Genomic DNA, 57,339 nt, shown 5'->3' on the forward strand with positions numbered 1-57,339 from the left:
GATAACCACTTTCGCGCCGAGCACTTCACCGGCCTGGTCTTCAATTTTCACGCGGCCGTAACGGACGAAGAACGGTGTGCCCACTTTCAGACCGGACTGTTCCAGACCTTTCATCAGCGGCGGCAGAATTTCGTCGTAGTTTGCAGTAATCGCATCGGTGGACAGACCATCAGAGATAATGACCTGCACATCCGGCGCCTGCACACACTTGGTTTTCAGCAGTTCGATGGATTCTTTATTCAGAATACGGCCCATATCCGGACGGGTCAGATACTGATTTTTGTCTGTGATTTCAGACTGTAACTCCAGCAGGTTCTGTTTTTTCACCCATTCCGCCGGGACTTCTTTCAGTACGGTATCTTTGGAACGCGAGTGGTCAGCCAGGAAGCGCAGCAGACTCTGGGTGCGCGGACGCACACCGGCACGACCGGAGCAGACACGGGAACCGGTGCTGTTACGCAGTTCCTGTAACACTTCCGCACGGTGCGGGTTCTGCACGCCGATCCACTGTTTTGCTTCCGGTGAACCGAGATCCCACTCAACGGATTCAACAGACGTATTACCCTGATTCAGTACAGCCTGCGTTGCCGCGGCAACCGCCTGTACGTTTTCGCCCGTGTGTCCCATCTGAGCCATCACGCTGCGTACGATGTCATTAATTTGTTTTTGATCCATGGTGATTTACCCCGAAAATCAGAAGAACAGTGACGGATCGCCGGCACGATTGGTAAGACGCCCGTTTTCCATCAGACCCATTTTTTCCAGCCAGGCTTCGAATTCCGGCGCAGGGCGCAGGCCGAGTAACTGACGGATAGTCGCGATGTCATGGAACGCGGTGGTCTGGTAGTTGAGCATGATGTCATCACCCAGCGGCATACCGATGATGAAGTTACAGCCCGCAGAGGCCAGCAGGATCATCAGGTTTTCGTTGAGGTTCTGATCCGCATCCGCATGGTTGGTGTAACAGCAGTCACAGCCCATGGAGATCCCGCTCAGTTTGCCCATAAAGTGATCTTCAAGACCGGCGCGGATGATCTGGCGGTCGTTATAGAGATATTCCGGTCCGATAAAGCCGACAACGGTGTTTACCATAAACGGATCATAGTGACGGGCCAGGCCGTAGTTACGGGCTTCCATGGTCACCTGGTCAGCACCGTAGTGAGCACCCGCTGACAGTGCGGAGCCCTGTCCTGTTTCAAAGTACAGGCAGTTAGGACCGGCGATACGGTTGTACTGCGCACCGACGTGGCGGGCTTCGTCCAGCATTTCCAGCTCAACACCGAACTCACGCAGACCTTTTTCACTGCCGCAGATGCTCTGGAAAATCAGGCCGCCCGGCGCACCACGTTTGATGGCTTCCATCTGTGTGGTGACGTGTGCCAGCACACAGCCCTGCGTCGGGATATCGTATTTATCAATGATGCCGTAGATAGCATCCAGCACGCGGCTGAGGTTATCCACATCGTCTGTTACCGGGTTGACACCGATAACTGCATCACCGCAGCCGTAAGAGAGGCCTTCATAAATCTGCGCCACGATACTCTGCACTTCGTCACGGGTATCGTTCGGCTGTAAACGGCCGCTGAAATGGCCCGGCAGACCCATGGTGTTATTCGCACGTTTCACGACAGGAATTTTCTTCGCGCCGTAAATCAGGTCTGCGTTGGAGCAGATTTTTGCCACCCCGGCGATGACTTCTGAAGTCAGGCCTTTGCGCAGCAGATTGATGTTATCAAGAGAGGTGGTGTCGCTCAGGACATGCTCACGCAACTCACCGATAGTCCAGTTTTTGACCCGGTTATATTCGGTTTCGTTGATATCATCCTGGATCAGACGGGTTACGCAGTCTTCTTCATACGGAACGACAGGGTTGTTGCGGACATCCGCAATTGTCAGTTCGGACAGCACTTGTTTCGCTGCCACACGTTCCTGGGCGTTACTTGCCGCGACACCCGCCAGGATGTCCCCGGAGCGGAGTTCGTTAGCTTTCGCGAGAACGTCTTTCACGTCCCGGAACTGGTAGGTCTGACCAAACAGCGTGGTTTTTAATTTCATATTACGTTCCCTCAGGAAGGAAATGCGAGTGATTTAACAGTAACAGGGACGACAGAGCCGCTGAATAACGGCGTGCCGATGTCGATATAGTCGCCTGTGTGCGTGATAACTTCGTCGATAACAGCCAGTTCGCGGCCGTTCATCAGCGGACGCAGCAGCATGCCCAGTGCCTTACCGAAATCCTGTCCCGCGATCACCAGCAGCGGCATGGTGTTCGGGTATGTTTTGGTAAAGCGTTCCAGAGCATCAATACAGCTTTGTACCGAGGCGTAGTTAGTCGGCAGTGATTCCGGCAGGGCCAGTGCGTACAGATCCTGCTGCGGATTAAGATCCATCTGCGTCAGGGCGCGGCTCCAGGTATTCACCAGATCTTCATCATCCGCGCGGCCCAGTGCCGGATGTACCACCGGAATATTGCGGACCGGCAGCGTGATGCTGTCCAGCCAGATGGTGCTGCCGGACAGGGATAACGTATGCGCACCGGCGCCGATCACCGTGGCACGGACAGTCTGTGCCGGGGTCTGCATCGGTAACGCGCTGAAATCCGCATTGCGGTGAATCGCCTGTGCCAGCAGCGGCCCGATATCGCCGAAACGGAAATCATTGCCGCTTTCCGGATGGCTGTAACACTCCCCGACACCGCCGGACAGTGTGACCGCATAAAAGCTGCTTTCCGCAGGCAGACCGTCCGTCATCAGCAGCTCACGCCCGAGCGGAGTGAGATTGCCGCTGATAACTTCATACAGCAGCTCACTCATGCGATCGGCAATGGTATTCAGTTGTGCCGGTGTCAGGGACATCGGATCGGTCTGTTCACCAAAGCAGTCACGGGCGATCAGACAGCCCGGCGCATGCACATAAGTGACGCGTCCGCTGCTGTCTGTTTCGAACAGACGACCACCGACGTTCAGGCAGGCGGAACTGATCACATGACCGGCTTCGAACAGCACGTAGTTTGCTGTGCCGCCGCCGATATCAATGTTCAGTACCCGCGCCATCTTCTGCTCAGAGAGTGTCTGGGCACCGGATCCGAAACCGGCAATCACCGATTCCAGATGCGGCCCGGCGGTGGCGACCACGAAATCCCCGAGTTTCTGGGATAACGCGACCACTGCCGGACGTGCATTGCGGGTTTTGGCAGTTTCACCGGTAATGATGATGGCACCGGAGTCAATCGTCGCCGGGTCCATCCCGGCGGCGGCGTACTGATCCAGCACCAGCGCCAGCAGCTCTTCCTCACGCAGGTGGCCGTCTTTATCCACCGGCGTGAACAGAACCGGGCTCTGCCAGATAATTTTGCGATCCACAAACTCATAACGCGGCACCTGTGACACCGCCGCGCGGTTTACCAGAGCGAGACGGGAGAAGATCACCTGTGTGGTGGTGGTGCCCACGTCAATACCGACACTTAAGAGTTCGAGGGTTTTCATGCTTATTTCTCCTCCGCAACACTTTCAGCCGCTTCTTCAGCCGCTGCAGCCGCATCTTCCTGCTCAATATTTTTCGGCATCATCATGATGGCAACGAAAATTGCAGTGATACCGCCGATAATTTTCCCGGCAATCATCGGGAAGATCATCGGAGCCATGTTGGCAGCCACGAAGCCCAGGTGGTCACCCAGTGCGAAAGCAGCAGATACGGAGAATGCACAGTTGATGATTTTGCCGCGGGTATCCATTTTCTTCATCATGCCGAACATCGGGATGTTGTTCGCGAGAGTCGCGATCATACCGCCCGCCGCCATGTTGTTGATTTTCAGCAGGCTGCCGATCTTCATAAAGGATTTTTCAAACCAGCGGGTCAGCAGCAGCACCATCGGGTACGCCCCTAACAGCACGGCAGAGATAGAACCGATAACTTCGATGGCGCGCATCACCTGGCCCGGCACATCACCTTCTGTCATAAAAATCGGATCAAGGCCCGGGATCAGGTTCCAGCCCACAGTGAACTTCGCCACTGCTGCCGCCAGACCGATCGTGATGATACCGACGAGGATTTTGGCGAAGATCTGGAAACCGTTGATCATTTTCTCAGGAATGAATTTCAGACCGAGGCACACCAGCGCCGCCACGATGATCACCGGGATCATATTGACCAGCAGCATGGTCATACTGAAATCCACCACCTGACCGTCAATTTCCACACCGGAGAATTTCGCCACCAGACCACCGGCAATACAGCCGACCGGAATGGTTACGATACCCGCCAGCACACCGAGTGCCAGGAAGCGGCGATCTTTCTTCTCGATAATGCCCAGTGCGACAGGAATGGAGAACACCATGGTTGCACCCATCATGGACGCCAGCAGCACGCCGGAATATAACCATGCTGCCACATCACCGCCTGCCAGCTCTTTCGCGAGGAAGAAGCCGCCCATATCGATAGCCAGAATACTGCCCGCAAACACTGACGGGTTCGCACCCAGCATTTCATAGACAGGAATAATCACCGGCCCGAGCAGCATGGCGATAACCGGTGCCAGCGCGGTCATACCGACCATGGCCAGACCCAGCGCACCCATTGCCATAAAGCCTTCTTCGAACTGTTCACCGGAACCGGCAATGCCTTTCCCGACTTTACCCAGGCCGATTTTACCGAGGATTGCCTCTGAGCCGCCGAACTGGCTGAAGATACGATCCACGGCTGCTATCAGCATAAAACTCATCATGATGTACATGATGATTTCATTAATGCCCATACCCTTCTCCTTCCGTGCCTGTCGCGCAGGCTGTTCTTATTGATTGACTCAGGCTGACTCGTAAATCGCCGTTATCTGAGCCGCTGTGACCGCACGCGGATTGGTTTTGATGCAGATATCCTGCAACGCCGCTTTGGCAAACCCCTCGAAATCCTCACGTTTTCCGCCCAGAGATGGCAGCGTCTGCGCAAGTTCCACGTCACTGATCAGTTGTTCCACGGCCTCAATGGCCTCCATGTCGGTCATCGGCCGCTGAGTCAGCGCATGACCAATTTCGCTGTACGCCTGTTTACAGACCAGGCGGTTAAAACGCATTACCTGCGGCAGCATGATGGCATTCGCCTTGCCGTGCGGAATGTTGTATGCCGCACCAATCTGATGCGCCATGGCATGGCACAGCCCCAGACCGGCATTGGAGAACGCCATCCCGGCCATATAGGAAGCCAGCATCATGTCCTCACGGGCTTTGATATCATGCCCCTGACCGACAGCAATCGGCAGTGCGTGGCTGATCATGGTGATCGCCCGCAGTGCCAGCGCCTGAGTCAGCGGCGTGACGTTGCTCGCCACATACGCTTCAATCGCATGTGTTAACGCATCGATACCGGTCATTGCTGTCACATGCGGCGGCACGCCGAGTGTCAGACAGGCATCAATAATGGCGAGATCAGGCAGTAACTGGCTGTGTGCCAGCACCAGTTTGATATGGTTTTCCGCCGTGATAATCACGGAAACGTTGGTTGCTTCCGAACCGGTACCGGCAGTGGTCGGGATAGCGATAAACGGCAGACGCGGATTCAGCGCCGCACCCGGCATCATATCCGCCAGCGGCAGATCCGGATTGGCAGCCAGCACCGCCACGGCTTTCGCCGCATCCAGCACCGACCCGCCGCCGAGGGCGATAATGCCGTCACACTGCACTTTCAGCAGATGTTCAACGGTACGGAACACATCTTTATCCATCGGCTCGCCCGGCGGGCACGGCCAGATTTCATACGCAATACCGCTGCGGCTCAGATTACGCTCCAGCACATCGGTCAGACCGGCCTGTAACAACATGCCGTCCACCATAATAAAAACGTGCTTAATTCCGCGCTCCGCGAGCACATCCCCGCTGCGGCCGACGGCGCCCGGGCCGATTAACGTAGTCGGCGGGACAGAAAACTCACGCACCTGACGGGCATTCACCAAATCAAGCGCCTGATAGATAGCGGACTGAACCTCAGCCGCGGGTAAACGATTATCCGGCATGACGGTTTTCTCCCTGAGATACACCGCAGACGGCAATCGCCAGCGGCGTCATAAAAATAGAATGCTGTGGCAGTACCACGGTAAGATGCGGGAAACGCGCCTGAAACAACGGCTGCACACCGGGCTGCATACAGGAGCCGCCCGCCAGCCACAGTTCGGTCACATCCTCACCGCGGATATGATCGTCGACGATATCCGTCATTTTTTCGTAGACCGGACGAATCACCGGCCAGATGCTTTCACCGCGCTCACGCTTCATCTGCTCGGCATCTTCCAGCTCAATGCGCTGATTGCCCGCCAGGGTCAGGGAAATATGATGACCACCGGTGGCTTCGTCGCCGGAGCGGGTCACTTCGCCCTTCTGCACAATCGCGATCCCGGTGGTACCGCCGCCGATATCCACAACAGCGGCTTTATCCAGCCCCATCATGTCAGCGACCGCAGACGGTTCATCCAGCACTCTGGCAACCACCAGACCGGCGGATTCCAGCACATTCACCGAGATACGCGGGTCTGTTCCCGGCGGGAATGACGTTGTCGCCACCTCAAACCGGAAACCGAACTGTTTTTCCAGCGCATCCAGATGTTTATTAACGATTTTTACCGCACCGAAGAAATCCCAGACCACACCGTCGCGCACCACATCTGCCCAGTCCAGGCACACCGCGACCGGCTGACCTTCCGCATTGACCACCATGGACACCACATCACAGGTACCGAGATCGATCCCCAGCCACAACGGCGCATCTTTGTGATCACCCGCCTGCGGCTGATTACAGATTTCCGCTGCCCGCTGTAAGCGCGATGCCAGCCATTCCTGATTGCGTTGAACCATCGGTTCCTCCGGTTTAAAACATAACGTCAGGGTTAACGTGAACAACTCACACTAACCGGGAAAAAAGCGGTGAAGCCCGCAAGCCCCACCGCAGCGGCTTACACGATGCGGAATGAATCCACCATGGTGCAGCGGCGCAGACGGACGAACGTCCGCGCACAGGTCACACCTTCACCGGTCGGTGTGGTGATCGTCATGGTTGTCCAGCCTTCGCCGCCCAGTCCCAGACCGGCAATACACGGTCCGTTTTTCACGAAAATACTGGTGTCGATGGCATTCGCCATGCGGTTCAGGTTGCTGATGTTATTGGAGTGCATTGCTGCGGTATGATGGCAGCCGCCTTCCAGTTTCACCGCCAGGTCAATGGCCTGATCCACATCTTTCACGCGGATGATCGGCAGAACCGGCATCATCAGTTCGGTGACGGCAAACGGATGTTTGCAGTCGGTTTCTGCGATCAGAAGACGGGTATCAGCCGGGACAGTCATACCGATAGCGGCGGCAATTTTCGCTGCATCACGGCCGACCCAGTCGCGGCTGACAGTGCCGTGGCCGGTTTCATCAACATTTTTCAGCAGTACCGGGATCAGCTTCTCGCTCTGTTCACGGGTCAGTAATACCGCGTGATTACGCTGCATTTCGGTGATCAGTTTGTCTGCAATGCAGTCAACCGCGATCAGCACTTTTTCATCCGCACAAATGATGTTGTTATCGAATGATGCACCGTGAACAATGGCTTTCGCCGCACGTTCGATATCGGCCGTTTCATCCACCACCACCGGCGGGTTACCGGCACCGGCAGCGATCAGACGTTTGTTGGTGTGTTTGCGGGCGGATTCCACCACCGCATCACCCCCGGTCACGACCAGCAGGCCGATCCCCGGATATTTGAATAAACGCTGTGCGGTTTCGATATCCGGTTTGGCAACCGTCACCAGCAGGTTGTTCGGGCCGCCTGCGGCAACAATGGCTTCGTTCAGAACGGTGATAGTGCGCTGTGAGACTTTTTTCGCAGCCGGATGCGGCGCGAAAATCACACTGTTCCCCCCGGCGATCATGCTGATAGCATTGTTGATTGCCGTTGCTGCCGGGTTAGTGGATGGTGTGACAGAGGCAATAACACCCCATGCCGCATTTTCGATTAAGGTTAAACCGTGGTCGCCGGTTAACACTTCAGGACGCAGACACTCAACACCCGGGGTGCCGTTTGCCTGTGCTAAGTTCTTCGCGAGTTTATCTTCCACGCGGCCCATGCCGGTCTCTTCAACAGCCAGAACCGCCAATTCACGGGCATGTTCGGTTGCCGCACGGCGGATTGCGCCGATGCAGAGATTACGCATTTCAACGGTTTTTAATGATTTTTGTGCTTCTTTGGCGGCAAGAACGGCATCATCCAGGGATTCAAACACCCCGAAACCGTTATTTTGTGAGGCTGCCGCCTGCTGTGGTGCCGCTGATGCAGCCGCCGGTTGTGTGCCTGCACTCATGCTGGCCAGAACCGCTTTTACCACATTCTCAATTTCTTTCTGATCCATATTCACCCACGCCTCTTTCTGTGACTCGTTGCGGCGATTTATTTATGAAAAATCACCTGACTTTCCATAACGGCCTCATCCACAATGCCGATGATGCTGAGATCGACCGGTGACGCTTCTTTGCTCTGAGCACGCCGCGCCGAACTTCCGCTGACGATCAGCACCCATTCACCATTACCCGCACCGATACTGTCGGTTGCGACGGCCACCTCACCGTTAGGACGCCCCTGGCGGTCAATCATTTCCACCAGCAATAACTTGTCGGATTCCAGTCCGGGATGACGCACGGTGCACACGATTTGTCCGATAACGACAGCCAGTTTCATGTTCACCTCTCTTTATATTTCAGCAGCCTGAATACAGCCGGCTACGGATTTCAGGTAAAAAAATCCCCTGCCGTCTGAGTGACAGCAAAAAAACCGGGGAGATTAAAATCGCGTGGCGTCAGAAGCACGCCACGCTAACAACGATTAATCGATTGATTTATCGCCGGACATTTTGATAGGAAACACTTCTTCCAGATCGCCATGCGGACGAGGAATAACGTGTACAGAGACCAGTTCACCGATACGCTGAGCTGCTGCCGCACCTGCGTCAGTCGCTGCTTTACATGCTGCAACATCACCGCGCACCATGGCTGTTACCAGACCACCGCCGATTTGTTTAACACCGACTAATTTAACGCGTGCTGCTTTGACCATCGCATCGGATGCTTCGATTAATGCAACCAGACCCTTAGTTTCGATCAGTCCTAATGCTTCCATGATATTTTCCTCTCATTGAGATCCCATCAGGGACCGGTTTAAATAACGCTTTCTGCTTCAGTGCGGCGGACAGGTTGTCCGGCCTGAGCTAACTGTGTTTGTGCTACCAGCACCAGTTCAATGATGTCGCGGGCATTACAGCCGCGTGACAAATCATGCACCGGTGCATTTAATCCCTGAATCAGCGGGCCGAGTGCCCGGTAACCGCCGAGACGCTGGGCAATCTTGTAACCGATATTGCCTGCTTCCAGTGACGGAAAGACCATGACATTTGCCCGCCCCTTTAACTCACTGTTCGGGGCTTTTTGCGCAGCGACACTTGGCACAAATGCCGCGTCGAACTGCAGTTCACCATCCGCCTGTAACTGCGGGGCACGCGCATGAATGATTTCCACTGCCTGCTGCACCATCGCCACATTAGGATGTTTCGCGCTGCCTGCTGTTGAAAAAGACAACATCGCCACACGCGCGGTTTCACCGGTGATTGCCGTGAAGGTTTCCGCACTGCTCAGCGCAATATCCGCCAGCTGTGCAGAAGTGGGTTGAGGTACGACACTGCAATCCGCGAAACCCAGCACATTGCCTTCCGTTCCCGGCGGCAACATGATGAAAATAGATGATAATGTTTTCACGCCCGGCTTCAGGCCGATCACTTTCAGCCCGGCCCGCAGGACTGCGGCAGTTGACGAGATATTTCCCGCCACACATAAATCCGCTTTTCCGGCGGCAACCATGGCGGCACCAAACCACAGCGGCTGACGCATGGCCTCAACCGCATCTTCCGGGGCTTTTTCGCCGAGGCGTGCGGTGATAGCATCCGCAAACTCTGCGCGCCACTCATCCGCACTGTCCGGATCAATGGTGCTCAGACCGTCCATAATGACACCGGTACGCAGCGAGAAATCACGCAGCGCAAACGGGTTTGCCAGCAGAACGGGCTCCGCCAGACCATTTTGTTTCAGATAACGGGCGGCGTGGATCACGCGCTCATCCAGCGCATCCGGCAGAACCACCCGCGGCGGGTTCAGTTTTGCCTGCTGACGGCATCGTTCAATGAGCATGTGTTCCCCCTTGCATCAGAGCCTGTTTCAGAGCCTGTGTGGTCATTACGCCGCCTTCGCGTACCACCATCACCATCAGGACATACACCGCACTGGAGAGGCGGTTAAGCGCCTGCATAATGTCAGGGCGGATGACCTGAAAATAACAATCGATATAAATACGTGCCGCACTGACTTCCGTTTCACGGACTTTGGTCCGCAACAGATTCAGCGCCGCCGCATCACGGCCGTGACTCACATCCGGAACGATATGGTCATGACCCAGGTATTTCAGCGGATTATGAGACAGCTTGTGCAGCTCATCCGCGTTCAGATCCGCAATACTCTGCTCACCGAGCGGTTCATTGAGCGCATCGGCGCGCATAATATTGCCGAGCACAGAGCGGATATCCGCCAGCCAGCCTTTCAGCGGCGTCTGTGCAAATTCAGTCTGTAACCAGACGGCTTCGGCGATAGTGGCATCCAGCGCGGCGCGGAACGCCAGACGCGGATCATTTTTCGCCACCATGGTGTGGCCGTTAAGGTGTGTCAGCGTGTCCGGCTTTTTCGCCACCGGCTGATGGCATAATTCGCAGGCCGCGACATCCGCTTTATCCTTACTGGTTAACCCGTGTACCGCTTTCAGGTCAGGGACAGCCGTTTCGGTTTTACCGGACTCATCCGGCGTTTCCACAAACAGACGACCTTGTTTATCCTGAAATTTCACCTGTAAACGGCGGCTTTCGATCAGCTCACGGGCGGATGGTGTCATCCGGCTGTCAGCAGGCAGATGAATTTCACTGCCTTCGCTCAGCGTAAAGTTATCCCGCAGCCAGTCTTCAGTGATAAAGGTCATGGCGATACCCCTCAGCAATCCTGCCAGTTAGCCGGCCAGGCCACATACAGGAAACGGACAGTCGATGGTGTGCCGAACTCAATCGCGGAGCCTTTCGGGATAAACATCACATCACCGGCTTTCGCGATCATGGTTTCGCCCTGATGGCGTACATGCAGCTCGCCTTCCAGAACCAGATCCACTTCGTCGTAATTCAGTGTCCACGGGAAGAATGCGTTTTCCCACTGCATAAACCCGGCAGCCATGCTGCTGTTGTCCTGCGCAGTGATCAGATCCGCAATCCCGACACGGTGCGGACCCGCACCATCGAAATTACCGAATTTCACCGAGCTGCTGTCGACCACTTTAATGCCGCCTTTGCCGGTGACACTGCGGTAGCTCTGGGTATTCGGGGTATCAGTGTTCTCTTCCGCCGGTTTGAATGCCGCCACTTTCGCTTTAATCTGCGCGATACGCTCCTGCACCACTTTATCGACCAGTTGTGCAATCAAGGTTTCGGTGACATTGCCGTCAGGCAGCTGCGCGATAATGCACTCGCGGATTTTCTGACGCTCTGCGGATGAAATATTGGGTTCTGTTCCGGCGGTTGCCGCCAGCGGTGCGGCAGCCGGTGCGCTGTTCTGTGCGGCATCCACCTCACAGATCACAAAGCCCAATTGTTCAGCCACAACATGGGCTTCCGGCGTGACAATGCTCTCTTTCAGCACCACATCCAGGCGGGTTTTGCCTGCGGCGTGTGCTTCCCGGATGTCATTGGCCGTTATTAGTTTCTTCATCGGATATTCCTCTTATTGGCTGTCGGCTGTGGCCAAAAACTGTTTCACTTTCAGGACGTCATCAGGATCAAGGCTGTTGATGGCAAGTACCGGTTCCTCGAATCCCTGGGTGGAGAGTAACTCGCGCACGGCGGGCACATCCGCATCCGGTGCATCGGCTTTGCTGATAACCGCAAAGCGGCGCATATGAGGATAGATATCGAGTAATCCGGCTGGGATCCGGCACTCCGGGTTATTTGCCGCGTGGACATAAACCAGCACATCACAATCTGCCAGCGTATTAATCAGCGCGTGGTAGAGACGGGGATGGCTGAAATATTCACCCGGTGTATCAACACTGCCCTCATCATTGAACTCAATCGACTGTGTTTTACGCGCAAGATCAAAATCTCCCTGCAACGCATTGAATAATGTCGTTTTTCCTGCACCCACATCACCCACAAACACAATTCGTTTCATTCAGACGACATCCTTAACTGCACCCGCTCAGCTGCGGGTGATATCACAAACGGCATAATTGAGGAGCTGGCTTAACCCGCGAACAGTCTGGATCAATGCTTCTTCCACTGCGCCGACAGAGCCGTAAATCACGAGAGCACCGGTGAAACGGTCAAGAAAGCCGATGTCCACACCTGCGGCCTTTGTGGCAAGATCGCCCGCAATCATTGCGGTTTCGCCGGGTGTCAGCGTCATAATGCCGATGGCTTCTGCACCGGGAACCCCGATTTTTTTCGCCAGATCACTGCCCGGATGCGCAATCAGATGCGCCAGCGTGACCTGTTTGCCGGGAACAAATTCCTGGATGATACGTTCCTTTTCCATCGTGCTTACCTCGTCACTCTCCTCATAAGAATTGATTCAATCCTAGTCACACTCTGAAAAAGGGGATAACAAAAATCGGCAATCACGATTAAATGTTGAAACAGATCACTAATTGGCAGAATTGTTAATTTGGTAACAAACAGCGATCACCCAGGAAAAAGGCACGAAAATTGAATCTGTTATTTGTGACGGGATTGTTTCTGATGCGGTAATACGCAAAATACGGGGATTGCCTTGCCCGGGTTACCGGACGTAATATCTATCCGGCGGCAAAAGCGCAGAGGCCGGGCTGTCATGAAAACAGACCGGCAAACAGATGGTTACAACGACTCCGGATGATTATTCCTGATTTTCAATGGCCTTAATACGGCTTTCCCAGCCCGGATGTGTACTGAGAAATGAATTTTCGTCATCGTCTGCCGAATCTGATAATTTGGTAAAAACAGATATCATCCTTTTCAGTGAACGATGCTGCGCCTTCATTTCTTGCGCGGCAAATGCATCCGCATCCGTTTCCATATTACGGGAATAACTGAGTGCCAATAATGAACCGCCGGAATGCACCAGGGTGTCCTCAATCCCGTTGACATCGCCCGTGAACCACATAAAGGTAATGGCCAGCACTGACGATTCAACCAGAGAACGCATGACATGACGGTGATAATGATGCCCCATTTCATGCAGTAATATGGCCGCCAGCTCATCGTCATGATCGATCATGTTAATCAGGTCATCCGTCACAATAATAGTGCCATCAGACAGCGTAAATGCATTTGCCCCGTCTTCTGAGTGACGGAATGCGATTTTCAGCGGCAGCTTATCCTGCTTTAATTTATCCGGAATCACCGATAAAAACAGTTCAGTGATTTCCTGCTGTTTTTCTGCCGGTAACCGGCTTTTAGTGAAATATTCCCCGTCAATTAATTCCAGTGAATATTTCCCGAGATAAAGACTGAAATCATCAGGAACGATTTTTGTGATAGCCGATGACGCAGCCGGGATAAAGACCATAAAATAAAGCAGAAAGACACAGACGATGCCGGTAACGGAACCAATCAGCGCAAGTTTGTTTTTCTCAACGGCATGAATAAAAGCGCCGGACACTTTTTTACTGCTGACAACCGTGTGCAGAGGAACATTCCGGGGAGCGGTAAAACAATTCCCGTCAGGGAAAAAGAGTGAGTCAGGTAATGAGCCCAGCGGCTGAGAAAGGCGGCTTTCAGACAAGGCATACTCATGAGTATGCCCGTTTACAGTAATTCTCAGACGGGTATTTTCATTATCAGCCTCAAGATAAGCAACATGCTTCTCTGCCTTTCCCGCATACGTGAACTCACCGGTTATTTTCACAAAGAAACCCCGATATCAAAGGCATTCACTATTTCATCCTGAATCGCACCCGCCTTATTTTCATCATGCGCGCTGACCGTTGCCAGTGACATATCACCGATAATTTTCATATTTTCGGCCATATAGCGGGCATGGCGGATTTGCGCGACAGGTGTTGCAAATCCCAGCGTAAAAATAACCATCAGGCTGTTGGTGAACACCAGCATAAGATACGGAAAAAGCGAAATATCTGACCGGAAACGCAGCATGTTACCCAGAGAAACATGCGCGGAGACATAGCGGATAACCGCAACACGCAGATAAGCGGAAGTCACAATAAGCCCGCACAGAAAAATCAGATACATGGATACCACATTCACCGCAAACGATACCGGGGAAACCGTCATCTGATAATAATTTGCCATTGCTACCGTCATCATCATTTGCCACATAATGCTTCCGCCTAAGCAGATAAAAGGCAGTAATATCAGCGCTGCAATCACATAAAACTGAAGAAATTTTTTGAGTTCTGACTGAATAGCAAAGGGCTGTTTTCCATAGAATAACTGATTGAAAAACAGATCATAAATTCGTTTGGCCTGTACGGCAAATACCAGAAACATACCGGCCAGAATAATAATCATCTGGATAATGCCCTGTATGAAACTTGCTGTCGCATCACACCCGCCGGGCCCGGAGCACCGCATAAGAGTGGCTCCTGTTCCGCCAGCAATAACGGCAATAACCAGCATAGTGATTAATAAAAATGGCATAACCAGTATTACCCAGTACCCCTGAGCAAAGCGGCAATGATAATTGAAACGGATATTCCGGAATGAAGACATCAGGGTATTAAATCGCCAGGACCGTAAAATAAAATACGGTGATAAAATAAATAAAATCAGCAGAATACCAAGCTGTAATATCGGGTGAATTAAACCTGACAAAACATAAAGAAGTATAAACGCAATAACAATAATCCGGCTCAGCAGAAGATTCAGCGGTACGGCATGATAATCAAAGTGTGACCCGCCGATATCGGTATTACCGTAAAAATAACGACGTTTTCTGACCGCCGCCCAGGCAGAATATATCCCGAGAGTAAGAACTGTCAGGAACAGATTAACTATCCATATTTTGAAATACTCTCCGGATTTTCCGTGAAATTTCACATCATGAATTTCATCATCTTTGTCAACAACGATATCACTGAAAACGATTTTTTCATCATGCATGGGGTATCCGTTCCTCTTAAACTATTCCCTTTACGTTAGTTAAATATACCATTATCTGTTATTAATGACATTTAATTTTAATCCAGAACCCGTGCGATATATTATGAAATATTTGTTCACCATTAAATGAGTAAAAATAACCGGTTTAAAAAATAATATGTCAATTAATATATAAAGACAGATAATATGGCGGAGCCCCCGGCATGCAGATACCTCTTCAGGAGTATTGACAAAAATTATTTAAAGCAACTATTTACATAAGCTGAATTGATTAAGCTGCATTTGATATACATCAATGAGAAAAACCGGGATCGCCGTATTTTTAGCCTTAATCCACACAAAATCTGAGGCTGAAATGAGCAACGTCAAGTTAGCAATCATCGGTAACGGCATGGTCGGTCATCGCTTTACCGAAGAGCTTACCGATAAAGCGGACGCCGGACAGTTCGATATCACCGTATTCTGCGAAGAGCCACGTGTCGCCTATGACCGCGTGCATCTTTCCTCCTATTTTTCCCATCATACGGCAGAAGAATTATCGCTGGTCAAACCCGGTTTCCATGAGAAACATAATATTACGGTATTAACCAATGAACGGGTGATCACCGTTAACCGGCAGGAAAAGGTGCTGCACACCAATACCGGCCGCACCGTGCATTACGACAAACTGGTGATAGCGACCGGCTCTTATCCGTGGATCCCGCCGATTAAAGGCAGTGATACCCGCGACTGCTTTGTTTACCGCACGATTGAAGATCTCAATGCCATTGAGGCCTGTGCCCGCCGCAGCCGCAAGGGTGTGGTTATCGGTGGCGGTCTGCTGGGACTGGAAGCCGCAGGTGCGCTGAAAAATCTGGGCATTGAAACGCATGTTATTGAGTTTTCGCCGGTATTAATGGCGGAACAGCTTGATGCACTCGGCGGTGAACAGCTGAAGCAAAAAATTGAGCGGATGGGTGTAACGGTACATACCGGCAAAAACACCACAGAAATTACCGCATCCGATAACGGAGAGAGCCGCAAAGTGCTGCATTTTGCCGACGGTTCATCATTGGAGACTGATTTTGTCGTTTTCTCCACTGGGATACGCCCGCGTGACCGCCTTGCCCGCCAGTGCGGACTGGCTGTGGCGGAGCGCGGCGGCCTGGTGATCAACGATCAGTGTCAGACATCTGACCCGGATGTGTATGCAATCGGGGAATGCGCGTCATGGCACGGCAGAACTTACGGGCTGGTCGCGCCGGGCTACAAAATGGCACAGGTGGCGGCGGATCATCTGCTGGGGCAGGAAAATCAGTTTACCGGCGCGGATATGAGCGCAAAACTGAAACTGCTGGGTGTGGATGTCGGTGGTATCGGCAACACACATGCGACAGATGACGGCTGCCACAGTTATATTTATCTCGATGAAGCCAATGAGGTTTATAAGCGGCTGATTGTCAGCGACGATAATAAATATCTGCTGGGTGCGGTGCTGGTCGGGGATACCGAAGACTACGGTAATCTGCTGCAACTGGCACTCAACCGCATCGAACTGCCGGAAAATCCGGATGTTCTGATCCTGCCTGCCCACGCCGGCAGCAAACCGGCAATCGGCGTGGAGTCTCTGCCGGACAGCGCGCAAATCTGTTCCTGTTTTGATGTCACCAAAGGGGATATTATTCAGGCCATTCATAACGGCTGCCAGACGGTGGCAGATATTAAAGCGGAAACCAAGGCCGGAACCGGCTGCGGCGGGTGTGTTCCGCTGATCACACAGGTACTGAATGCCGAACTGACCAATCTGGGTATTGAGGTGAATCATCACCTCTGTGAGCATTTTGCCTATTCACGCCAGGAGCTGTATCACCTGATCCGCGTGGAAAAAATCACAACCTTTGATGAGCTGCTGGGCCGCTATGGCGAAGGTTACGGCTGTGAAGTGTGCAAACCCACTATCGGTTCCCTGCTCGCCTCCTGCCGGAATGACTATATTCTCCGCGACGACCTGGTACCGCTACAGGATACCAACGATAATTTCCTCGCTAATATGCAGAAGGACGGTACCTATTCGGTGATCCCGCGTTCGCCGGGCGGCGAAATCACCCCGGAAGGTTTACTGACCATCGGTGCGGTTGCGCAGGAATATCATCTGTATACCAAAATTACCGGCTCACAGCGCATTGCCATGTTCGGGGCACAAAAGCAGGATTTACCGGCTATCTGGGAAAAACTGATCGCCGCCGGATTTGAAACCGGGCACGCCTATGCCAAAGCACTGCGGATGGCGAAAACCTGTGTCGGCACGGCATGGTGCCGGTTCGGGGTTGGTGACAGCACCGCGCTGGGCGTTGAGCTGGAGCACCGCTATAAAGGTATCCGCACCCCGCATAAAATGAAATTCGGCATCTCAGGCTGTACCCGCGAGTGTTCCGAGGCGCAGGGCAAAGATATCGGGATTATCGCCACAGACAAAGGCTGGAACCTGTATGTCTGCGGAAACGGCGGCATGAAACCGCGCCACGGCGATCTGCTGATGGCTGACCTCGATAAAGAGACACTGATACGCTACATCGACCGCTTTATGATGTTTTACATCCGTACCGCCGACAAACTCAGCCGGACATCCACCTGGCTGGAAAGCCTCGAAGGCGGGATTGATTACCTGCGGGATGTGATTGTCAGCGACAAACTGGGACTGAATGCACAGCTGGAGCAGGAACTGGCACTGCTGCGCGAAAAAGTGACCTGTGAGTGGCAGGAAACAGTGAACAATCCGCATGCCCGCAAGCGCTTCAGTCACTTTATTAACAGCCCGCTGCCGGATCCGAATGTGCAAATGATAAGTGAGCGCTTACAACATCGTCCGGCCCGCCCGGAAGAGCGGATTGCGGTCACTCTGATCGGGGAGGAATAATGATGAGTCAATGGATTACGGTTTGTCAGGTCAGTGATATCACCCCCGGAACCGGCGTGTGTGCGCTGGTAAAGGGTGAACAGGTAGCACTGTTTCGCCCTTATCCGGACGATCGCATTTTTGCCCTGAGTAATATCGATCCCTTTGCGCAGGCCAGCGTGCTGTCGCGCGGATTAATTGCGGAACACAATAATGAACTGTGGATTGTCAGCCCGCTGAAAAAACAGCGTTTCCGGCTGACGGACGGGCTATGTGCGGAAGATGCCGCCTATTCCGTTACCCCCTTTGCCGTTAAGGTGACAGATGGCACAGTGAGTGTTTCAGCTGTATCTCAATAATCTTACACAAAAAAAAGCGCAAAATAACTGAGGGTATTTTGCGCTTAATACATGACACATAAAACGGTTTTTTATTGCGGCGCGGTACCGGTATCCCTGTACCGCGCCTGTCTTGTTTCTTCTGAACGCCCGGTCAGGCTGATGTTGCCTGTGACACCGGAGGTTCAATAACTGACTTTGGTTTTCCGCGGCAGCCTTCACCGTAGTGCTCGCCTTCCCAGCGGCCAACCATTGCAGCCCCGATAGCGTTACTCATCACGTTAGTGGCAGAGCGGCCCATATCAAGGAACGGATCCACACCCATCAGCAGAATCAGACCCGCTTCCGGAATGTTAAACTGGTTCAGCGTCGCCGCGATAACCACCAGAGACGCACGCGGTACACCGGCCATCCCTTTCGAGGTCAGCATCAGAATCAGCAGCATGGTGATCTGCTCACCCATAGACAGGGTGATGTTACATGCCTGAGCGATAAAGATAACTGCGAATGAACAGTAAGCCATTGAACCGACGAGGTTAAAGGAATAACCGATTGGCAGTACGAAGCTGGCGATTTTATTGGAAACACCGAACTCTTCCAGTTTTTCCAGCGTTCCCGGGAATGCCGCTTCAGAACTTGATGTGGTGAATGCCAGCAGTGCAGGCTCAGTGATACCTTTGGTCAGACGGAAGATACAGCGGCCGACAACCAGTGCAGCCAGACCAATCAGAATCACCCACAGCATCGCCAGTGTGAAGTAGAACTCACCCATAAAGATACCGGCGCTGACCAGTACACCCAGGCCGCGTTCTGCGATCATACCGGAGATAGCGGCAAACACAGTCAGTGGCGCAAACAGCATCACGTAACCGGTTAATTTCAGCATCAGGCTGACGAGGGATTCCAGTACGTTGATGATCGGCATACCTTTCTCACCGATAGCGGAGAGACTGATACCCATAAAGATGGAGAATACAACGATTTGCAGAATTTCGTTACGCGCCATCGCGTCAACGATACTGGTCGGGATCGCATGGGCAATAAAGGTTTTGAAGGAGAAAGGAACCGGTTCCACCATGCCTTCAACCGCACCGGCAGTATCTGCAACGAAGTTAATACCTGCGCCCGGCTGGAACAGGTTAACGATAACCAGACCTAACAGGATTGAGATAAAGGATGCACAGATAAATAAGAACAGTGTTTTGGAGAAAACACGACCTAACGTTTTCGCATCACCCATTTTCGCAATACCAACAACCAGTGTTGATATAATCAATGGCGCGATAATCATTTTAATCAGACGTAAGAAGATATCGGTAATAATAGAGATATCTTTTGCATAGACCTTATTAAATTCAGCAGATGCCATCTCGTTAAAGCTGAAGCCGACAATCACACCGACAATAAGGCCAATGACTATCCAAGTGGTTAAACTCTTCGATTTCATAATAATTCCATTCTGTGTTGGGTCGCATTTGTTCTCAACTTACTTAATATCCTCTGAAATTTTATTTCAGTTATTTTTACCCAGCCTTCCGTGGCTTTAAATATTAAATAAATTTATACAACACACTGAGAAAAATGACGATTTCTGTTTCTGAAATCGATGCGGAGTACAGGGAAGCCCCGTACGCCACACCGAGTTGTCGTACTAATGAGATATTGAATGAGTGATATTGTTAAATATCAAATTCCATTTTTAATAAAGGCGCATGTTGCTGGGCACCATAAACATCGGTATCTCCGACAGCACCAGAAACAATATGTCTCGGCATGACAATTTTCACAGCGTTCGCCGGGTCAAACCAGACAATATTATCGATAAAGTCAGGTTTCACACAGTACAGACCGGCAACTACGTCTTTATTAAATTGTTTTGAATTTTTTACCGCGGTATAAGTTTCTTTATCCTTGAATAAAATATCCATCACAATTTCATACGGACCGGAGTTTTTAGAACGCACAACTTTGGCTAATTCTAAAATTGACTTTTTCATTTCGCCACTCCTTCAGGTGTTACATTCTCCATACGGAACCGGAATTTAATATCCGGGGTGTATTCCATCAGATGATAGATGGAGAATTCATACACTTTACCGGCACGGATATCCGACGGAGAGAACGGGAAGGCTAAGTTGCCTGCGGTGGCGATACGGCCATCATACCCGTAGTGCAGCATAGTGGAACGCGCCAGGGAACAAATACTGTCCGCCTGCTCCTGAGTCGGAGCAACAACATCCAGTAAAATACCCAGCTCATAACTCTTGGTGACCGTTTCAGGTTCTGCGTCACCCATCACACCGTTTTTACCGTACAGATGGAAATTCATTTTCACGGTATCAGGGTCGATGCTGAGGTTTTTCTCAACACTTTTACGCACTTCCACCAGAATCTTATCCATACCGGCGATCATGATAGGGTCATGCGTACCGGCGATAGTGATGGTGCGGTAACCGACCGGGCGGGCCGCTTCCAGTTTAACGGTATACGGTGTTGATACATGGCGTGAACCGGTTACACGAACCTGTCCGTTACCCAGATCTTCAAACTTACACTCTTTCAGATCCAGCACGCCGCCCGGTCCCGGTAATACATACGGGTTGGATTTCTCATACAGGGTGTGAGCCGCTGCTGAGGTGTCCGTAAACTTACGGATCGGGTTGAATGCTTTCAGGGTGAAACCGGTTTCGTCGATAATACCCATTGCACAGTCGGAGCCGGAACCCGGGGTGGCTGCGATTGCCGCACACTCCAGAATCTTACCGCAGTGCAGAGCCAGACCTTCGTCGAACCCTTTCATAATCGGCAGTGCCGCGAAGCAGCAAGGGTCATAAGCACGGCCGGCCAGCACAACCTGAGCACCGGCTGCCAGTGCTTCCTGGAACGGCTCGACACCCATCTGAGCAACGATATAGGTACTTTCGTCGATCACTTCATGCGTCAGTTCAGGCACAAACGCCAGCGGCGTGATTTTGCCTGCATCCAGTGCTTCGTGAACGGTTTTCTTCTCAATGTCCGCCGGGATCAGGGCCATCTTAAATGACAGTCCTTCTTCCTTTGCCAGTTCCAGAATGATTTCACGGCACCATTCCAGATGCGGCTGTGCACCTGAGCCACCGGCAGTTCCGACGACAACCGGAATATTGTTTTTCACACCCGCTTTCAGCATATAACGCAGGTCGCGTTTTACCCCGGCACGGTCGGTAAAGGCTTTACCGGAACCGAGGTAGTGAGGACCCGGGTCAGAAGACCCGGCGTCGACGGCGATAAGATCCGGCGATTCTTCCATCGCCTTCATAAAACTCTCTTCCGGAAATCCGTACCCCAGGATGGCAGTAGGGGACAGGATTTTAAATGTCCTGGACATAATGCTTCCTTATGCTTTTGCTTTCAGTACAGCCAGTGTGCGGTTCATTTCGTTATGAACAATGTTCATACCTTCATCGAAGCCCATACCCGGCTTGATCAGCATACGCATCGGACGTGTTGCAATCGCGATATGCACACAGGTACGCGCACTGACGTCGGTTTCGTTACAGGTACCGCCCTGGTATGCTTCCATATCGTGTTTCTGGCAGTACAGCACCGCGTCAGCGATGTTGTGAACAGAGCCCAGGTCAGGCGTTTTGATCTGAACCATGTCACAGCAGCCGGCATCCGTGAAGTCGATGATGTCCTGACAGGTGTTACACCATTCGTCAGCAACGATTTTGACTTTGGAACCCAGTTTTTTCAGGTGATCCATAATGCCTTTCATCAGGCGGATCTGGTCTGGTTTGTTACCCGCATCAACCGGACCTTCGATGTACAGTTCCAGATCACCGGCCTGCTCCTGCAGACTTGCGATGTACTCTGCGCAGCGAATCGGATCTTTGTCGAAAATTAAACCGATGGTGCCGTAAACGTCGATATGCAGTGACGGTTTGTAGGTGTCTTCTGTGCGTAACTCAACGATACGCTTGGCCAGCCACTCAACATAAGCGCGCAGTTTTTCACCCTGACGGCCCAGTTTTTCATCCACGTTGTTGATAAGGCCGTGCGGCAGAACGTCAACGTGTTTGAGGATCATTTTGTCCACAGCGTTGTAGCGGTCATCACCACTCTGACCGAACAGAGGGATTGGGTCAGCCACAACCGGCAGATGCCACTCGTCGCACACAACTTCAGCTTTCAGACGGTTGCTTGCCAGCGCGGTGGCGTCAAGCAGTGCCTGGGACAGACCATAACGGATAGCGGTGTGCAGTTGTTTGCCTTCCACTTTCAGTTCATCGAAGAACTTAGCGTTGTTGCGGAACTCACTGACATCACGGCCTTCCAGCAGCGGTTTGATGTGTTTTTCCAGGAACGGAATGAAGTTTTCCGCCAGGAATAACGGGTCACGACCACCCGCACCGGAGTACTGAACTGCGGCACAGTCACCCATTGCCACTGAACCGTTTTCCAGGATTAACTGGACTGACACACACTCACCCGCCTGACGCACTGCGGTAAAGCCCGGCGTGACCGGCTTACCGGTGTAAACGAAACCGTCGTGACCTGCGCCGTCTTTGATAGCCTGCTGGTCGTCAAAATAGAAGGATGAGTTACCCGCCGTGAACAATGCCTGTTTAATTTTCATTATGGTCTTCCTACTAATTTACTGTGAGATACTGCGTTAATATCATCAATAATCATCTGGAATGAAGCTTCACGACCCTCTTCGCGGGCACGCTCAGCAACGAAATCATGGTGCATAGACAGAACGTCATCCGGCAGCGGAACTGCGCCTGCGTCGAACACACGAATTGCGCCGTTGTTGTCGCGGATAGGCATCATCTTGCCGGAGTTACACATCGCAGGAGCGAACGGAATATCCAGAACACCGGCTTCGAATGCGCGGACAGTACCGACGGCAATGTCGCCGTTACCCAGTTCAAGGACTTTCTTCATCACTGCGCGGACTTCGCGTTTAATCAGTTCCACTTCCAGATCCACGTCTTTGCACGGCGGGAATTTCTGGTCACGGACCATGTTCAGCATCTGGTTGGAGGCACGCAGACCCTGGCAGTTCGCTTCCGCAGTCGGGATACCGAATGCTTCATGCGGAGACTTGGTGATCACTTTGGTTGCACCGGACATACCGGCAACCGCCGCACCCCAGGAAATAACGGCTGCCGCACGGGATTCATCTTCAGGGAAACCGCCCATCCACTGGTGAAATACGGTACTCAGCTCATAATCTTCGTAGCCGTAAGCGCGGAAGTATTCATGAGACAGTTCACGCAGGGAGCGGATTGCCGCGATATCCTGCACTAAGTTACCGACCTGGCCGTAACCGACGGTGATGGATTTAACGCCCTGCTCCAGCGCCACCAGACCTTCGATAATTGCCACAGTGTGAGAAATAAATGGCGGGATCAGCGTACCGGTTAACGGACCGAATGGTTCGCGGTTGATACGGATACCGTTTTCTTCATATAAACCGATGACGCGGTCGCAGTACTGCCAGTCACGGATGGATTTTTCCAGGGTGACGCGTTTTGCGTAAGGGATGTTATAGGAGATACCACCGCCTTCGTAACTGGTGAAACCACTCGCCATGGAGATTTCACACAGCAGACGTGCATCCGGCGTCCCGTGACGGATCTGCAGTGGTTTATCCAGGGATTCAGTGATGTGACGGCAGGCGGCAACACCGTGGTTAACCACCGGCAGGCCGTTCAGTTTAGAGGTACCGGCTTCAACAGATTTCTGGATACCGACTGCCGCTTCTTCATAACGGTTCAGACGGGTATACGCATCGATAGTGGTCGGCAGCAGATCACACTCTTTCTGCAGTTTTTTCAGCAGCTCGATGTGCTCTTCGATTAAGGCAACACCGGCACGCGGCTGGCTTAATGTGATGCCGTCGCGGTCAGCTTCGAATAATTTTTTGGCAAAGTTTTTATCTTCAGAGATAGTCGCCTGATATTTGACGCCATCTTCAAAGTTTTCCACGTCTTTCCCTGTCACCCAGGTCTTTAATACGTCTTTGCGCTCGGCCATGAAGTCGTCGATTGCAATTTTTTTATTCTTCAGTTCCATTTAATGGCTCCAATAATCTTGCTATCTGGTCAAAATCTGCACGCCGGTCTGAGCTGCTGCTTTCGGATACCGGCAGGCGACGTTGGCTAACAGAGGAAATAACCCTTGTGAATCCCGGTAGTACTCAAATTCGTCCGGCAGCAGAATCTGACGGCCTTTGTTATCGAATTTGCGGTACCGCATATACTGTTTGATGTCAAAATCAGCTGTCCGCGACAACCAGCCGCCGGTACCGATGATTTTGCTGACCCGTGATAAATCACGGCCAATCTGTAAATCCACCGTACCTGCACAGGTGGTCACCTGCTGTTTTGTGCCCGCATGGCGTTCAGTGCCCAGTGCGACACAAATACCGGCTAACAGATGGTCATAAACACGTTCTTCATCCGTCTGAGGCAGATAATCAGGGTGCTCATTGACATAACGGGTGTAGCGGTAAAAGGCATCCAGCTGCTCCGGATGATTCACAAACTGCGCTTCGGCTAATTCGCGGCCTGCTTCACCGGCGATCACCGCCGATACACGCATGCCAAGGTCACCTTCCACAGTCCGTTTCACTTTCGGCTCCGGAATCCCGTGTAAAATGGTATCCGGCAGTAAGCTGTTGTTGCAGGACGAATAAATATCCGTCGTTGCGCCACCCATATCCATCAGCACAAACTCTTCCCAGCCGGGAACGTTGTCACGGATTTGCTGTACTAACTCAAAGACAGAGAATGGTGTCGGACGCGGCTCTTCGCCGGTCTGTTCAACAATGACGTCCAGTCCCTTGCCCTTCACAATCTTTTTCAGAAAGATGTCACAGATAGCTTTACGCGCATCAAACGGGTTCGGACTATCCAGACTCGGTAAAATGTTGTTAACGACAGTCAGTTCTTTATGGCCGAGGATCTCAGCAATATCGTCCTGAATATCACGGTTGCCCGCATAAATGATGGAGCAGTTCAGATCGGATTCCGCCAGCATTTTCGCGTTTTGTAATCCGTATCCGACATCGCCGCCATCCGTCCCGCCGGTGAACAGGAAAATATCCGGGGGTGTCTGTTCGAGTTTGCGGATATCAGTCCGGTTGAGCTTGTACGCAAAGTGCTGAGACACTTTTGCGCCCGCTGAGTGAGCAGTGACTTTTGCTGACTCAAGGGTGATTGTCGGAACCAGACCCAGTGCCGCTACCGCTAACCCGCCTTTGGCGGAAGAGGAATAATTAATGTTAACTTTCCCGGCTTCCAGTAAAGGACGCGCATCAGACACATTGAGGATTTTATTCAGTACAGTGAAAAATCCGTCTGCCAGATGGTCAATCGTCGTGGGGGTCAGGGCATAATTCTTTAATTCAATATGATCATCACTTCCCACGTCGAACACGGCACCTTTTGTCCAGGTTGAACCGATATCTATCGAGACGTTGATCATTACGCGGTCATTCCTTCTTTACGTGCCGGGCTTTTTTCAATGTCTTTTTTCATGACATCGCAGACGTATTCCAGGTCTGTGCTCGGGAAGAAGACGCGGTTAAAGCCCATATCGCTGAATTTTTTCTCGATTTCAGCCGGTTCCTGTTTACCGATAACCAGGTTACCGCCGACATACAGCAGAATTTCGCCCAGACCACGTTCGATGCAGCGCTCACGCATACCTAAACAGTCCACTTCGCCGTGACCGTAAATAGAGGAAACAACAATGGCCTGTGCGCCGGTTTCAATAGCGGCGTCGATATATTCGTCCTGGCTGACCATGACACCCAGGTTAATCACATTAAAATTATGCTGGGAAAACACGCGATCTAAAACTTTGTTACCGACGGCATGGCAATCGGCACCAATTACACCAATAACAATGGTAGGCTTCTGCATGATATACCTCTAAATAAACTGAATGTTCGGAATTAAAGTTAAAACAAAACCGGTTAAATCCGTTTGGTATTAATTAAGAAAATATCTAAGTACAAATCTGGTATTCATCCCTATTTAATTCCTTAACTTTCCACTGATGATAATGTGCAATTCAGGGGATTTAAAAACAATTGATATAAAGTAAGGATATCTTGCGAAAATGGAATGGTTTTCAGCGGGAGATAAAACACGATGCAGATCACACTTAAATTTCATTTAAAATCATATGGATACCATCAAAAACAACAAACAAAAACTTTAATTAACAATTATTTAAACCTAATGATAAATAAATCAATCCTGATTTTGTGATCGTCGTTATATTATTGAATTCACCGTAAATAGCAATTAATTTTTAATGTTTAAACTATATTTTATAGTATATTTTATATGAATATATTTTGATAAATAATGACGAAATAGTGTGACACACATCTTATTAAATCATGTAACGGAATGCGATAAAGAAATAAAAAAACGAATGATGCAAAAAAGTAAAAATTTTATTATTAATATGATAAAAACACTGTTCTTTTTTTGTTATCCCGTGGCTGAAATAAACCATTCAGCTCACATAATTACCCCGGAACCGCTATTTCGGTGCCGGGATTTTATTTTTTCAGTGAGTACCGTGTTCTTCGGTAAACTGAGCCAGCAGGTAATTGAGATAGTCAGTCAGCAGTTCATCATCGTCCAGCGGCAGAAGTTGTTCCAGGGCAGTATCGGTAAAAAACGTCTGCCAGAACTGCCGTTTGGCATCGCGGGAAGCATGAGTGGCTTTTACCTGCTCACGCAATCGTGCGGCGGCACGCAGTTTCACCGGCGCATCCGCCGGAATTGCCTGCATGACACGGTGTTTCAGGAACTGTGTATAGACCGGGTTTCCGCCGCAGGTCAGCGCAATCTGAACCGGCGGCACATCAATGGTGGCCGGGGAGATAAATGAGGCACTTTCCGGCGCGTCAGTGACGTTACAGAAGCAGTGGCGGGCATTAGCCTGTTCCAGCACCTGCTGATTGATTTCCGGTGAGTCCGTCGCGGCAAAGGCCAGCCAGCAGCTTTGCGGCCACAGTGCGGCATCAAAGTCCGCTTCCGTCAGGGTCAGATGCGGGTTTTCCGCCAGAGCGGTGAGGTCTCCGTGAAACCAGCGGGCAATGACGGTGACATGCGCCCCGGCCTGTAACAGTGTCCGGCATTTATGGGCGGCGACTTCCCCGCCACCCACGATCAGGCAGGTTTTTCCCTGTAAATCACAAAAAAGCGGATAACGCAGCATAGTGTCTCCTTTGCGGACAGCGTCAGAATCAGTTGTCTGAATCATATCCTGCCCGTTGCCGGGACGCAGCAAAGCAGCGCGTACTTTGTGGGGCAGCGCGTTAAATTGCGGGGGAATGATCAGCCCCGTCATCCATAACACGCATGCTTTTCGTTTCTCTGCCGGTTATCTGCCTTTTACTTTGACATGATGAAAACCGTAGATGTGGTTCTGAAGAAAAATCAGCGCGGAGGTCATCCGCTAAATTATTCAATTTGCAGCAAGGCGGCAAACGAAAGAAACCGGGGAGCATACATCAGTATGTGACCCGGTTTATTGAGTGCAGCCAACACAGCTGCGGATTGAAGAATGACGCGGATGGGGGAGGATTAGCGGACGCCGCCGGGTGCCATGCTCACCTCATGCACCTGAGGGTAGAATCTGTCCAGCTGATGCCGCTGGATCCAGTCATAAATAAAATCTTTGTCATGCAGGGTGTCATCATAGATAAGCCCGGCGACGCTGCCGCTGTGGGCAACATTCAGGCCGTAAATCTTTCCTTTATCTGCCAGCGCACGCAGTTCACTGAAGCCGGGTTTGGGCAGCAGATCCTGGCTGGCGATCGCACTCAGAGTGGCTGCTTCGCCCAGGCGTTGCGGATCCTGCTGTTCACAGGCGACGGTAAGCTGTTTCCAGGCCTGATCCAGCAGGGATTCCCGCGCCAGCAGTGCGGCACGGCGATCACGTTTATGAAAATCTTCTGTCAGTACCACATCCGGGCTTTCCAGCAGCAACAGTTTCAGATCCGGCGCCCAGCCGAGTGATATTTGTGTCTCAGCCGTCTGGTGATCAAACAGTGTCAGGGAAGAAAAGAGTGTGCTGTCTGTCGGTTCAACCGCCACACACAGTTCTGCGAGGGTTTCCGGTGATAACTCATGACCGTAAAAGCGCGCGGTGGCCTGGGCAGTGGCGGCAATATCCGCCGTACTGCTCGCCAGCCCTTTGCCGACAGGGATGGTGGATTCATATTCGATCCGCAGCATACCGGTGGCTTCCGGGACAATATCCAGATGTTTCAGCACCTGTTCGAGCATCTGGCGCATACGGGGCCGTTCCAGCCCCAGCGGAACACCCTCTTCCACCGAGACATAGCTGTACCAGTTGATGGGGCAGGAAACCAGTTTTTCGCCCCCGAGGATCCATCCCTGCAACAATTCTCCGCAGGATGCCGGACAATGTGCCTCAGCCATGTTGAAATACCTGTTTTAATGCGCCGATAAGGTGACGGTTTTCCGCCTGACTGCGGACCGCGATCCGGTAATAAGAGCCATCCAGCCCCGGGTAGTTCTGACAGCGGCGGATCAGCAGCTTATATTTCAGCAGTGCGGACTGAAGTTCCACGCCGTTCAGGCAGCGGATAAAGATGTAGTTTGCTGCCGGTTGCCGGATTTTCAGCAGCGGAAACTGCCGCAGTTCATTGCACAGATATTCCCGCTGGGCGGCAATAAAATCCTGTGTTTTGCGGATGTATGCTTCATCATCCAGCAGCACCTCGCCCACCAGCGCCGCCAGGCCGTTGATCGTCCAAGGCTCACGCCAGGCTTTCAGGTTGCTGATGATGTGGCTGTCGCCGCACAGCAGATAACCGAGGCGAAGACCGGGAATGGCGAAAAATTTTGTCAGTGAACGCAGCAGATAAAGGTAGCGGGTTTCCGGCAGACGCGCTGTCAGCGGTGATCCTTCCGGCATAAAATCAATAAAGGCTTCATCGACAATCAGATGAATATGACGGGATTCACACAGGGACACCAGTTTGTGCAGCAGCGCGGTGTCCGGCATCAGCCCGGTCGGGTTATTCGGCGTGGCGATAAAGACGCAGTCCGGGCGGCGGGCTTCAATATCCGCCAGCAGGGATTCATCCGGCTGGAAATCATTCTCTTCCGTCAGCGGGTGTTCGATGATATCGCAGCCCTGCTGTTCCAGTGCTCTGCGGTATTCGGCAAATCCGGGGGTTAACAGTAATGCGCTGTGAGGATTGAGATGGCGCACCAGCGCGTAAATCAGTTCTGTCTCTCCGTTACCGGCAATGACCTGCCCCAGCTCACAACCGGCACCTTTAGCCAGTGCGGCATGCAGATAGCGGTATTCAATATCCGGGTAGCGTTCAATAACAGACAGGTTATCGCGGATGATGGCTTTAACCCTCTCGGGCGGCCCCTGCGGATTAATATTGGCACTGAAATCGAAGATAGATGCGGGTGAGATGCCGAGGAGCTCAGCCACCTCTACCACATTACCACCGTGTTCGCTCATAGCCTCCTCCAAATGTAAGGGCTGCACACAGTATCACCTGCATACAGCCGGATGCTTATTATTTTAAGGATAATACTATGACGCAGCGTCTAATGGGGCTTCCTGCGTAATATCAATTTGTGTGGCAGCAAATGCCAGGATCTGGTGCAGATTCACCACATTACCGACGACAATCAGTGCCGGCGGATGTAATTTATGACGCGCAGCCTCTTCCGGTAAGGTGGCGAGGGTGGCGGTAACCACCTGCTGGCGCTGCTGGCTGGCATACATGACCACGGCGGCCGGGGTATCCGGTGATTTTCCGCCGTCGATCAGGAGCTGGCTGATTTCAGCCAGACGGGTCATCCCCATCAGGATCACCAGCGTACCGTTAAGGGCAGCCAATGCGTTCCAGTTCTGCGGCTCATTCCCCTGACACATATGACCGGTGACCACATGGAAGCTTGATGCGTGATCGCGGTGAGTGACCGGAATGCCTGCATATGCCAGTCCGCCGATAGAGGAACTGATCCCCGGGATAACCTCAAAATCGAGGCCGTTCTGTGCCAGGGATTCCGCTTCTTCACCACCGCGCCCGAACACATACGGATCCCCGCCTTTCAGGCGCACCACATTTTTACCTTCTGCGGCATATTTCACCAGGATGGCATTGATTTCTTCCTGCGGCACCGGATGGTGATTCGGTGTTTTACCGACATTGATGATTTTGCAGTCCGCCGGGGCACAGGCGATCAGCTCAGGATTGACAAGACGATCATGCACCAGCACTTCGGCATGACGTATACAGTGAAGTCCCTTTACGGTAATTAATGATGCATCTCCGGGTCCGGCTCCGACCAGCCATACTTTACCTTTGCTCATTTTATTGCCTTATCAATCAGATTAATCAACATGAAAAAATCACATCATTTTATTCGTTATGCACAACACCTGGTGGTGATAAAAAATACTATTTATTAATGATGTTTTGTCGTTGGACAGCAGTATTAATTACCCGTGAATTTTATTCTTTGATCTATTCACGATAAATGCGTAATAAAGACAATTCTGTTTAATATTTTGTATTATTAAATAATCACAGGAAAAAATATATGACTAATATCCCAATAATACGTTCACGTGGCGGAAGAGTTCATGAAAAAAAATCAAGTAGATCATGCACTTTCAAGCAGCTGAAATAAATAGCTTTTTACATTCAGCTCATAAAAACAGGTTATTATAATCAACAAAACAGCTGTTATTTATGAAATTATCATTAACAAATAATAAAAACAAGATCATTTAATTAACATATTTGCATATGTTTATAAAAATAAAGTAGTTGCATTTTATTCATCTTGATCACAAATCAAGTATTTATGTGAAGAAACTCACAAACTGTAATAAGCAGATATATAAAAGCAGCATTTTATGTTTTATTAAACCTGAATATAAATAGCCGTAAAAAATCACTATATCAAAAATCGGCAATGTTAATTAAATGATCATTACATTTTCGCATCGCTGTTCAGCAATATTCTGTATTGCTTATGATCATGAAAATAAAAAGACAGTTCACCGGGTTAATTTATTTAACCTTTTTTTGCTTTCCTGGTATCAGGACGTTTTTTTGGCAACAACACCGTGTCAAAGGTAGCGTATGGATAAGGCACAAAAACAGGTCTTCGTGATCGCGGGCACCAGCAGCGGTTGCGGAAAAACCACCATCACCCTCGGGATCATGCGGGCACTCAATGCCCGCGGGTTGCGTGTCCAGCCCTGCAAAGTCGGCCCTGATTACCTCGACAGCAGCTGGCATACCGCTGTCACCGGCGTACCTTCCCGTAACCTGGATGCCTTTATGCTGCCGGCGTCCGTTCTGACCCCGCAATTCCGTCATTATATGCAGGACAAAGACGCCGGTGTGATTGAGGGCGTGATGGGGCTGTATGACGGTTTTGGTACCGATCCGCACTATTGCAGCACCGCCGCGATGGCAAAACAGCTGGACTGCCCGGTGATTATGCTGGTCGACGGCAAAGCGGTTTCCACTTCTGTTGCCGCCACGGTGATGGGATTTCAGCATTTTGATCCGTCACTGAATATCGCCGGGGTGCTGATTAACCGGGTGAACAGTGACAGCCATTTTCAGCTCCTGAAACACGCGATTGAACACTACTGCCATGTGCCGGTGATCGGTTACGTGCCGGTCATGAATGACATAGAACTCCCTTCCCGTCATCTGGGGCTGATCCCGCCGCAGGAGCAGGCACAGCAGACTGAGCGCTGGCAGCGTCTGGCTGATCAGATAGAAAAAACCGTTGATGTGGATAAGCTGCTTTCCCTGACACACTGGCAGGCACCGGCAGACAGCACTCCAATACAGCTCGCCACACCGGGTGCCGGACGCGGGCTGACTGTCGCCGTAGCGGATGATGCCGCTTTTAACTTCTATTATCCCGATAATCTCGATTTACTGCGTCAGAGCGGTGCGGAGATTGTCACATTCAGCCCGCTGAATGACAGCGCCCTGCCTGATCCCTGCCATATGATTTACATCGGCGGCGGTTACCCGGAAGTCTATGCTGAAAAACTTTCATCTAACACGGCTATGCGGGACGCTCTGCGGGCGGCACATCAGCGCGGTATTCCTGTTTATGCGGAGTGCGGCGGGCTGATGTATCTCGGTGAAACCCTGACAGACAGCAGTGGCAACACGTTCCCGATGACCGGCATCATTGCCGGGCACAGCACCATGGGTAACCGCCTGAAACGCTTTGGTTACTGCGAAGGCAGCGCACAGACAGATACCACACTGGTTTGTGCCGGTGAACGCCTGCGTGGCCATGAGTTCCATTATTCTGATTTTGCCACTGATCTGCCGCCTGCTTTTGAGTTTATCAAAGAGCGCGACGGCGAAATCCTCAAACGCTGGCACGGCGGTTATCAGGTTGGTAACACCTTTGCCGGGTATCTGCATGTGCATTTTGCCCAGCGTCCGGGATTATTGGATCACTGGTTTGCCCTGGCACGGAGAGTGTTATGACGTTACTCAGCTGGCTGGCAGCGTTCCTGCTCGACTGGCGCCTCGGTGACCCGGAACACTGGCCGCACCCGATCCGCTGGATTGGCAACGCCATCCGCAAGACCGAAGGTGTGATCCGCCGCCGCTGTCAGAGCGGTGCGGCACTGCGCCGGGGCGGAGCCGTGCTGTGGATTGTGATCGTCGGCGGCGCCTGGGCGGTGAGTTACGGTGTGCTGGCGCTGGCGTTTTATCTGGAAACCAGTCTCGGCTGGCTCGTCACCATCTGGATGACCTACACCGTCCTTGCCACCCGCTGTTTGCAGGATGCGGCAATGCGGGTGTATGACGCGCTGAAAGCAGATGATCTGGCTGAGAGCCGTGAAAAATTATCGTGGATCGTCGGGCGTGATACCCGGGAGCTGACACCGCTGCAGATCACCCGCGCGGTAACCGAAACGGTCGCGGAAAACACCACCGACGGTGTCATCGCCCCGCTGTTCTTCTTATTACTGGGCGGTGCGCCGCTGGCAATGGCCTATAAAGCGGTGAATACCCTGGACTCGATGGTCGGCTATAAAAATGAAAAGTACGGCGATATCGGTATGTTTTCCGCCCGTGCGGATGATGTCGCCAACTATATCCCGGCGCGTCTGAGCTGGCTGCTGTTCACTTTCGCCGCCTTTGTTCTGAAATACCGTTACCGGGACGCTTTCCGCACCGGGTTACGTGATCACGCCAATCACCGCAGTCCGAACAGCGGCTGGTCCGAAGCGACGGTCGCCGGGGCACTCGGTGTGCAGCTGGGCGGGCCGAATACCTATTTCGGGCAGTTGGTTGATAAACCGTGGATCGGTGACAACACCCGCGACATCAATGCAGACGATATTCTCAGCACCATCCGGCTGATGTGGGTTGCCTCTTCCGCCGCACTGGCGCTGTTCGCCGTCATTCATCTTCTGGCACAGTGGATTTTGTAAGGGAAAAATATGAGTTACATACAACAGCCGCAGGAAATCGAAAAAAACAGTTTTCTGATCATTGATGACATTATCCGCGAAACACGACCGGAATACCGTTTCGCCAGTGATGATCACGCGGCGATTATCAAACGCGCTATCCATACCACTGCCGATTTTGACTGGCTGGATATTCTGCATTTTTCTGACGGCGTGATTGAAATCCTCCGTGACGGCATTATGCGCGGCTGCACTATTTATACCGATACCACGATGGCGCTGTCCGGGATCAACAAAACCCGCCTGGCGAAATACGGCTCAGAGTGCCGCTGCTATGTCAGTGACCCGCGTGTGGTCGCCGCTGCCAAAGAACAGCAGATGACCCGCTCCATGGCGGCAGTGGATATCGCCATGCAAGAGCCGGGGGAGAAAATTTTTGTCTTCGGTAATGCGCCGACCGCCCTGTTCCGCGTGCTGGAACACACAGAAAAACCGGTTGCCGTTGTCGGTGTGCCGGTCGGTTTTGTCGGCGCGGCAGAATCCAAAGATGCGCTGGCGGAGAGCTCGCTGCCGTGTATCGCCGCACTCGGCCGCAAAGGCGGCAGTAACGTGGCCGCCGCAATTATCAACGCCATCCTTTACCGGATGCCGGAGGCGTAATCATGACGCAGGAAAACACCACAGCACCTGACGATAACGGCACCGGCGTCGTCTGGCACAAAGGCAAGGCACTGCGCAAGGGGTATACCACCGGCTCCTGTGCCACCGCTGCCGCCAAAGTGGCGGCGCTGATGGTGTTGCGTCAGGAAATAATTCAGCAGGTTTCGATTGTCACACCGTCCGGCGTGACACTGAACCTGAATGTGGAAGAGCCGCTGATTTGCGGACAATCCGCCACCGCTGCCATCCGCAAAGATGGCGGCGACGATATTGATGCCACCCACGGCATGCTGATTTTCGCCCGGGTCGCGCTCAATGACAGCGGTGTTATCACCCTGGACGGCGGCGAAGGTGTCGGCCGTGTGACCAAAGTCGGTGTCGGACTGCCAATCGGTGATGCTGCCATCAACAAAACCCCGCGCCAGACGATTGAAGCCGCGGTGCGTGAAGCTATCGGCCCGAACCGGGGGGCGGATGTCACCATCTTTGCCCCGGAAGGGGAAGAGCGGGCGAAAAAAACCTATAACGGTCGTCTCGGTATTCTCGGCGGGATTTCGGTAATCGGTACCAGCGGCATTGTTACACCGATGTCGGAAGAGAGCTGGAAACGCTCCCTGTCCATCGAACTGGAAATGAAACGCGCTCAGGGTATGACCCGCGTTTTCCTGGTGCCGGGTAACCACGGCGAACGGTTTGTCAGCGAACAGCTCGGACTGGACGGTGCGTATGTCGTCACCATGAGTAACTTTGTCGGCTATATGTTGCAGGAAGCCACACGACTGAAGTTTGAGCAGGTGGTGATCCTCGGGCACTTCGGCAAGCTGGTCAAAATCGCGGCAGGCATTTTCCACACCCACAGCCATATTGCGGATGCGCGGATGGAAACCCTGATCGCTAATCTCGCCCTGATCGGCGCCCCGCTCTCTTTATTACAGGACGTGGACGGCTGCACCACTACCGAAGCGGCGATTGAACTGATCAATGCGCAGGGCTGGCAGGCGGTCTACCCGCGGATCGCGGAAAAAATCTGTGACCGGATTAATCAGATGCTGCGTTTCTCCGATGAGCCGCCGCACTGCGATGCCATTCTGTTCTCGTTTGATAATCAGGTGCTGGGGACCAACCGTCCGCTGAGCGCCATAACGGAGGGATTCCGATGATTTATGTGACCGGCGTGGGCCCCGGCTCAGAAGCGTATCTGACCCGGCGGGCAGCGGACGTAATTTCCGGCGCGGATATTTTAATCGGCGGTCAGCGCCATCTGGATGAATTTGCCGGGCTGTCTGCCGAAACCCGTGTCATTGATGCGGATATCAGCGGCCTGATGAACTGGATAGCAGAACGTCTTGATCGCCGCATTGTCATTCTGGCCTCCGGTGACCCGATGTTTTTCGGCATCGGCAAACGCATCAGCGAAACCTTTGCACCGGAACAGGTGCAGATCGTGCCCGGTATCAGTTCGGTGCAATACCTGTGTTCCCGTGCCGGCATGGATATGAATGATATTTATCTCACCAGCAGCCATAACCGCAGCCCCGATTTTGACTGGCTGCTCGCCCATGAGCGTATCGGTATGGTGACCGACAGTAAGATAGGCCCGAAAGAAATCGCCGCCGAAATCCTGCTGCGCGGTCAGACCCGGCGGATGATCATCGGTGAAAACCTTTCCGGCCGTCATGAGCGGATCACCATTCTCAATGCAGAAGATGTCACCGGTGATTACAACATGAATGTGGTGTTAATTGATAAGCGGGGCAGCGTAGCCTGATGAAAGACGAACTGTTTTTACGCGGACAACAGATCCCGATGACCAAAGAGCCGGTGCGGGCACTCGCCCTGTCACGGCTGGATTTACAGGGCGCACAGCGCCTGATTGATGTGGGGGCGGGTACCGGCAGTGTTTCCATTGAAGCGGCACTCAGCCACCCGGCGCTTGAGATTATTGCCATCGAGAAAAAACCGGAAGCCATTGCGCTGATCAAAGAGAACTGCCGTCACTTCCGCTGTCCGCAAATCCGCGTGATTGACGCGTATGCGCCGGTGGAACTGGCTGAAAAAGCAGATGCCGTGTTTGTCGGCGGTACCGGCGGCAATCTCACGGAGATTATCGACTGGTCTCTCGATCATCTGCACAGCGACGGCACCCTGGTGATGACCTTTATCCTGCTGGATAACCTGACACAAGCCATTGCACACCTGAAACAGTGTGCGGTGAGCGAACTGGACTGCTGTGAATTACAGGCCGGAAATATGACCGCGCTCGGACACAGTTATTATTTTAAACCGAATAATCCTACCTATCTTATTTCCTGCCGTAAGGAGGCGCGTTGTGGCTGAACAGTTTGACCGTCAGAAAGTCTGGTTTGTCGGAGCCGGTCCCGGAGATATCAGTCTTATCACCCTGAAAGGCTACCGTATTTTACAACAGGCTGACATCGTCATTTATGCCGGTTCGCTTATCAATACTGATCTGCTGGACTACTGCAAAGACGGCGTCGAAAGCTACGACAGCGCCGCCATGACCCTCGACGACATCATCACCGTGATGGTTGACGGTGTGAAAAGCCACAAACTGGTGGTACGCCTGCAGACCGGCGACCTCTCCCTGTACGGCTCTATCCGTGAACAGGGCGAAGTGCTGTCAGAACACAATATCGGTTTCAGCGCGATCCCGGGTGTCAGTTCCTTCCTCGGTGCCGCTGCGGAACTGGGTGTGGAATACACCGTACCGGAAGTGTCCCAGAGCCTGATTATTACCCGTATCGAAGGCCGCACACCAATGCCGCCGAAAGAGAGTCTGCGCAGCTTTGCCGCTCACCAGACCTCAATGGCGATTTTCCTGTCAGTTCAGGATATCAAAGGTGTGGTGGAACAACTGACCGAAGGCGGTTATCCGGAAACCACCCCGGTGGCGGTGGTGTATAAGGCAACCTGGCCGGATTGTCAGGTGCTGCGCAGCACACTGGCGGAAATCACCGTTGCCGTGCGCGAAGCAAAAATCCGCAAAACCGCGCTGATTCTGGTCGGGCCGTTCCTCGGCGACGAGTATCACTATTCAAAACTGTATGACGCAGGCTTCAGCCATGAGTACCGCAAAGCCTCGCGGTAAGCGCATTGCGCTGTTTTGCCTGACACCGGGCGGCAAAGCGCTGGCGGAAAAAATCCGCCCGTTGCTGCCGGTGACCTGTTACACCAGCGAAAAACTGGTGTCGGAGGGCTTTGAGCCGTTCCGTGATAGCTTTGCCGCGACTTTACAGCAGGCCTTTGCAGAGAATGACGCCCTGATTGTCATCGGCGCAACCGGCATTACCGTGCGGGTACTGGCACCGGTGATTCAGGACAAAATGAGTGACCCGGCGGTGATCGTGATGGATGAGAAAGGACAGCATGTGATCAGTCTGCTCTCCGGCCATCTCGGCGGGGCTAATGAACTGGCCGCCTGGCTGGCGGGCCGGATCGGCGGACAGGCGGTGATCACCACCGCCACGGACGTGAATCAGGTCACCAGTTTTGATCTGCTGGCGCGGGATATGGATGCCACTTTCTCCGATTTCCGCAACACCGTCAAAACCCTGAACCAGATGATGGTCAGTGGAGAACGCATCGGTATCTGGTGGCATCCGGATATGGTGGCGGAGCAGGACAAATACGCGTTACCGGGACTTATCCCGGTGACTGATTTACGTTCCCTGCCGGAGCTGGACGCGCTGGTGTATGTTAGTTACCGCCGCGAAGAAATTATGCTGCCGGTGCCGGTTTACAAGCTGATCCCGCGCCGGATTATTGCCGGTATGGGCTGCCGCAGAGATACCCGGGCAGACGAGGTTCAGCAACTGTTTGCTGAACAACTGGCTGAGAACAATCTGCTGCCGGAAGCCGTCCGCGCTATCGGCAGTATTACCCTGAAAGCACAGGAGCCCGCCCTGCTGGCGCTCGCGGCCCGTTATCAGGTGCCGTTTACCGTATTCAGTGCTGAGGAGCTGGCCCCTGTGGCGGCACAGTTCCCGGAATCGGAATTTGTTAAAAAAACCACGGGTGTCGGGAGTGTATCCCGGCCGGTCGCCTGGCTGATGAGCAAAGGCTGTCTGATAGGGCAAACCTGTAAGACCCGGGGGATCACCATTACGTTAGGAGCAGAAACAGTATGTTAACCGTTATAGGCATTGGCCCCGGCAGTGAAGCCATGATGACCGAAGAAGCCGTCACCGCACTGAAAGAAGCGGAAGTGGTCGTCGGGTATAAAACCTATACCCATCTGGTGAAACCTCTGGTGGGCGACAAAGAAGTCATCAAAACCGGCATGCGCAAAGAGATCGAACGCTGCCATCTGGCCATTGAGCTGGCACAGGAAGGGAAAAACGTGGCGATGGTGTGCAGCGGTGATGCCGGGATTTACGGTATGGCCGGGCTTATCCTCGAAATCGTCACCAAAGAGAAGCGCGATATTCAGGTGCGTGTGGTGCCGGGCATTACCGCCAGTATCGCCGCCGCCTCCCTGCTGGGTGCCCCGCTGATGCACGACTTCTGCCACATCAGCCTGAGCGACCTGCTCACGCCGTGGGAGGTGATTGAAAAACGCATCAAAGCCGCCGCCGAAGCCGATTTTGTTATCTGTTTCTATAACCCGCGCAGCCTGGGCCGCGAAGGTCATCTGGCCCGTGCATTTGAACTGATGGCACCGTTCAAAGCCGCCACCACCCCGGTCGGCGTGGTGAAAGCCGCGGCCCGTAAGAAAGAAGAGAAATGGATCACCACGTTCGGTGAGATGGAATATGAGCGTGTCGATATGACCAGCCTGGTGATTGTCGGTAATAAATCCACCTATATCAGTGATGATCTGATGATCACACCACGGGGATACAAACTGTGAATGACGGCAGACTGCTGATTTTCGGCGGGACCAGTGATGCCCGTCTGCTCTGTGAGCGCCTGGATGCACAGGGGGTCCGCTACCGGCTCTCTGTCGCCACCGCCGCAGGCCGTCAGCAGGCAGCCGGCTTACAGGGTGAGATCCGGGAAGGCCGGATGGATGCACAGGCGATGGCGGAATACTGCCGCCGTCACGGGATCCGCCTGCTGGCGGATCTCTCACATCCTTACGCCGCCGTGCTCAGCGACACAATTTTGCAGGTGCAGCGTGAGCTGGGTATTCCGCTGGTGCGTTATAACCGTCCGAGTGATATTGACGCGGTTGATAACCCGCTGATTTACAAAACGGACTCCATTGACAGCGCCTGTGAGATTGCCATGACACTCGGTCAGCGGATTTTGCTGACCACCGGCAGTAAACAGCTGGCGGATTATATTGCCCGTCTGCCGGGAAAAACTGTGCTGGCGCGGGTACTGCCGACACAGGACGTTCTGGCACAGTGTGAATCTTACGGGATGACCATTGATCAGATTTTTGCCCTCAAAGGGCCGTTTTCGGCGGAGTTTAATGAAGCGTTTTACCGTTACTGCGGTGCGGATGTGGTGATCACCAAAGAGTCCGGCACACAGGGCGGATTCAGTGAAAAAGTCGCCCCCTGTCTGGCGCTGGGAATTCCCTGCATTGTCGTGGTACGCCCGCAAACCCGGGTGTCCGGTGATGTGACTGAATTGCAGGATCTTTGCGGGGTAGAGCAGTATCTGACATCCCGTTTTTCTGTCTGTTGATTTACTGAGGTTATGAGATGAAAAAAGCGTTATTAGTGATTAGTTTCGGCACCAGTTACGCGGAAACCCGTGAAAAAAATATCGAAAGCTGTGAAAAGCAGCTTGCGGCAGCGTTCCCCGGCCGTGATTTTTTCCGCGCCTTCACCTCCGGCATGATTATCCGCAGGTTAAAAGAGCGCGATAACCTGCATATCAGTAACCCGGAAGAGGCATTACGCCATCTGCATGAGCAGGGTTATGAGGATGTGGCTATCCAGTCACTGCATGTGATTAACGGGGATGAGTACGAAAAGATCGTCAGCCAGGTCGAAAAATACCGTCCGTTCTTCCGCTATCTGCGCGTGGGCAAACCGCTGCTGAGCAGTTTTGAGGATTATTCCCTCCTGATTGATGCCCTGCACTCCCAGATGCCGGAACTGAAAGAAGATGAGCGCGTGGTCTTTATGGGTCACGGTGCCACTCACCATGCCTTCTCTGCCTATGCCTGTCTGGATCACATGATGACCAACAGCGGCTTCCCGGCCCGTGTCGGCGCGGTGGAAAGTTATCCGGAAATCGACCTGATTATTAAAGGTCTGAAAGCCGAAAACGTCCGCAAAGTCCACCTGATGCCGCTGATGCTGGTCGCCGGTGACCATGCCATCAATGATATGGCCTCCGATGAGGAAGACTCCTGGAAAACACAACTGGAACAGGCCGGAATCGAGGCAACCGCGTGGTTACAGGGCATGGGTGAGAACAATATGATCCGTCAGATGTTTGTCGAACACCTGGCGCAGACAATGGATAACGGGGAGTAATATCCGCACATGAGTCAGCAAACAGAAAAACCACAGGGCAGACTTTACGCTATCGGCACCGGTCCCGGTGCCAGTGACCTTATCACGGTGCGCGGCGCACGGATTATCGGTGAGCTGGATATCCTGTATGCCCCGGCCGGTAAAAAAGATGCCCCGAGCCTGGCACATACCATTGTCGCCCCGTATATCACCGGTAACACCACGGTGAAAACCTATCACTTCCTGATGAAAGCCTCACAGGAAGCGAAAGAAGCAGTCTGGGATGGCGTCGCGAAAGCGATCCAGGACGATGTGGCTGACGGTAAAAAAGTCGGCTTTATCACCCTGGGGGATTCCATGCTGTTCAGTACCTGGGTTTCCCTGCTGGAGCGTATCGGCAATCAGCCATGGCTGGAAGTGATTCCGGGCGTGACCTCGTTTGCGGCTATCGCGTCCCGGGCCGTTGTCCCGCTGGCAATGGAAAACCAGAGCCTTGCTGTCATGTCGTGTACCGCATCTCCTGAAGAGCTGGAGCATGCGATCACGCATCATGAATGCATTGTGTTAATGAAAGTCTATGGTCGTTTACAACAGGTACGCGATCTGCTCCGCCGCCATGATCTCTTTGATCACGCCATCCTGATGGCCGATGCCACACTGGAAACTGAACAGTGCTGGCGACGCCTGGATGAGATCGACGACGAACAGACACTGCCTTATTTCTCAACGGTATTAATTAATAAAACCCGGAAATAATTCGGTGAGGTTGTTATGCAACAGAAACTCACGCAGTTCTCGTTAACCGGTGCCGCCGTCACAATTCTGCTGATGATTGCACCCCAGGAAGCCTTTGCCATGCATATCATGGAGGGCTTTTTACCGCCGATGTGGGCGATTGCCTGGTGGCTGATTTTCCTGCCGTTCCTCGGCGCGGGGATTGTCCGCCTTAAAGCGATTGTTCAGGAAGATGCCAACCAGAAAGTTCTGCTGGCGCTGTGCGGTGCCTTTATCTTTGTGCTTTCCGCACTGAAGATCCCGTCAGTGACCGGCAGCTGCTCTCACCCTACCGGGGTGGCACTGGCGGTGATCCTGTTCGGGCCATCCGTGGTGGCTGTACTCGGCTCCATCGTGCTGCTGTTCCAGGCATTACTGCTGGCACACGGCGGCCTGACTACCCTCGGTGCCAACGGTATGTCGATGGCGGTTATCGGACCGATTGTCGGTTATCTGGTCTGGCGTTTTACCACCAAACTGGGCTGGCGTAAGGATATCTGCGTCTTCCTTGTCGCGGTGATAGCGGATTTAACCACCTATTTTGTCACTTCAGTCCAGCTCGGGGTTGCTTTCCCGGATCCGCAGATGGGGATGGGTGCGGCGATCCTGAAATTCATGGGTATCTTCTGTCTGACCCAGGTGCCGATTGCGATTGCGGAAGGTCTGCTGACGGTACTGGTTTATGATCAGCTGGTGAAACGTAACCTGGTGAGCAATGAGGTGCGGGCATGAAAAAGACACTGATTTTACTGTTTCTGACTGTTGCGATTTTTATCATCCCGTTTTTTATCGATCATGGCGGTGAATACGGCGGCTCAGATGATCAGGCAGAGCAGCAGATCCTCGCTATCGCGCCGGATTATGAACCCTGGTTTGAGTCTCTGTATGAACCGGCCAGTGGTGAAATCGAAAGTCTGCTGTTCACATTACAGGGCTGTCTGGGCACGGCAGTGATTTTCTATGTGCTCGGTTATTACCGCAGCGGCCGGAAAAATGCAAAGCCTTGATGCGCTGAGTTATCAAAGCCGCTGGCGCCAGCGCGATCCGGTAGCGAAATTCGCTTTCTGGGTTGTGATGATGGTTCTGGCAATGAGCCTGCCGCCGGCAGGCCAGGCGGCTTTATTACTGTGTATTGCGGCGTTTACCTGCTGGTTACTGCGGGTATCGCCGCTCCGCTATCTGAAATGGCTGCTGATCCCGTTCAGTTTTCTGGCGGTGGGTCTGGTGGCCATTATTATCTCCTTTTCCCGCACACCGGACAGTCTGCTGTGGGGTATTCAGATTGGTCAGTACTGGGTGGGTCTTGATCCCGCCGGTCTGGCAACCGCCAATCAGACCTTCTGGCGCAGCATGGCAGCTCTCGCTGCCACCTTCTGGTTTATGCTCAATATGCCGTTTGAACAGTTGATTAAACTGATGAAACGCGGGCGTCTGCCGCTGGTGCTGATTGAGCAGATTCTGCTGACCTGGCGCTTTATCTTTATCTTTCTGGAAGAAGCCGCCACTATTTATCACGCACAATCCCTGCGCTTCGGCTACCGCAACCTGCGCACCGGCTACCGCTCACTGGCGATGCTGGTCACCATGCTGTTTTCCCGCGTGATGATGCGCTATCAGCAAATGTCCGTCGCACTGAATGTGAAGCTCTATCAGGGAGATTTCCACCTATGAATCATCACCCGCAATTATCGGTCAGTGGTCTCACATTCCGCTATCAGGACGATAATATCCTGAAAAACCTGACGATGGATTTCGGCGCGTCTCAGATCACCGGTATTATCGGTGCCAACGGCTGCGGGAAATCCACTTTGTTTATGAACCTGTCCGGTATTCTGAAGCCACAGGGCGGTCAGGTACTCTGGCGCGGTAATCCACTGAAATACGACAAAAAATCCCTGCTGGAATTGCGTCAGCATGTGGTGACCGTTTTTCAGGATCCGGATATGCAGATTTTCTATACGGATGTGGACAGTGATATCGCGTTTGCCCTGCGCAATCTCGGGGTGGAAGAGGATGAGATCAAACGCCGCACCGATGAGGCACTGCGGCTGGTGGATGCGCTCGCCTTCCGCGACAAACCGGTGCAGCACCTGAGTTTCGGGCAGAAAAAACGCGTGGCAATTGCCGGGGCGCTGGTGATGCAGTCAGACTATCTGCTGCTCGATGAACCGACTGCGGGGCTGGATCCCGCCGGACGCCAGCAGATGATTGATCTGCTGGCCCGTATTGCCGCCGCCGGTAAACACATCGTGATTTCCAGCCATGACATTGATCTGATTTATCAGGTCTGTGATGGTATTTACGTGATGTCGCACGGCGAAGTGTGCGGCCACGGCACGCCGGAATCCGTTTTCCTGCAAAAAGAGATGATCACCGCCGCCGGGCTGGAACAGCCGTGGCTGGTCAAACTCCACTGCGAAACCGGACTGCCGCTGTGCAAAACTGAACAGGCGCTGTTTGCACAATTGCAGCAGCAGACAACTCCCGCCGCCGGAACACACGAGGTAATGGCATGACATTTTCACTGATGATCCAGGGTACGGCTTCCGATGTCGGAAAAAGTGTATTAGTCGCCGGATTCTGCCGGATTTTTTCTCAGGACGGGCATCACTGTGCGCCGTTCAAATCACAGAATATGGCACTGAACTCGGGGATCACCCGTGACGGCAAAGAGATGGGCCGCGCGCAGATCTTTCAGGCGGAAGCCGCCGGTATTGAACCGGATGTGCGCATGAACCCGGTTCTGCTCAAACCGACCTCTGACCGCAAATCCCAGGTTATCCTGATGGGGAAAGTCGCGCAGAATATGGATGCGGCGGAGTATCACCGCTACAAACCGCAGCTGAAAGCCATGATCCGTGATGTTTACAATGACCTGGCTTCTGAGCACGACATCATTGTGCTGGAAGGCGCGGGCAGCCCGGCGGAGATCAATCTGCGCGACAGCGACATTGTGAATATGGGCATGGCGGAAATGATAGACGCCCCGGTGATCCTGGTGGCGGATATCGATCGCGGCGGTGTGTTCGCCTCGATTTACGGCACACTCGCCCTGCTGACCGATGACGAACGCGCCAGGGTGATCGGCGTGATCATCAATAAATTCCGTGGTGATGTCGCTCTGCTGATGCCGGGCATTAAACAAATCGAAGACCTGACCAACGTTCCGGTGCTCGGCGTACTGCCGTGGCTGGATGTGGATCTGGAAGATGAGGACGGCGTCGCGTTACAGGTCGGCAAATATGACGGCAAAACCGAAGAAGTGCTGGATATTGTGGTGGTTCAGCTGCCGCACATTGCCAATTTCACCGATTTCAATGCCCTTGCCGCCCAGCCGGATGTCCGCCTGCGTTATGAATCTGATCCGCTGCTGGTCGGTGAACCGGATCTGCTGATTATCCCCGGCAGCAAAAATACCCTCGGTGACCTGCTGTGGCTGCGCCAGAAAGGGATGGATAAAGCCATTCTCACCCGCCATGCACAGGGTACACCGGTCACCGGGATCTGCGGCGGTTATCAGATCCTCGGCAAACATATTTATGACGATGTCGAATCCGGGTTATCCGATCTGCCGGGCCTGGGGCTGCTCGATATCACCACCCGCTTCTCGCCGGAAAAAAATACCACCCAAACATCCGGTACGGTGTGCGGCGCACTGCCGGGGATCTGGTCTGCCTGTCAGGGCGAACCGGTCAGCGGCTACGAGATCCACATGGGCGTATCCGAAACCGGCGCGGATGCCATCCCGTTCGCACAAATGTATGAGAAAAACCGCGAGCCGTGCAATCATGCTGATGGCGCGGTCAGCCCGGACGGCAGTGTGATGGGCTCTTATCTGCACGGCATTTTTGACCGCAACAATTTCACCCGCCCGCTGCTCAATCAACTGCGGAAAAAGAAAGGGCTGGAGCCGCTGCCGGAAAGCACGTTTGACTATGCATTGCACAAAGAGCAGCAGTTTAATATTCTGGCTCAGCAGATGCGGGAACACCTCAATATTGATGAAATCTGCCGTCTGATGCATGCGCATAAGGAGAAAACAGCATGATTTTAATCACCGGCGGCGCCCGCAGCGGTAAAAGCAGTTTTGCTGAAGAACTGGTGGATAACCGCTGTCACAGTGCGCTCTATATCGCCACCTCGGTGATAACAGATGATGAAATGGCCGCCCGCGTGGCGCGTCATAAGGCCGATCGCCCGCAGCACTGGCGCACATGGGAAGGCTTTAAAAACATTGCCCATGCGATCCGCTATGAGCGCAAACCCGGCGAAGGGGTGATGCTGGAATGTATCACCACGCTGATTGCCAATCTGCTTTATGATGCCTCGGGCGGCGCGGATCCGGACACGCTCGATTATGCGAAACTGGAGATCGGCATCAACAGCGAAATTGACCATATTATTGATGCCTGCAAAGAGAGTGAGTGTCCGGTGTATATCGTTACCAACGAACTGGGCATGAGCATTACACCGGAAAACCGGCTGGCGCGTCATTTTGTCGATATCGCCGGACGTATTAACCAAAAACTCGCCCGTCAGGCCGAACAGGTCTGGCTGGTGGTCTCCGGGATCGGAGTTCAGATCAAATGAACCTGAAATACCTGTGGGCGACACTCCAGTTTATTACACGGATTCCGGTGCCGCAGCGCTGGAGTGAAGGCACGGAGTTTCAGCAGTACGGGCGCGGTGTGCCGTTTTTTCCGGTGGTCGGACTGATTGCCGGGATCATTGCAACACTGCTGACGGTGTGGATTGCGCAGGCGACCCACAGTCCGCTGATCGCCGCGCTGGGCTATGTGCTGGCACTGATCCTGATCACCGGCGGTTTTCACCTCGATGGCCTGGCAGATACCTGTGACGGCATTTTTTCCGCCCGCAAACGCGAAAGAATGCTGGAGATCATGCGCGACAGCCGCATCGGTACACATGGCTGTCTGGCACTGATTTTTGCCCTGATGGCAAAATCTGCTGCCGCGTATGAGCTTCTCGCCGCCTCTTCCCTGTCTCTGACCGCCGCCGCCGGACTGCTGATTTGCGCTCCGGTCGCAGGCCGCACCTGTATGTCACTGGTGATGTACAACCAGCGCTACGCCCGCGAGGGGGAAGGGATGGGCAATATTTATATCGGTCGTATCACTCTGCGCCAGTTTGTCATCACCCTTGTCACCGGCGCGGTGATTGTCACGGTTGCAGGCGGGATGAAAGCCCTCGGTGCCCTGATTGTTACCGCTTTTATGATTTACGGGCTGGGGCGCTATTTCCGCCATCACCTCGGCGGACAAACCGGGGACACACTCGGTGCCGCTGAAGAGTGCGGGGAAATCATCTTCCTGCTCGCCCTGTTCTGGGTGTAAGCAGATGAGTATCAGCCGCTTTATTCTTGTCCGCCACGGGGAAACCGCCGGGAACAAAGACGGTTTGTTCTACGGCAGCACCGATTTGCCGCTGACGGAACACGGCCACCGCCAGGCATCCGCAGTGGCCGCTTATCTGCATGATATTCAGATAGATACGATACTGACCAGTGAATTACAGCGGGCAAGACAGACAGCAGAATACATCCGCCCGCCGGAAAATCATCACTATCACTGCGACCCGCGCCTCAATGAAATGCACTTCGGGGAGTGGGAAATGCAGCATTACCGTGAGATTGCCGCCCGTTACCCGGCGGACTGGGAGACCTGGATGAAGGACTGGCTGCATGCCGCGCCGACCGGCGGCGAGCCGTTTCCGCAGTTTGCGGCGCGGGTTCAGGCGCTGGCAGATGAACTGCGCCGGGAGGCATCAGAAACCCCGGCAACCCGGCTGATTGTCGCCCACAAGGGCGTGCTCGGGCTTATCATCACCCGCTGGTTCGGCCTGCCCGCAGAGGCCATGTGGCAATTCCCCTGTGAACAGGACAGTTACAGTGTGACGGAATGCCGCGACGGATTTATGACGTTAGCTGTGTTTAACGGGCGATCACGTTTTACGCCTGTTGTTTGATTATAAAAACAGAATGTGAGCATAAAAACAATGACAACACTGAAAGACCTGATCCGTACGATCCCGCCTCTGGATCACGCGGCCATGCAGGCGGCAGAGCAGCATATCAACGGGTTAGCCAAGCCGCCGCGCAGTCTCGGACGCCTGGAAGATCTGGCGGTGCATCTTGCCGGCATGCCGGGGATTGACCATCCGGATAATCTGCCGAAAGAAATTATTGTGATGTGCGCGGATCACGGCGTATTTGCAGAAGGTGTCGCTGTCACCCCGCAGGAAGTCACTGCTATTCAGGCGCGCAATATCCAGAAACAGCTGACCGGTGTCTGCGCGGTTGCCCGCAGCAACGGCACCAGCGTGCTGCCGGTGGATATCGGCATTGACTGCGATCCTATCGATGACATGATTTCCCTGAAACTGGCACGCGGCTGCGGCAATATCGCCAAAGGCCCGGCAATGTCTTATGCCGATGCGGAGCATCTGCTGATCGCCAGCGCTGAGCTGGTAAAACAGCGGGTTGCCGCCGGGATCCGCGTTGTCGGCACCGGGGAACTGGGGATCGCCAATACCACTCCGGCGTCTGCGATGATCAGTGTCCTGTGCGGGCTTGATCCGCATGATACCGTCGGTATCGGTGCCAATCTGCCGCTGGATCGCGTCTCGCACAAAGAAGCGATCGTCAGACAGGCTATCGCGGTGAACAAGCCGGATCCGGCAGATGCCATTGATGTGCTCGCCAAAGTCGGCGGGTATGATCTGACCGGCATGACCGGTGTCATTCTGGGTGCCGCCGTCTGCGGTATTCCCGTCGTGCTCGACGGCTTTTTATCTTACGCCTGCGCTATCGCAGCCTGCCGTCTGGCCCCTGCTGTCCGGGACTATCTGATCCCGTCCCACTTTTCCGCCGAGAAAGGCGCGGGTATCGCGCTTGAGCAGCTCGGTCTGAAACCTTTCTTATATTTGGATCTCCGGCTGGGTGAAGGCAGCGGCGCGGCATTAGCCATGTCCGTGATTAATGCCGCATGCAGCATGTATTGTCATATGGGGCATCAGGCCGGGAGTGGTTTCACTCTGCCGCCATCCCCCACCCGGTAAAATGGATTATATTTTTAGGGAGTAAAACGCCATGCGAAAGAAGATCCCGAAAACGGATTTACTGATCACCTTCGAAGCTGTTGCACAGTATGAGAGCTACACCCGGGCAGCAGAAGAGTTATCACTGACCCAGAGCGCGGTTTTCCGTCAGATAGCCGCGCTGGAAGAATTTCTGAATGTGTCGCTGTTTCATCACGTCCGCAAACGCATTTTCCTCAGTGATGCCGGAAAACATTACCTCGGACTGGTGCATGACACGCTGGATAAGCTGGAGAAAGACACCCGGGATATTATGTCCTGGCAGTCATCACAGCAGTTGTTTGAACTGGCAGTAACACCGACCTTCAGCACACACTGGCTGATCCCAAATTTACAGAGCTTCCGTGAAAAACATCCGGAAATCGCCTTAAGTATCAGCGCATTAACCACTCCGGCGGACTTTACCAGTCTGAAATACGATGCGGCGATCATGCGCGAGGATTTCTGTAATCCGTGGCCGGATTTTGAATATCTGTTTGAAGAAGAACTGGTGCCGGTGTGCAGCCGCATGCTGTGGCGCGATGACAGTATCAAACTCACCACCAGCCAGGTGCTGGAAGAGTTTACTCTGCTGCACCAGACCACCCGCCTCGATGCCTGGAGTGACTGGTTCCAGCTCTCCGGCATTCACAATCCGAAAACCCGGGTCGGTCCGCGCTTTGATCTGCTGTCGATGCTGATCTCCGCTATCCGCTCAAATCTCGGTGTGGCGCTGCTGCCGCGTTTTGCTATCCAGAAAGATCTGGAAAACGGTGATCTGGTGATCCCGTGCGACCTGCCGATGAGTACCGGTAACCGCTTTGTCCTTACTTATAAAGAGGACAAAAAAGGATCACTCAATCTGCGGAAATTCAGTGACTGGATCCATGAGAAATCACGGGAAAAAGAACTGATTTTGTCTTAATCAATACGTCCTCTGTTGATACAGAGGGCGTGCTTTTTGTTGTCTGCATTATCCGGATAACAATACGTCACCTCTGTTTTTTAATATAAAAATATAATATCAAAATGAATAAATATAAATACTTCACAAAAAGATATATTTGAACCCGTCATATATCGCCTGCTATATTACCCGCGCAGATAAATTATGTACAAGCCTGTTTTTATCATTATTTATTTCATTGCCAAACTGACAATCTGATATACTTATCTCATATCACATTATTTTACGAGGCAAACATGAAAGTCAGCATAAACGATTTTAATCAAAACATCATTTCAATGATAAAAAATCCGGATTTATCAGAAGGTGAGGATATCCTTATTTATGATGATAATAATGAGTTAGCGGGTGTCATAATCCAACCCAAACTTTATCAGTTTATCATTAATAAGATAAACGAAATTGAAGATGCTGAAGATAGTGCTGTCAGTTACAGCCATGATTCAGACACAATATCACTGGATGATCTATTAAAGGAATAACAATGGATAACCCTGAGTTTACGGATGAACGCAACGATAACGAAATTGATAAAAAACTGGCAGAGCAGGCCGAAATGGAAAGGCTGAGTTTTACCAGACAAAGTATCAAAAATTTTAAAACGCTGGAGCAGCTATTAGAGGAGAATAAATAATGTATAACGTTAAATTCTCCCCGAAAGCTGAAAAAGAATTAAAAAAACTGGATAATGTATACCGAAAGCGGCTGTTAAATAAATTAGTTCTTTTAAAAGAGAGTCCGCGTTCAGGACCTAATATAAAATCAATGCAGGGAACAAGTAACCGCTATCGTTACCGGATGGGTGATATCCGTGCCATATATGATATTATTGATGATGAACTTGTTGTTTTAATAGTAAAAGTTGGCTGGCGCGGCGATATTTATGATTAACCGGAATCTGATTTTGTGAAGACGTGATACCAAAAGGTATCACGTCTTTATTATGAGGAATAATTACTTTTTATCTTCCGCGATCCGCTTACGGATATTCTCTGCGCGCTCTGTGGTCGGCGGGTGAGAATCAAACATGCTGTTCTGCCCTTTATCCATTTTCGCGAGTTTTTCAAAACTGGTGGCCAGACCTTCAGTGGAAATGCCGCGTTTCTTCAGCAAATCATAAGAGTAATTGTCGGCCTCCGTTTCCTGATGCTGAGAGAACTGGGCATTCACCAGTTTTACCCCCATATCAGCAAACTGAGAATTACTCAGCTGGGATGCAATCCCCCCCGCTGAACCTGCTGCGGTTTTTGCCGCCACAGCAGCATAAGCCACCTGCATGGCTTTCTTAGTATGGCCAAGATCGACATGTCCTAATTCATGCCCGAGAACACCTTCGATTTCATTGTCATTCATCATGTCCATCAGGCCGCTGTAAACACGGACACAGCCGTTCGCCATCGCCCAGGCATTCGGCTCATTGGTCATATACACTTTGTAATTCACTTTGGTGCCGTTAACGTCAGAGCCCAATGATTTGGCAATTTTGTTCATACGGGCAGTATATTGGCTTGATGCCGGTGCAACCTTGTTTTGGGCATCCATCTCTTTACAGGCGCCGTCAGTCAGTTTCACCATATCCGCATCGGTCAGGGTTGCGGCCTGAAATAACTGACCACCGGACTGCGCCAGCGAGTCGTAATTCATATTCTGGCAACCGGCCAGAACAACAGCAGATACCGCGAGAGCAGAGAGTGTCTTTAATTTCATTATATTCGTTTCCGTTTTTTACAGGGTATATCTCCTGCCTTTGAAAATACCAATACAGGTTTATCCGGCACCAGCAGTCTATTCTGAAAAACCGCGATAACACCGCTTTACCGGCAAAAAAAATCGCCCCGTATCAACGGAGCGATTGTGACAGCAGGATTGTATTTACGAAATGAATTACCAGTCGATCCCTTTCTGTGCCTGAATACCGCTGTCAAATGCGTGTTTAACCGGACGCAGTTCACTGACGGTGTCTGCCAGATCCGTGATATCACGGTGACATCCCCGGCCGGTAATAATTACGCTCTGATTTTCAGGACGGTTTTTCAGGTAACTGATAATCTCATCCAGATCAATATAGCCATAGCGCACCATGTAAGTCAGTTCATCCAGCACCACGAGGTCATAAGACGGATCCTGTAACATTGCTTTACCGAACTGCCATACTTCCTGTGCTGCTTTGGTGTCGCCTTCTTTATCCTGCGTGTTCCAGGTAAAACCGGTGGCCATAATATGAAATTCAACCCCCAGTTTTTCCAGCACATTGCGCTCGCCGCACTCCCACTGGCCTTTGATAAACTGCACCACACCGACTTTCATACCGTGTCCGGCGGCGCGTGTCGCGGTACCAAAGGCCGCTGTCGATTTCCCTTTCCCGTTACCGGTGAAGACCATCAGGACCCCGCCGGTCTTCTGAGCCGCGGCAACGCGCCCGTCGACATGCTCTTTCAGTTTCTGTTGCCGTTGTTGATAACGTTCGTCGCTCATGCAAACTCCTCAGGGAAAGTGTTGGCTCAGGCAGGCTGGCCTGCCACGCATTTCTCACATTTTTTCGTCTGAACCTGTTCGAAGAAGTTGTTCCCTTTATCATCCACCAGGATAAAGGCCGGGAGCCCTTCCACTTCCATTTTCCAGACGGCTTCCATACCCAGTTCAGGGTATTCCAGAATGTCCAGGCTCTTCACATATTCCTGAGCCAGAATCGCCGCAGAACCGCCGATGCTGCCCAGATAGAAGCCGCCGTGTGCTTTACAGGAATCGGTCACCGCCTGACTGCGGTTTCCTTTTGCCAGCATCAGCATACTGCCGCCCTGCGACTGGAACAAGTCCACATACGGATCCATCCGGTTACCGGTGGTCGGACCGAGGGAGCCGGAGACCAGGTCTTCCGGTTTTTTCGCCGGACCCGCATAATACACCATATGATCTTTGAAATACTGCGGTAATCCCTGTCCGCTGTCCAGACGCTCTTTCAGTTTCATATGCGCGATATCACGGGCAATGATAAGCGGCCCGCTGAGAGAGACACGGGTGGAGACCGGATATTTGCTCAGTTCTTTCAGGATTTCTGCCATCGGCCGGTTCAGATCGATGCTGACCATGTCGCTTTCATTCTCTTTGCGCATGGATTCCGGAATGTAACTTGCCGGATTGTATTCCAGTTTCTCCAGCCAGATCCCGTCTTTGGTGATCTTCCCTTTAATGTTACGGTCAGACGAACAGGACAGTGCCAGACCAATCGGGCAGGAACCGCCGTGACGCGGCAGACGGATCACACGAATATCATGGGCGAAATATTTACCGCCGAACTGTGCACCGAAGCCGAATTCACGGGTCGCTTCCAGCAGTTCCTGCTCAAGCTCACGGTCGCGGAAAGCACGGCCCAGCTCGTTGCCGGTATCCGGCAGGTTGTCATAATATTTGGTGGAGGCCAGTTTCACCGTTTTCAGGTTCATTTCCGGTGACGTACCGCCGATACAGAACGCAATATGGTACGGCGGGCAGGCCGTGGTGCCGAGATACTTCATTTTGTCGATCAGGAATGCTTTCAGGCGATCATGTTCCAGAATCGCTTTGGTTTCCTGGTACAGCGCGGTTTTGTTGGCAGAACCGCCGCCTTTGTTGATAAACAGGAAGTGATATTCCGCGCCTTCGGTGGCCAGGATATCAATCTGTGCCGGTAAGTTAGTGCCGGTATTCACTTCCGTGTACATATCCAGCGCCGCGTTCTGTGAATAACGCAGGTTCTCACGCTGAAATGTGTTGTAGATACCACGGGATAAGCATTCCGCATCATTGACGCCGGTCCACACCTGCTGGCCTTTTTTCGCCACGATAGTCGCGGTACCGGTATCCTGACAGTTCGGCAGAACCCCTTTGGCAGAGATTTCCGCATTGCGCAGCAGTTGCAGCGCGACATATTTGTCGTTTTCGCTGGCGTCAGGATCGCTTAAAATCTGCGCCACCTGTTTCTGATGTGCCGGACGGAGGAAATAGGAAGCATCATGCACGGCCTGCTGAGCAATCAGCGTCAGCGCTTCAGGTTCAACCTTAAGCATCTCACGACCTTCAAATGTCGCCGTGGAAACATGCTCCCTGCTCAGCAAATAATAGTCCGTTTTATCTTCCGATAACGGGAATGGCTCCTGATACTCAAAAGTTTTATTTGTCATTATATTCACTCGTATTAAATCAGAAAAATGAAGAACCTATTGACTCACAATTTAAAAATAAAATTATCTGCCCCGATTATGGTGGCTTATTGTGCACGAAAACAAATGATTAAAATGAAGAAGTTGGTGAATTTCATGAAGGAACAGACTGGTATCACACCACTGCCACATAATTAAAAAATCAATGTTAAAACAATCAGATAAACCATTAATTAACGATTTTAAAATGATAAAATAACATATTATCGTTACATTTGATGATTGAATTAAATTTATAAAATAAAAACCTAAAGTTTATTTTATAAAAAATGAGATCTTAATACGGAAATACAGATCAATGAAAATGTAAAAGTGTTAAGCGGGTCATGAGATACAAACGTCAGATATAAAAAACACAGGTGAAAACCCGCACCTGTGTTTTTTTTATACATAGAATAGGTTCTTCAGCCTGCTTTTTTCAGCAACTCCGGCTCTGCCATATCAACAACCGTTACCGGCGGTTTTCCGTGACAACCTTCCCCGTAATGCTCGCCTTCCCAGCGTCCGACAATCGCGGCGCCCATGGCGTTACTCATCACGTTGGTTGCAGAACGGCCCATATCGAGGAACGGATCGACGCCCATCAGCAAAATTAACCCGGCTTCCGGAATATTAAACTGTGTCAGTGTGGCGGCAATCACCACCAGCGAGGCACGCGGCACACCGGCCATACCTTTGGATGTCAGCATCAGGATCAGCAGCATCGTAATCTGATCCCCCATGGAAATCTCAATATTACAGGCCTGGGCGATAAAGATAACCGCGAAAGAGCAGTATGCCATGGAGCCGACGAGGTTAAAGGAATAGCCAATCGGCAGTACAAAGCTGGCGATTTTATTGGAGACACCAAACTGCTCGAGCTGTTTCAGTGTGCCCGGGAACGCCGCTTCGGAACTGGAGGTGGTAAATGCCAGCAGTGCCGGTTCGGTGATCCCTTTGGTCAGCCGCAGAATACAGCGCCCGGTGATCAGAACCGCCAGACCGATTAACACCAGCCATAATGTTGCCAGTGTCAGGTAGAATTCACCCATAAAAATACCGGCTTCCAGCAGCACCACCAGCCCGCGCTCGGCGATCATACCGGAAATGGCGGCAAACACCGTCAGCGGGGCGAACAACATGACATAGCCGGTCAGTTTCAGCATCAGGCTGACCACGGACTCCAGCAGTGTCAGAATCGGTCTGCCTTTCTCACCGATTGCGGAAAGCGCTATCCCCATAAAAATAGAGAAAACAACGATCTGCAAAATCTCATTACGGGCCATGGCATCAACGATACTGGTCGGGATCAGATGGGCGATAAAATTTTTCACCGAAAATGCGGCGGTCGCCACATTGTCCACCACCGTATCCGCCGGTGCCACAAAGTTAATTCCCGCACCCGGTTTAAGCAGGTTAACAATCACCAGCCCGAGTGTGATGGAAATAAAAGAAGCGCAGACAAACAAAAACAACGTCTTGGAGAAAACCCGGCCGAGTGTCCGCGCATCCCCCATTTTCGCAATACCCACTACCAGCGTGGAGATGATCAGCGGTGCGATAATCATTTTGATGAGTCGCAGGAAAATATCCGTCACCACTGAGATATCAGCAGAATATTGCTGATTAAACCCGGGCGTGGCCAGTTTGTTCAGCGCAAAGCCGACAATCACCCCGATAAATAACGCAGCCACAATCCAGGTCGTTAAACTTCTTGACTTCATACTATCTCCATAATGCTGATGTACTTAATCCCCCGGAGACTTTAAAAAATCTGATGAATTTCTTCTGAGCCTGACAGCCGAAGAAAAAATCATGAGCAGAAAGTGAGGGAGTTCAGAACAAAACTGACATCTGCCTTTAACAAAATGAACAATAAAATACACCGCTATTGACATAGTGATGTGTTATTTTACCGGGCGGACCGTACATTATTCCGCCATTACTTTGTTGCAGATAAAGGATTCCGTAACAGATGTTACGTAATAAAGTATTTTTAAACCATTATTTACATCATATTAATATTGATGTTGTTTTTTTATACTACCGGCCGGTTTTCAGATGAAAAATACGGCTCTCCTGAAATCATACTCTTTTTTTATTTGATGTCCCTCTCTTTATTGTTTAATTTTTTGTTGCTGATAAAATCATCACTTTATTGTTTTTCATTAAAAAAATTAATAAAAAAGGGCGGCATCACATGCCGCCCTTAACATCTCCGGTTAAAAACACTTATTTCGGCTGAATACCAAAACTGCTGAAATTACCGGTCTGTGTGATAAAGGTATTGTAGTATTCATTTTCCGCCACCGTATTGGATGACGCGGACCCGGCAGAAGCAGACACCAGATCCATCATGGTCTGGTGGATCTCTTTCTTCAGGTCGTCATGAATATCCGGATTATCCGATTCTTTAATCTGTTTCAGCAGCCCGGTTAATTTCAGAGCCTGCTTCTGCGTTTCCGCATCTTTGAACTGCGGCTCCGGAATAGTGTAATCGAAAGTCATATTCACCGAGTCTTTCAGCTCATCACCCGGCGCAACCGGCTGTAATTTTTCGCCGTAATCCGATTCGATATAGGCCACCAGTTCTGCTTTATCAAAACACTTGGTTTTAATATTGCCGACAGACTGGCGGTTACTGGTGGTAATCTCTGCCGGGAACGCCGTACCGACAGGGTAACTGCAATTAAACAGATTGTGGTCAATCAGGCTGGCATTGCTGCTGCGCACCGGCATCTGCAAATCATGGCCGTTAATGGTGACATCATACAGCGCCGGTTTAAAGCGATCGCTCTGCCCTTCCACCGCATAGATCTCAGACAGCATATAATAGACGTGATTATCCGGATTAATAATGCCGCCGCTGTTATTGTCATACACCATAAAATTCTGTTTCTCACCCTTTGCATTCTCAATGCTGTGCATACCCGGTGATAATGTCAGTTTCGCGGCGGTACCCGGCTCGGTGGTGTATTCTTTGTCATCCACTTTAAAGGTCAGTGTGGTGTCAGTCGGGTTGCTGTACCAGAATTCATTTTTCGTGCTGTCCGGATCCAGACTGTCACAGGCGGCCATTAATAATACGGCAGAACCTAATACACTTAGTTTTATTGCGGTTTTCATCATCGGTCTCATCATATTGTTCTGAACACAGCCCCGATGTTATCAATCCTTATTTACCCGGCATAGGATAAATTACCGGCAAACGCCGGGGCAGCAAAACACAATAATCAGGCAAAGCAGGAAAATAACAGAATGATGATTTATACAGCCGGGGAATAACATGTATTTTCCGACGTTTCTTTTTTATTATCACCAATCTGCATTATTGTTATC

General features: G+C 52.1%; 59 protein-coding genes (1 of these 59 cut by a window edge). 27 read left to right on the forward strand and 32 right to left on the reverse strand.

Annotation, left to right across the window (positions count from 1 at the left end):
* The 16 genes from eutC to ACF8OF_RS02875 form a co-directional block, all read right to left on the reverse strand.
* A protein-coding gene (eutC, locus tag ACF8OF_RS02800) for an ethanolamine ammonia-lyase subunit EutC (RefSeq protein WP_004236091.1) crosses the window boundary here: on the reverse strand, window positions 1-675 show its 5' portion. Its footprint begins 219 nt before the window's first position; only the first 675 of its 894 coding nucleotides appear in the window; its start codon is at window positions 673-675; the stop codon falls past the left edge of the window.
* A gap of 18 nt (window positions 676-693) precedes the next feature.
* Entirely contained in the window at window positions 694-2,055 is a 1,362-nt protein-coding gene (locus ACF8OF_RS02805; protein ID WP_046892029.1) for an ethanolamine ammonia-lyase subunit EutB, read from the reverse strand.
* A gap of 11 nt (window positions 2,056-2,066) precedes the next feature.
* A complete protein-coding gene (gene eutA, locus ACF8OF_RS02810) occupies window positions 2,067-3,485 on the reverse strand; it encodes an ethanolamine ammonia-lyase reactivating factor EutA (RefSeq protein WP_392495665.1) in 1,419 nt (472 codons plus the stop codon).
* Window positions 3,486-3,487: 2 nt separating this feature from the next.
* Window positions 3,488-4,753, reverse strand: a complete 1,266-nt coding sequence (eutH, locus tag ACF8OF_RS02815) for an ethanolamine utilization protein EutH (RefSeq protein WP_045138791.1) — start codon at window positions 4,751-4,753, stop codon at window positions 3,488-3,490.
* A gap of 48 nt (window positions 4,754-4,801) precedes the next feature.
* On the reverse strand, window positions 4,802-6,004 hold the full coding sequence (locus tag ACF8OF_RS02820; protein ID WP_392495667.1) for an iron-containing alcohol dehydrogenase: 1,203 nt from the start codon (window positions 6,002-6,004) through the stop codon (window positions 4,802-4,804).
* Window positions 5,994-6,839: an ethanolamine utilization protein EutJ gene (eutJ, locus tag ACF8OF_RS02825; protein WP_004236098.1), complete on the reverse strand. Its 846-nt coding sequence runs from the start codon at window positions 6,837-6,839 to the stop codon at window positions 5,994-5,996. Before eutJ ends, ACF8OF_RS02820 begins: the two co-directional genes overlap by 11 nt.
* A gap of 98 nt (window positions 6,840-6,937) precedes the next feature.
* Window positions 6,938-8,374: an aldehyde dehydrogenase family protein gene (locus ACF8OF_RS02830; RefSeq protein ID WP_025154312.1), complete on the reverse strand. Its 1,437-nt coding sequence runs from the start codon at window positions 8,372-8,374 to the stop codon at window positions 6,938-6,940.
* Window positions 8,375-8,412: 38 nt separating this feature from the next.
* A complete protein-coding gene (gene eutN / locus ACF8OF_RS02835) occupies window positions 8,413-8,700 on the reverse strand; it encodes an ethanolamine utilization microcompartment protein EutN (RefSeq protein WP_004236102.1) in 288 nt (95 codons plus the stop codon).
* Between the two features lie 144 nt (window positions 8,701-8,844).
* Window positions 8,845-9,138, reverse strand: a complete 294-nt coding sequence (gene eutM, locus ACF8OF_RS02840) for an ethanolamine utilization microcompartment protein EutM (protein WP_004236103.1) — start codon at window positions 9,136-9,138, stop codon at window positions 8,845-8,847.
* Window positions 9,139-9,176: 38 nt separating this feature from the next.
* Window positions 9,177-10,199 (reverse strand): phosphate acetyltransferase, encoded by a 1,023-nt coding sequence (gene pta / locus ACF8OF_RS02845; protein ID WP_354621596.1) that lies wholly within the window; start codon window positions 10,197-10,199, stop codon window positions 9,177-9,179.
* Window positions 10,189-11,034, reverse strand: a complete 846-nt coding sequence (eutT, locus tag ACF8OF_RS02850; protein ID WP_004239002.1) for an ethanolamine utilization cob(I)yrinic acid a,c-diamide adenosyltransferase EutT — start codon at window positions 11,032-11,034, stop codon at window positions 10,189-10,191. Before eutT ends, pta begins: the two co-directional genes overlap by 11 nt.
* Window positions 11,035-11,045: 11 nt before the next feature.
* Entirely contained in the window at window positions 11,046-11,810 is a 765-nt protein-coding gene (gene eutQ, locus ACF8OF_RS02855) for an ethanolamine utilization acetate kinase EutQ (RefSeq protein WP_004236107.1), read from the reverse strand.
* A 12-nt stretch (window positions 11,811-11,822) separates the two neighbouring features.
* On the reverse strand, window positions 11,823-12,269 hold the full coding sequence (gene eutP, locus ACF8OF_RS02860; RefSeq protein WP_392495670.1) for a EutP/PduV family microcompartment system protein: 447 nt from the start codon (window positions 12,267-12,269) through the stop codon (window positions 11,823-11,825).
* 27 nt (window positions 12,270-12,296) lie between these two features.
* Window positions 12,297-12,632 carry an ethanolamine utilization microcompartment protein EutS gene (gene eutS / locus ACF8OF_RS02865; RefSeq protein WP_004236109.1) on the reverse strand — a complete coding sequence of 112 codons (336 nt, stop codon included), beginning with the start codon at window positions 12,630-12,632 and terminating at the stop codon, window positions 12,297-12,299.
* Between the two features lie 339 nt (window positions 12,633-12,971).
* Complete coding sequence (locus ACF8OF_RS02870) at window positions 12,972-13,982, reverse strand: M48 family metallopeptidase (RefSeq protein ID WP_392495672.1); 1,011 nt, start codon at window positions 13,980-13,982, stop codon at window positions 12,972-12,974.
* The gene (locus tag ACF8OF_RS02875) at window positions 13,979-15,196 is read right to left on the reverse strand and encodes a YjgN family protein (protein WP_392495674.1); all 1,218 of its coding nucleotides are present in this window, start codon (window positions 15,194-15,196) and stop codon (window positions 13,979-13,981) included. The genes ACF8OF_RS02870 and ACF8OF_RS02875 overlap by 4 nt, the downstream gene beginning before the upstream one ends.
* Window positions 15,197-15,551: 355 nt before the next feature.
* On the opposite strand from ACF8OF_RS02875, the gene nirB reads away from it, so the two are divergent.
* Both nirB and nirD read left to right on the forward strand, forming a co-directional pair.
* Window positions 15,552-18,092 carry a nitrite reductase large subunit NirB gene (gene nirB / locus ACF8OF_RS02880; protein WP_279796096.1) on the forward strand — a complete coding sequence of 847 codons (2,541 nt, stop codon included), beginning with the start codon at window positions 15,552-15,554 and terminating at the stop codon, window positions 18,090-18,092.
* A 2-nt stretch (window positions 18,093-18,094) separates the two neighbouring features.
* A complete protein-coding gene (gene nirD / locus ACF8OF_RS02885) occupies window positions 18,095-18,430 on the forward strand; it encodes a nitrite reductase small subunit NirD (RefSeq protein ID WP_392495704.1) in 336 nt (111 codons plus the stop codon).
* Between the two features lie 133 nt (window positions 18,431-18,563).
* On the opposite strand, the gene ACF8OF_RS02890 is transcribed toward nirD, so the two are convergent.
* The 11 genes from ACF8OF_RS02890 to cobA all read right to left on the reverse strand — a co-directional run bounded on the left by ACF8OF_RS02890 (window position 18,564) and on the right by cobA (window position 30,793).
* A complete protein-coding gene (locus ACF8OF_RS02890) occupies window positions 18,564-19,856 on the reverse strand; it encodes a dicarboxylate/amino acid:cation symporter (RefSeq protein ID WP_262883303.1) in 1,293 nt (430 codons plus the stop codon).
* Between the two features lie 232 nt (window positions 19,857-20,088).
* Entirely contained in the window at window positions 20,089-20,406 is a 318-nt protein-coding gene (locus tag ACF8OF_RS02895; protein WP_025154321.1) for a DUF4387 domain-containing protein, read from the reverse strand.
* Complete coding sequence (locus ACF8OF_RS02900; RefSeq protein ID WP_262883304.1) at window positions 20,403-21,776, reverse strand: DUF1446 domain-containing protein; 1,374 nt, start codon at window positions 21,774-21,776, stop codon at window positions 20,403-20,405. The genes ACF8OF_RS02895 and ACF8OF_RS02900 overlap by 4 nt, the downstream gene beginning before the upstream one ends.
* A 9-nt stretch (window positions 21,777-21,785) precedes the next feature.
* Window positions 21,786-23,027 (reverse strand): methylaspartate ammonia-lyase, encoded by a 1,242-nt coding sequence (locus ACF8OF_RS02905; RefSeq protein WP_392495675.1) that lies wholly within the window; start codon window positions 23,025-23,027, stop codon window positions 21,786-21,788.
* Window positions 23,027-24,472, reverse strand: a complete 1,446-nt coding sequence (locus ACF8OF_RS02910) for a methylaspartate mutase subunit E (RefSeq protein ID WP_004236125.1) — start codon at window positions 24,470-24,472, stop codon at window positions 23,027-23,029. The genes ACF8OF_RS02905 and ACF8OF_RS02910 overlap by 1 nt, the downstream gene beginning before the upstream one ends.
* A gap of 21 nt (window positions 24,473-24,493) precedes the next feature.
* Window positions 24,494-25,885, reverse strand: a complete 1,392-nt coding sequence (gene glmL, locus ACF8OF_RS02915; RefSeq protein ID WP_004236127.1) for a methylaspartate mutase accessory protein GlmL — start codon at window positions 25,883-25,885, stop codon at window positions 24,494-24,496.
* Window positions 25,885-26,325 carry a methylaspartate mutase subunit S gene (gene glmS, locus ACF8OF_RS02920; RefSeq protein ID WP_004236129.1) on the reverse strand — a complete coding sequence of 147 codons (441 nt, stop codon included), beginning with the start codon at window positions 26,323-26,325 and terminating at the stop codon, window positions 25,885-25,887. The genes glmL and glmS overlap by 1 nt, the downstream gene beginning before the upstream one ends.
* Window positions 26,326-26,983: 658 nt before the next feature.
* The gene (locus tag ACF8OF_RS02925) at window positions 26,984-27,685 is read right to left on the reverse strand and encodes a bifunctional precorrin-2 dehydrogenase/sirohydrochlorin ferrochelatase (protein WP_392511429.1); all 702 of its coding nucleotides are present in this window, start codon (window positions 27,683-27,685) and stop codon (window positions 26,984-26,986) included.
* A gap of 323 nt (window positions 27,686-28,008) precedes the next feature.
* On the reverse strand, window positions 28,009-28,869 hold the full coding sequence (locus ACF8OF_RS02930; protein ID WP_392495677.1) for a GHMP kinase: 861 nt from the start codon (window positions 28,867-28,869) through the stop codon (window positions 28,009-28,011).
* A complete protein-coding gene (cobD, locus tag ACF8OF_RS02935; RefSeq protein ID WP_392495706.1) occupies window positions 28,862-29,944 on the reverse strand; it encodes a threonine-phosphate decarboxylase CobD in 1,083 nt (360 codons plus the stop codon). The genes ACF8OF_RS02930 and cobD overlap by 8 nt, the downstream gene beginning before the upstream one ends.
* A gap of 63 nt (window positions 29,945-30,007) precedes the next feature.
* Window positions 30,008-30,793: a uroporphyrinogen-III C-methyltransferase gene (gene cobA / locus ACF8OF_RS02940; protein ID WP_262883309.1), complete on the reverse strand. Its 786-nt coding sequence runs from the start codon at window positions 30,791-30,793 to the stop codon at window positions 30,008-30,010.
* A 778-nt stretch (window positions 30,794-31,571) separates the two neighbouring features.
* Here cobA and ACF8OF_RS02945 point away from each other — a divergent pair.
* The 25 genes from ACF8OF_RS02945 (at window position 31,572) to ACF8OF_RS03065 (ending at window position 50,713) form a co-directional block, all read left to right on the forward strand.
* Window positions 31,572-32,957 (forward strand): cobyrinate a,c-diamide synthase, encoded by a 1,386-nt coding sequence (locus tag ACF8OF_RS02945; RefSeq protein ID WP_392495679.1) that lies wholly within the window; start codon window positions 31,572-31,574, stop codon window positions 32,955-32,957.
* The gene (gene cbiB, locus ACF8OF_RS02950; protein WP_392495680.1) at window positions 32,954-33,913 is read left to right on the forward strand and encodes an adenosylcobinamide-phosphate synthase CbiB; all 960 of its coding nucleotides are present in this window, start codon (window positions 32,954-32,956) and stop codon (window positions 33,911-33,913) included. Before ACF8OF_RS02945 ends, cbiB begins: the two co-directional genes overlap by 4 nt.
* Window positions 33,914-33,922: 9 nt before the next feature.
* Window positions 33,923-34,552 (forward strand): cobalt-precorrin-8 methylmutase, encoded by a 630-nt coding sequence (locus ACF8OF_RS02955; protein ID WP_004239019.1) that lies wholly within the window; start codon window positions 33,923-33,925, stop codon window positions 34,550-34,552.
* A gap of 2 nt (window positions 34,553-34,554) precedes the next feature.
* Window positions 34,555-35,712 carry a cobalt-precorrin-5B (C(1))-methyltransferase CbiD gene (gene cbiD, locus ACF8OF_RS02960; protein ID WP_279796102.1) on the forward strand — a complete coding sequence of 386 codons (1,158 nt, stop codon included), beginning with the start codon at window positions 34,555-34,557 and terminating at the stop codon, window positions 35,710-35,712.
* Entirely contained in the window at window positions 35,709-36,320 is a 612-nt protein-coding gene (locus ACF8OF_RS02965; RefSeq protein ID WP_392495682.1) for a cobalt-precorrin-7 (C(5))-methyltransferase, read from the forward strand. The genes cbiD and ACF8OF_RS02965 overlap by 4 nt, the downstream gene beginning before the upstream one ends.
* The gene (locus ACF8OF_RS02970; protein ID WP_024472823.1) at window positions 36,320-36,889 is read left to right on the forward strand and encodes a decarboxylating cobalt-precorrin-6B (C(15))-methyltransferase; all 570 of its coding nucleotides are present in this window, start codon (window positions 36,320-36,322) and stop codon (window positions 36,887-36,889) included. Before ACF8OF_RS02965 ends, ACF8OF_RS02970 begins: the two co-directional genes overlap by 1 nt.
* Window positions 36,882-37,661 carry a cobalt-precorrin-4 methyltransferase gene (locus tag ACF8OF_RS02975; protein WP_036408525.1) on the forward strand — a complete coding sequence of 260 codons (780 nt, stop codon included), beginning with the start codon at window positions 36,882-36,884 and terminating at the stop codon, window positions 37,659-37,661. Before ACF8OF_RS02970 ends, ACF8OF_RS02975 begins: the two co-directional genes overlap by 8 nt.
* Window positions 37,636-38,703, forward strand: coding sequence for a cobalt-precorrin 5A hydrolase (locus ACF8OF_RS02980; RefSeq protein ID WP_392495684.1), 1,068 nt, complete (start codon window positions 37,636-37,638; stop codon window positions 38,701-38,703). Before ACF8OF_RS02975 ends, ACF8OF_RS02980 begins: the two co-directional genes overlap by 26 nt.
* Entirely contained in the window at window positions 38,697-39,422 is a 726-nt protein-coding gene (locus ACF8OF_RS02985) for a precorrin-3B C(17)-methyltransferase (protein WP_025154337.1), read from the forward strand. The genes ACF8OF_RS02980 and ACF8OF_RS02985 overlap by 7 nt, the downstream gene beginning before the upstream one ends.
* A complete protein-coding gene (locus tag ACF8OF_RS02990; RefSeq protein ID WP_262862789.1) occupies window positions 39,419-40,207 on the forward strand; it encodes a cobalt-precorrin-6A reductase in 789 nt (262 codons plus the stop codon). The genes ACF8OF_RS02985 and ACF8OF_RS02990 overlap by 4 nt, the downstream gene beginning before the upstream one ends.
* A 17-nt stretch (window positions 40,208-40,224) precedes the next feature.
* Window positions 40,225-41,007 carry a sirohydrochlorin cobaltochelatase gene (locus ACF8OF_RS02995; RefSeq protein ID WP_262860473.1) on the forward strand — a complete coding sequence of 261 codons (783 nt, stop codon included), beginning with the start codon at window positions 40,225-40,227 and terminating at the stop codon, window positions 41,005-41,007.
* Between the two features lie 9 nt (window positions 41,008-41,016).
* Window positions 41,017-41,742 carry a cobalt-factor II C(20)-methyltransferase gene (locus tag ACF8OF_RS03000; protein WP_392495685.1) on the forward strand — a complete coding sequence of 242 codons (726 nt, stop codon included), beginning with the start codon at window positions 41,017-41,019 and terminating at the stop codon, window positions 41,740-41,742.
* A 15-nt stretch (window positions 41,743-41,757) separates the two neighbouring features.
* Window positions 41,758-42,492, forward strand: coding sequence for an energy-coupling factor ABC transporter permease (locus ACF8OF_RS03005; protein ID WP_274370411.1), 735 nt, complete (start codon window positions 41,758-41,760; stop codon window positions 42,490-42,492).
* Window positions 42,489-42,767, forward strand: a complete 279-nt coding sequence (locus tag ACF8OF_RS03010; RefSeq protein WP_024472830.1) for an energy-coupling factor ABC transporter substrate-binding protein — start codon at window positions 42,489-42,491, stop codon at window positions 42,765-42,767. The genes ACF8OF_RS03005 and ACF8OF_RS03010 overlap by 4 nt, the downstream gene beginning before the upstream one ends.
* On the forward strand, window positions 42,754-43,431 hold the full coding sequence (locus ACF8OF_RS03015) for an energy-coupling factor ABC transporter transmembrane protein (RefSeq protein ID WP_262883317.1): 678 nt from the start codon (window positions 42,754-42,756) through the stop codon (window positions 43,429-43,431). Before ACF8OF_RS03010 ends, ACF8OF_RS03015 begins: the two co-directional genes overlap by 14 nt.
* A complete protein-coding gene (locus ACF8OF_RS03020) occupies window positions 43,428-44,276 on the forward strand; it encodes an ATP-binding cassette domain-containing protein (protein WP_279796109.1) in 849 nt (282 codons plus the stop codon). The genes ACF8OF_RS03015 and ACF8OF_RS03020 overlap by 4 nt, the downstream gene beginning before the upstream one ends.
* On the forward strand, window positions 44,273-45,808 hold the full coding sequence (locus ACF8OF_RS03025; protein ID WP_392495687.1) for a cobyric acid synthase: 1,536 nt from the start codon (window positions 44,273-44,275) through the stop codon (window positions 45,806-45,808). Before ACF8OF_RS03020 ends, ACF8OF_RS03025 begins: the two co-directional genes overlap by 4 nt.
* Entirely contained in the window at window positions 45,805-46,350 is a 546-nt protein-coding gene (cobU, locus tag ACF8OF_RS03030) for a bifunctional adenosylcobinamide kinase/adenosylcobinamide-phosphate guanylyltransferase (protein ID WP_045139127.1), read from the forward strand. Before ACF8OF_RS03025 ends, cobU begins: the two co-directional genes overlap by 4 nt.
* Window positions 46,347-47,114, forward strand: coding sequence for an adenosylcobinamide-GDP ribazoletransferase (gene cobS, locus ACF8OF_RS03035; protein ID WP_392495689.1), 768 nt, complete (start codon window positions 46,347-46,349; stop codon window positions 47,112-47,114). The genes cobU and cobS overlap by 4 nt, the downstream gene beginning before the upstream one ends.
* Window positions 47,115-47,118: 4 nt before the next feature.
* Entirely contained in the window at window positions 47,119-47,745 is a 627-nt protein-coding gene (gene cobC / locus ACF8OF_RS03040; protein ID WP_392495691.1) for an alpha-ribazole phosphatase, read from the forward strand.
* 30 nt (window positions 47,746-47,775) lie between these two features.
* Window positions 47,776-48,837 carry a nicotinate-nucleotide--dimethylbenzimidazole phosphoribosyltransferase gene (cobT, locus tag ACF8OF_RS03045; protein WP_392495692.1) on the forward strand — a complete coding sequence of 354 codons (1,062 nt, stop codon included), beginning with the start codon at window positions 47,776-47,778 and terminating at the stop codon, window positions 48,835-48,837.
* 31 nt (window positions 48,838-48,868) lie between these two features.
* Window positions 48,869-49,780 (forward strand): LysR substrate-binding domain-containing protein, encoded by a 912-nt coding sequence (locus ACF8OF_RS03050; RefSeq protein ID WP_025154349.1) that lies wholly within the window; start codon window positions 48,869-48,871, stop codon window positions 49,778-49,780.
* A 278-nt stretch (window positions 49,781-50,058) separates the two neighbouring features.
* A complete protein-coding gene (locus ACF8OF_RS03055; protein ID WP_262860482.1) occupies window positions 50,059-50,304 on the forward strand; it encodes a hypothetical protein in 246 nt (81 codons plus the stop codon).
* Window positions 50,305-50,306: 2 nt separating this feature from the next.
* Window positions 50,307-50,456, forward strand: coding sequence for a hypothetical protein (locus tag ACF8OF_RS03060; protein WP_162817250.1), 150 nt, complete (start codon window positions 50,307-50,309; stop codon window positions 50,454-50,456).
* Window positions 50,456-50,713 carry a type II toxin-antitoxin system RelE/ParE family toxin gene (locus ACF8OF_RS03065; RefSeq protein ID WP_262860483.1) on the forward strand — a complete coding sequence of 86 codons (258 nt, stop codon included), beginning with the start codon at window positions 50,456-50,458 and terminating at the stop codon, window positions 50,711-50,713. Before ACF8OF_RS03060 ends, ACF8OF_RS03065 begins: the two co-directional genes overlap by 1 nt.
* Before the next feature lie 63 nt (window positions 50,714-50,776).
* Here the strand turns inward: ACF8OF_RS03065 and ACF8OF_RS03070 are convergent, their stop codons facing one another.
* The 5 genes from ACF8OF_RS03070 to ACF8OF_RS03090 form a co-directional block, all read right to left on the reverse strand.
* Window positions 50,777-51,529, reverse strand: coding sequence for a M48 family metalloprotease (locus ACF8OF_RS03070; RefSeq protein ID WP_349466480.1), 753 nt, complete (start codon window positions 51,527-51,529; stop codon window positions 50,777-50,779).
* A gap of 177 nt (window positions 51,530-51,706) precedes the next feature.
* Entirely contained in the window at window positions 51,707-52,297 is a 591-nt protein-coding gene (gene cobO / locus ACF8OF_RS03075) for a cob(I)yrinic acid a,c-diamide adenosyltransferase (RefSeq protein ID WP_024472838.1), read from the reverse strand.
* A 26-nt stretch (window positions 52,298-52,323) separates the two neighbouring features.
* Window positions 52,324-53,982 (reverse strand): fumarate hydratase, encoded by a 1,659-nt coding sequence (locus tag ACF8OF_RS03080; protein WP_025154353.1) that lies wholly within the window; start codon window positions 53,980-53,982, stop codon window positions 52,324-52,326.
* 443 nt (window positions 53,983-54,425) lie between these two features.
* Window positions 54,426-55,724, reverse strand: a complete 1,299-nt coding sequence (locus ACF8OF_RS03085; protein ID WP_279796119.1) for a dicarboxylate/amino acid:cation symporter — start codon at window positions 55,722-55,724, stop codon at window positions 54,426-54,428.
* Between the two features lie 508 nt (window positions 55,725-56,232).
* Entirely contained in the window at window positions 56,233-57,126 is an 894-nt protein-coding gene (locus ACF8OF_RS03090; RefSeq protein WP_262883823.1) for a hypothetical protein, read from the reverse strand.
* Between the last annotated feature and the right edge of the window lie 213 nt (window positions 57,127-57,339).

The organism is Morganella sp. TYF_1, from assembly GCF_043105645.1.
GTDB lineage: Bacteria > Pseudomonadota > Gammaproteobacteria > Enterobacterales > Enterobacteriaceae > Morganella > Morganella morganii_B.

Bases quoted from the DNA above. Each gene is read 5' to 3' on its own strand.
- ACF8OF_RS02805 (WP_046892029.1), bottom strand. From the start codon at position 2,055: ATGAAATTAAAAACCACGCTGTTTGGTCAGACCTACCAGTTCCGGGAC.
- eutA (WP_392495665.1), bottom strand. From the start codon at position 3,485: ATGAAAACCCTCGAACTCTTAAGTGTCGGTATTGACGTGGGCACCACC.
- eutH (WP_045138791.1), bottom strand. From the start codon at position 4,753: ATGGGCATTAATGAAATCATCATGTACATCATGATGAGTTTTATGCTG.
- ACF8OF_RS02820 (WP_392495667.1), bottom strand. From the start codon at position 6,004: ATGCCGGATAATCGTTTACCCGCGGCTGAGGTTCAGTCCGCTATCTAT.
- eutJ (WP_004236098.1), bottom strand. From the start codon at position 6,839: ATGGTTCAACGCAATCAGGAATGGCTGGCATCGCGCTTACAGCGGGCA.
- ACF8OF_RS02830 (WP_025154312.1), bottom strand. From the start codon at position 8,374: ATGGATCAGAAAGAAATTGAGAATGTGGTAAAAGCGGTTCTGGCCAGC.
- eutN (WP_004236102.1), bottom strand. From the start codon at position 8,700: ATGAAACTGGCTGTCGTTATCGGACAAATCGTGTGCACCGTGCGTCAT.
- eutM (WP_004236103.1), bottom strand. From the start codon at position 9,138: ATGGAAGCATTAGGACTGATCGAAACTAAGGGTCTGGTTGCATTAATC.
- pta (WP_354621596.1), bottom strand. From the start codon at position 10,199: ATGCTCATTGAACGATGCCGTCAGCAGGCAAAACTGAACCCGCCGCGG.
- eutT (WP_004239002.1), bottom strand. From the start codon at position 11,034: ATGACCTTTATCACTGAAGACTGGCTGCGGGATAACTTTACGCTGAGC.
- eutQ (WP_004236107.1), bottom strand. From the start codon at position 11,810: ATGAAGAAACTAATAACGGCCAATGACATCCGGGAAGCACACGCCGCA.
- eutP (WP_392495670.1), bottom strand. From the start codon at position 12,269: ATGAAACGAATTGTGTTTGTGGGTGATGTGGGTGCAGGAAAAACGACA.
- eutS (WP_004236109.1), bottom strand. From the start codon at position 12,632: ATGGAAAAGGAACGTATCATCCAGGAATTTGTTCCCGGCAAACAGGTC.
- ACF8OF_RS02875 (WP_392495674.1), bottom strand. From the start codon at position 15,196: ATGCATGATGAAAAAATCGTTTTCAGTGATATCGTTGTTGACAAAGAT.
- nirB (WP_279796096.1), top strand. From the start codon at position 15,552: ATGAGCAACGTCAAGTTAGCAATCATCGGTAACGGCATGGTCGGTCAT.
- nirD (WP_392495704.1), top strand. From the start codon at position 18,095: ATGAGTCAATGGATTACGGTTTGTCAGGTCAGTGATATCACCCCCGGA.
- ACF8OF_RS02890 (WP_262883303.1), bottom strand. From the start codon at position 19,856: ATGAAATCGAAGAGTTTAACCACTTGGATAGTCATTGGCCTTATTGTC.
- ACF8OF_RS02895 (WP_025154321.1), bottom strand. From the start codon at position 20,406: ATGAAAAAGTCAATTTTAGAATTAGCCAAAGTTGTGCGTTCTAAAAAC.
- ACF8OF_RS02900 (WP_262883304.1), bottom strand. From the start codon at position 21,776: ATGTCCAGGACATTTAAAATCCTGTCCCCTACTGCCATCCTGGGGTAC.
- ACF8OF_RS02905 (WP_392495675.1), bottom strand. From the start codon at position 23,027: ATGAAAATTAAACAGGCATTGTTCACGGCGGGTAACTCATCCTTCTAT.
- ACF8OF_RS02910 (WP_004236125.1), bottom strand. From the start codon at position 24,472: ATGGAACTGAAGAATAAAAAAATTGCAATCGACGACTTCATGGCCGAG.
- glmL (WP_004236127.1), bottom strand. From the start codon at position 25,885: ATGATCAACGTCTCGATAGATATCGGTTCAACCTGGACAAAAGGTGCC.
- glmS (WP_004236129.1), bottom strand. From the start codon at position 26,325: ATGCAGAAGCCTACCATTGTTATTGGTGTAATTGGTGCCGATTGCCAT.
- ACF8OF_RS02925 (WP_392511429.1), bottom strand. From the start codon at position 27,685: ATGATTCAGACAACTGATTCTGACGCTGTCCGCAAAGGAGACACTATG.
- ACF8OF_RS02930 (WP_392495677.1), bottom strand. From the start codon at position 28,869: ATGGCTGAGGCACATTGTCCGGCATCCTGCGGAGAATTGTTGCAGGGA.
- cobA (WP_262883309.1), bottom strand. From the start codon at position 30,793: ATGAGCAAAGGTAAAGTATGGCTGGTCGGAGCCGGACCCGGAGATGCA.
- ACF8OF_RS02945 (WP_392495679.1), top strand. From the start codon at position 31,572: ATGGATAAGGCACAAAAACAGGTCTTCGTGATCGCGGGCACCAGCAGC.
- cbiB (WP_392495680.1), top strand. From the start codon at position 32,954: ATGACGTTACTCAGCTGGCTGGCAGCGTTCCTGCTCGACTGGCGCCTC.
- ACF8OF_RS02955 (WP_004239019.1), top strand. From the start codon at position 33,923: ATGAGTTACATACAACAGCCGCAGGAAATCGAAAAAAACAGTTTTCTG.
- cbiD (WP_279796102.1), top strand. From the start codon at position 34,555: ATGACGCAGGAAAACACCACAGCACCTGACGATAACGGCACCGGCGTC.
- ACF8OF_RS02965 (WP_392495682.1), top strand. From the start codon at position 35,709: ATGATTTATGTGACCGGCGTGGGCCCCGGCTCAGAAGCGTATCTGACC.
- ACF8OF_RS02970 (WP_024472823.1), top strand. From the start codon at position 36,320: ATGAAAGACGAACTGTTTTTACGCGGACAACAGATCCCGATGACCAAA.
- ACF8OF_RS02980 (WP_392495684.1), top strand. From the start codon at position 37,636: ATGAGTACCGCAAAGCCTCGCGGTAAGCGCATTGCGCTGTTTTGCCTG.
- ACF8OF_RS02985 (WP_025154337.1), top strand. From the start codon at position 38,697: ATGTTAACCGTTATAGGCATTGGCCCCGGCAGTGAAGCCATGATGACC.
- ACF8OF_RS02995 (WP_262860473.1), top strand. From the start codon at position 40,225: ATGAAAAAAGCGTTATTAGTGATTAGTTTCGGCACCAGTTACGCGGAA.
- ACF8OF_RS03000 (WP_392495685.1), top strand. From the start codon at position 41,017: ATGAGTCAGCAAACAGAAAAACCACAGGGCAGACTTTACGCTATCGGC.
- ACF8OF_RS03005 (WP_274370411.1), top strand. From the start codon at position 41,758: ATGCAACAGAAACTCACGCAGTTCTCGTTAACCGGTGCCGCCGTCACA.
- ACF8OF_RS03010 (WP_024472830.1), top strand. From the start codon at position 42,489: ATGAAAAAGACACTGATTTTACTGTTTCTGACTGTTGCGATTTTTATC.
- ACF8OF_RS03015 (WP_262883317.1), top strand. From the start codon at position 42,754: ATGCAAAGCCTTGATGCGCTGAGTTATCAAAGCCGCTGGCGCCAGCGC.
- ACF8OF_RS03020 (WP_279796109.1), top strand. From the start codon at position 43,428: ATGAATCATCACCCGCAATTATCGGTCAGTGGTCTCACATTCCGCTAT.
- ACF8OF_RS03025 (WP_392495687.1), top strand. From the start codon at position 44,273: ATGACATTTTCACTGATGATCCAGGGTACGGCTTCCGATGTCGGAAAA.
- cobU (WP_045139127.1), top strand. From the start codon at position 45,805: ATGATTTTAATCACCGGCGGCGCCCGCAGCGGTAAAAGCAGTTTTGCT.
- cobS (WP_392495689.1), top strand. From the start codon at position 46,347: ATGAACCTGAAATACCTGTGGGCGACACTCCAGTTTATTACACGGATT.
- cobC (WP_392495691.1), top strand. From the start codon at position 47,119: ATGAGTATCAGCCGCTTTATTCTTGTCCGCCACGGGGAAACCGCCGGG.
- cobT (WP_392495692.1), top strand. From the start codon at position 47,776: ATGACAACACTGAAAGACCTGATCCGTACGATCCCGCCTCTGGATCAC.
- ACF8OF_RS03050 (WP_025154349.1), top strand. From the start codon at position 48,869: ATGCGAAAGAAGATCCCGAAAACGGATTTACTGATCACCTTCGAAGCT.
- ACF8OF_RS03055 (WP_262860482.1), top strand. From the start codon at position 50,059: ATGAAAGTCAGCATAAACGATTTTAATCAAAACATCATTTCAATGATA.
- ACF8OF_RS03060 (WP_162817250.1), top strand. From the start codon at position 50,307: ATGGATAACCCTGAGTTTACGGATGAACGCAACGATAACGAAATTGAT.
- ACF8OF_RS03065 (WP_262860483.1), top strand. From the start codon at position 50,456: ATGTATAACGTTAAATTCTCCCCGAAAGCTGAAAAAGAATTAAAAAAA.
- ACF8OF_RS03070 (WP_349466480.1), bottom strand. From the start codon at position 51,529: ATGAAATTAAAGACACTCTCTGCTCTCGCGGTATCTGCTGTTGTTCTG.
- cobO (WP_024472838.1), bottom strand. From the start codon at position 52,297: ATGAGCGACGAACGTTATCAACAACGGCAACAGAAACTGAAAGAGCAT.
- ACF8OF_RS03080 (WP_025154353.1), bottom strand. From the start codon at position 53,982: ATGACAAATAAAACTTTTGAGTATCAGGAGCCATTCCCGTTATCGGAA.
- ACF8OF_RS03085 (WP_279796119.1), bottom strand. From the start codon at position 55,724: ATGAAGTCAAGAAGTTTAACGACCTGGATTGTGGCTGCGTTATTTATC.
- ACF8OF_RS03090 (WP_262883823.1), bottom strand. From the start codon at position 57,126: ATGAAAACCGCAATAAAACTAAGTGTATTAGGTTCTGCCGTATTATTA.